Raw genomic sequence first — 57,509 nt, forward strand, 5'->3', positions numbered from 1 at the left:
GCCAGTCCTCGGGGCAGCCGAGGGCCTCGAAGCCGAGCCCGGCCCCGGCGAGGATGTCGGCGACGAGCCGCACGTGGAAGTCCTGGCCGGTGTGGCTGCCCGCGGCGATCGCCAGGCCGGGACCGCTCAGGTCCGCCCCGGACAGCAGGCAGGCCAGCGCCTGGAACGGCTTGGCCGAGGAGCGCGGCAGCACCGGCGCGCCGACCGCTCCCCTGGCGACGGCGACGGTGCCGTCGGGCGCCAGGGCGACGGCGCTGCCGAAGTGCACGCTCTCCACGAATCCGGAGCGCACCACCTCCGCGAGGGGGACGAGTTCAGGCACGGGCGGGTCTCCTTCTGAACCGGCGGGCCCCCGGGGTGTCGCGGGCGTCGAGGGTACGGGCGAGTTTGGACAGCGACGCGTTGACCACGAGGTAGATCAGCGCGACGATGATGTAGGTCTGGATGAGCAGGCCGTTGAAGGTCGCCAGGACCTTGCCGCTGTAGAGCAGCTCGGCGTAGCTGACCACGAAGCCCAGCGAGGTGTCCTTCAGCAGGCCCACCGACTGGCTCACGATCGAGGGCAGCACCCGGCGGGCCGCCTGCGGCAGCACGATCAGGCGCATCGTCTGGCCCTGGGTGAGCCCGACCGCGAGACCGGCCTCGCCCTGGCCGCGTTCCACGGACAGGACCCCGGCACGGAAGATCTCCGCGAACGCCGCGGCGTTCGAGATCGCCAGCGGCACCACGAGTTTCCAGAACAGCGGCAGGTCGAGCCCGTAGCGGGGCAGCGCGAACAGCACGACGTAGACCAGCAGCAGCGCCGGAACGGTCCGCACGACCTCCACGTACGCGGCGGCGGGCACGCGCACCCACCTGCGCCGCGAGAGCCGTCCGAGGGCGAGGGCGAGCCCGGCGGCCATCGCGAGCGCGGCCGAGACGACGGCGGCGAGCGCGGTGGCCCACAGCCCGTTCAGCAGGTAGCGCCACATCGGCCAGGTGGCGTACGGCGACCAGCGGTCGGCGTCGAGCTGGCCGTTGGCGGCGAACTGACGGACCGCGAGCGCCAGCAGGAGCAGGACCGCGACCGCCCCCACCGCGGTCGCGATCCTTATCCTGCGCCGGGCACGCGGCCCCGGCTGGTCGAAGAGGAGGTTGCTCACCGGACCGCCGCCGTTCCACCCGGAACCAGGACCGGGACATCGGCTGTTCCACCCGGAACCGGGACCGGGACGGAGACCGGGGCACCGGCCGTCCCGCCCGGGAACGGGACGCCTCTGTCGGGGGGCAGGACGCTCACCGGACCACCACCAGCCGTCGTTCGAGCCGCCCGGTGACGAACCCGGCACAGGCGGCGATCAGCGCGTAGGCCAGGCCCGCCCCGACGAAGATCGGGATGGGCTGCGCCTCCGCGAGGTTCACCCGGTTGGCCGCGGCGGTCAGGTCGACCACGCCGACCGCGGCGGCGAGCGAGGTGTTCATCGTCAGCGCGATGAAGATGTTGCCGACCGGCTGGATCACCGTGCGCAGCGCCTGCGGCAGGACCACGTGGCGCAGCGACTGGCCGAAGGTGAGCCCGAGCGCGCGGGCCGCCTCGCCCTGCCCGGCGGAGACCGCGTTGACGCCGGAGCGCAGGGCCTCGGCGATGTAGGCGGCCTCGTAGACCGCGATGACGATCATGGCCGTCACCAGCAGGTCGGCCTTGAGCCCGATCTCGGGCAGGCCGAAGACGGCGAGCACCAGCAGCACCAGCAGCGGCAGGTTCTGGAAGGTCTCCACGTAGGCCGTGCCGATCCCGCGCAGGACACCCACCGGGCTGACCCGCATCGCGGTGATCACGAGCCCCACGACCGCGGCGCCGGCGAAGGACGCCGCGGTCAGCTGGAGGGTGACGACCAGTCCCTGCCACAACTCGGGCAGGTGGTCCAGGAGGGCGGACATCAGGACCCCGGCACCGAGCCGATCTGCGGCGGGGTGGGAGCCTCACCCTGCACGACCGTGCCGAGGGAGTTCTTCCAGGTCTTCTGCCAGAGACCGTCGGCCTGGATCTTCTTCAGCCAGTCGTTGACGAACTTCTTGAACTGGTCGTCGCCGTGCTTGAGGCCGATGCCGTACGGGTCCTCGGTGAACGGGCTGCCGACGACCTCGACCGACGGGTCCTTCTGCGCGTTGGCGACCAGGAGCGTCTCGTCCTGGACGTAGGCGTCGCCGCGCTCCTGCTTGAGGGCCTGCATGCACTCGGGGTCACTGCCGAACGTCACGATCTTGGCCTGCGGGGCGAGCTTCTTGATCGCCGGGATGGCCGGGGTGTTGGCTCCGGCGATCACGGTCTTGCCGTTCAGGTCCTCGGGCTTGGCGATGCCCGTGGTGCCCTTCCTGACCGCGAGGCTCAGCCCCGAGGAGTAGTACGGCCCGGCGAACGCGACCTGCTCGGCCCGCTCCGGGGTGATCGTGTAGGTCTGGAGGACGACGTCCACGGTGCCGTTGGAGAGCAGCGCCTCGCGGGTCTCCGAGGCCGAGTTGACGATCTTCACCTTGGGCTCGCCGATGATGTACTTGGCGAGCGCCTTGCCCATGTCCGCGTCGAACCCCTCGACCTCACCGGTCGTCGGGTTCTGCTGCGACAGCAGCGGCGCGTCGAGCGACCCGCCGACGAGCAGCTCGCCGCGCTGCTTGATCTTCTCCATCGTGGAGCCGGGCAGGATGTCGGCGGCGGCCGCGACCGGCGCCGAGGCGATCAGGTCGCTCCCCTTGTTGGCCTCGCCCGGCACGGCCGGGCTCGCCGAATCCGTACCGGCACAGGCCGAGAGGCCGAGCATGGACACAGCGGCGACAGCGGCCAGCCGCTTCATGGACACCATCGGGCCCACCATCCTTCTGGAACTTCTGGATCGATTTCGATCAGTGAGTGAGAACTTTGGCCAGGAAGTCCCTGGCCCTGTCTGTCCGGGGAGCCTGGAAGAAGGCGCCGGGCTCGCCCGTCTCGACGATCTGGCCCGCGTCCATGAAGACCACCCGGTCGGCGGCCCTGCGGGCGAAGCCCATCTCGTGGGTGACGACGACCATGGTCATCCCGTCGGCGGCGAGCCGGACCATCACGTCCAGCACCTCGCCGACCATCTCCGGGTCGAGCGCCGAGGTGGGCTCGTCGAAGAGCATCACCTTGGGCCGCATGGCGAGCGCGCGGGCGATGGCGGCCCGCTGCTGCTGCCCTCCGGACAGCTGAGCGGGCAGTTTCCCCGCCTGCTCGGCGATGCCGACGCGCTCCAGCAGCTTCCGCGCCGACGCCTCGGCCTCGGCGCGGCCGTCGCCGCGAACCTTCATCGGCGCGAGCACGATGTTCTCCAGCACGGTCTTGTGCTGGAACAGGTTGAACGACTGGAACACCATGCCGACGTCGGCCCGGAGCCGGGCCAGCTCGCGGCCCTCCACCGGGGCGGGTACGCCGTCGACGAGGATGTCGCCGGACCCGGCCGTCTCCAGCCGGTTGAGGCAGCGGCACAGCGTGGACTTGCCGGATCCCGAGGGTCCGACCACCACGACGACCTCGCCCCGCGCCACATCAAGGTCGATGTCGCGCAACACGTGATGATCGCCGAACCACTTGTTCAACCCTTTGACCTGAATCATTGCCATCTTCCTTCGAAATCGAAGATAAAGCGGAAGGTAACGGATGATTCTCATGCAAGTCAACACGTTGCCGTAGTAAGTACAGACGTGGTATTCCTCTAGTTCATGTCAGGCAAAGAGCGGCTGCTGGTGCGCGGCGCACAGGGCGACCTTCTGCGTCTCGTCGCCACCGGTCACGCCGAGTCGCGCGCCCAGCTGGCCCGCGTCTCCGGCCTGGCGGCGTCGAGCGTCTCCCTGCGCGTCGAGGAGCTGATCGACACCGGGCTCCTCGTCGAGGAGGGGTCGGGGACCTCCAGCGGCGGGCGGCGGCCCAGGAAGCTGCGGGTCAGCCCGACCGCCGGCCTGCTCGCGGTGGCCGACCTCGGGGCGCACCACGCCCGCCTCGGTCTGCTCGACCTCAGCGGCGTCCCCCTCGTCGTCGAGGAGCGCGCCTGCGACATAGCGCTCGGCCCCGAGGCGACCCTCGACTGGATGGCCTCGGCGTTCGACGACCTGCTGCTGGCCCACGGCCCGGCCGGCGTCCCGCTGCGCGGCGTCGGCACCGGCATACCCGGCCCCGTCGACCCGGGCAGCGGCCGGGTGGTGTCCCCCTCGCGCATGCCCGGCTGGAACAACTTCCCCGTCGCCGAGTATCTCGGCGCGCACTACGACCTGCCGGTGCTCGTCGAGAACGACGCCAACCTCCTCGCCGTCGGCGAGGCCCGCTCGTGGCCGGGGTTCGGCAACCTCATGGTGCTCAAGGCCGGCAGCGGCATAGGGTGCGGCGTGATCGTCGACGGCCGCCTGCACCGGGGCAGGGGCGCGGCCGGCGACATCAGCCACGTCCGGGTCAGGACCGACTCCTCCACCATGTGCTCGTGCGGGCACCCCGACTGCCTGGAGGCCTACGCGAGCGGCGCCGCGCTCATGGACGCCCTGTCCGGGCTCGGCATCGCGACGCGGCGCCCCTCCGACGTCGTCGCCCTGGTCGAGAACGGCGTGCCCGAGGCCACCGCGCTGGTCAGGAACGCGGGCCGCCTCATCGGCGAGGTGCTCACCGTCCTGGTCAACTTCCTCAACCCCGACGCCATCGTCGTCGGCGGCAGCCTCTCCACCGCCGAGCCGCTGATCTCCGCCATCCGTGCCGCCGTCTACGAGCGCTGCCTGCCCCTGGCCACCCGCGACCTGGAGATCGCCGTCACCCGGGGCGGCCCCGACGCCGCCCTCCTCGGCGCGGGCTCCCTCCTGCTGGACGCCGTCCTCAGCTGAGGGACCAGACGGTACGCCGCTCTCGGTCGGGGGTCACGGACGTCGCGCCGATCTCCGGACGAGGAACCACGGACGCCACGGCGGAGACCCTGCCGACCCTCTTGACCAACAGCGCCAAATGCGTCCTTTTATGAGGATTTACCACTTATGGCGGCACATCGCCCCATATGTGCATAGATGAAAGAGAGGAAGGTGCGAGCCCCGACCGTGGGTTGATCGACGGAGGATCCGATGGTTCGAATGATGATCATTCTGCTGGCCGCCGTCATGGCCGCGATGGCCGGTACGGCCGGTGCGGCCGTCTCCCCCACCCCCCAGCCCCTCAGCCTGCAGGACAGGGATTTCCTCATCCTGGCGCACCAGGGCAGCCTGTCGGAGATCGAGGCGGGCCTGGCCGTCAGGGAGAGGGTCGGCGAGGAGGGGGAAGGCCAGGTCGGCCGGGCCGTCCGCGAGCTGGCGAAGCAGCTCGTCGTCGACCACATGAGACTCGACAAGGTCATCCGGCAGGTGGCCGGTGAGCTGGGCGTCAAGCTCCCCGGCGAGCCCAGCGCGGCGCAGCGCGAGCGGCTCGAAGCGGTGATGGCGCTGCGCGGAGCGGAGTTCGACAGGGCCTGGATCAGTATGGAGATCGACAACCACCGCCAGGCTCTCGTCCTCGTGAAGAAGCAGGTGGAGAGCGGCTCCGCCCCCCAGGTGAGGAAACTCGCCCTCACCGCCGAGCACGTCGTGCGAAACCACCTGAACATGTTCCTCCGCGCCCGGGAGGTCCCCGTTCCAAGCCCCTCCGGGAGCTGAGGGAAGCCGCCGTGAGGCGGGTCAGCCGTGGCCGCCGCAGCTCTCGGGCGGGGCGGTGGAGCCGCGTACCACCAGCTCGGTGGCGAGTTCCACGTGATGGGAGTCGACGCGCTCGCCCGCCGCCAGGCGCAGGGCCGTGCGTACCGCGACACCGCCCATCTCCCGCAGCGGCTGGCGTACGGTGGTCAGCGGGGGCGAGGCCATCCGGGCGACCTGGGTGTCGTCGAAGCCGACGATGCTGAGGTCCTCGGGCACGCGCAGCCCCCGCGCCCTGGCCGCCTCCAGCACGCCGAGCGCGATGTCGTCGCAGCCGGTGAAGACGGCCGTGGGGGGCTCGGGCAGGCCGAACAGGACCGCGCCGCCCGTCACCCCCTCCTGATACTGGAAGTGCCCCTCCCGCACGTAACCCGGCGGGACCGGGGCGCCCGCGGCCTCCATCGCGGCGCGGTAGCCGTGCAGCCGGGCCTGGTTGCAGGCCGCGGTGGCCGGTCCACCGAGATAGGCGATGCGCCGGTGCCCGAGCGCGAGCAGGTGCTGCGTCGCGGCCAGGCCCCCGGCGAAGTTCGTCGAGCCGACGCTGGTGACCCCCCTGGTCTGCGGCAGGTTCAGCGGGTCGATCACGACCAGGGGCAGGCGCGCGCGGGACAGGGCGGCGAGCTGGCCCGCGGTCAGGTCGCTGGTGATGGCGATCACGGCCCGCCGTCCGGCGACGGCCAGGCCCCGGGCCCAGGCTCCGCCGCGGTCGTCGCTCGTCCGGATGCTCACCACGATCGCCGCGTCGACCTCGGCCCCGGCCCGCACCGCGCCCTGGACGATCTCGGTCGAGTACGGGTTGAGGTCGGCGTCGAGCTCCACCTCGATCGTGGCCGGCACGGTCGCGTCGTCCCTGCGGCGCTGCGGCGGCGCGACGTAGTCGTGCTGCTCCAGCAACGACTCCACGAGGGAGCGGGTCACCGGGGAGACGTCTCCCCGGCCGTTGAGCACCTTCGACACGGTCGCGATCGACACGCCCGCCGAGGCCGCGACCGTGGCCAGCGTGGCCCGTCTAGGACTGGCCGGCATCTGTTCCTCCCTGCTGTGTGGCGGACGAGCCCGGTGCCGGCTCCACGCTCACGCGGGTGACCAGCCGCCGGCCTGCGCCGACGTGACGCAGCGGGCCGGTCAATCGTATGCGGCCCCGGCAGGGCAGGTCGGACGCCGACGCGCCCACGAACACCTCGATGTCTCCCGGCTCGACGACGCGCCGCAGGTCGCGCCCGGTGAACGCGGTCCGGTCGGCGGGGACGGTGAAGGTCGCCACGGCGCTCGCGCCGGGCTCCAGCCGGACCCGGGCGAACCCGGTGAGCTGCCGCACCGGCCGGGTCACCTGGGCGACCACGTCGTGCAGGAAGAGCTGGACGACCTCCTCGCCCGCCCGGCCCCCGGTGTTGCGCACGCGCACCGACACGGTGAACTCGCCGTCGGTGGGCACCTCGGCGGCGTCGATCCTCAAGGAGTCGATCTCGAAGGTGGTGTACGAGGTGCCGTGCCCGAACGGGAACAGCGGGGTCGGGTCGAGGTTGCTGATGCCGTGGCTGTTGGAGCCCAGCGGCGGCTGCAGGTAGGTGCCCGGCTGCCCGCCGTGGCCGCGCGGGATCTGCACCGGCAGCTTCCCGCCGGGCTGCACCCGGCCGGACAGGACCCCGGCGATGGCCGCCCCGCCCTCCTCGCCCGGCATGAACGACTGGACGAGCGCGGCGGCCGTCTCGGACACCCGGCCCAGCGCGTACGGGCGGCCCGAGACGACGACCACCACGACCGGCGTGCCGGTGGCGGCGAGCTCGGCCAGCAGGTCCTCCTGCGCGCCGGGCAGCCGCAGGTCGTCGGCGTCACAGCCCTCACCCGACGTGCCCAGCCCGAACATCCCCGCCAGGTCGCCGACGACGGCCACGCACACGTCGGCCTCGCGGGCCGCCCGCAGCGCGGCGGCGAAGCCGGAGCGGTCGTCGCCCCGCACCTCGCAGCCCGGCTCGTGGACCAGCTCGGCCTCGGGCAGCTCGGCCCGCAGCGCGTCGAGCAGGCTGGGCGCGGCCACCCCGAGCCCGAGCCCCGGATGGCGGGGCAGCACGTGGTTGGGGAAGGCGTAGCAGCCCATGAACGTGCGCGGGTCGTCGGCGCAGGGGCCGACCACGGCCACCCTGCGCGGCTCGGGCCGTCCTCCGGGACGTCCCTCGCCGAGCAGCGGCAGCGCGGTGCCCGCGTCGAGCAGCACGATCGACCGCTCGGCGAGCTCCCTGGCCAGTGCCCGGTTGGCCGGCGAGTCCAGGTCCACGGCCTCGGCCCCGGCCACCGACCCCTCCGGCGTCCAGTCCGGGTCCAGCAGACCGAGCTCCACCTTCTGGGTGAGCAGGCGCCGGGCGGCCCGGTCGACCAGGGCCTCGGGCAGCTCGCCGCGCCGTACCCGCCCGGCGAGGTGCTGGCCGAAGCCGAGCGTGTCGGGCAGCTCGACGTCGATGCCCGCGGTCAGCGCCTGCACCCCGGCCTCGCCGGTGTCCGCGGCGACCTGGTGCATCGTCGCGAGGAACGGGATCGCCCAGTAGTCCGACACCACCGTCCCGGCGAACCCCCACTCGTCGCGCAGCAGGTCGGTGAGCAGCCACGGGTCGGCCGCGGCGGGAACGCCGTCCACGTCGGAGTAGGAGTTCATCACCGAACGCGCGCCGCCCTCGACGAGGGCGGTCTCGAACGTCGGCAGGATCATGTCCATCAGCTCGCGCCGGCCCATCGGCACCGGGCCGTGGTTGCGGGCCGCCCGGGAGGCGGAGTATCCGGCGAAGTGCTTGAGCGTGGCGATGACCCCGGCGCCCTCCAGACCGCGCACGTAGGCGGCGCCGAGCATCGAGACGAGGTACGGGTCCTCGCCCATGGTCTCCTCGACCCGGCCCCAGCGGTAGTCGCGCACCACGTCCAGCACCGGCGACAGGCCCTGGTGGACGCCCACCGCGCGCATGTCCCGCCCGATGGCGGCGGCCATCCGCTCCACCAGGTCCGGGTCGAACGTCGCGCCCCAGGCGATGGCCGCCGGGTAGACGGTCGCGCCGTAGGTGGTGAAACCGGTCAGGCACTCCTCGTGGACCAGCGCCGGGATGCCGAGCCGGGAGCGCCGCACCACCTCGGACTGCAGCCGCACCACCTCGGCGGCGCCCTCGACCGCGGTCACCGGAGCGCTGCCGAACACCCGTGTCAGGTGGCCGAGCCCGTGGCGGGCCGCCTCCTCGAAGGGCACCCGTCCCGAGGCCGCGAAGACGTCCTGCATCGGGGCGACGTTCGCCGTGCCCTCGGACTTCTCCTCGGTCCCCTCGCCGGGGTCGTCCCGCATGACGTTGCCGAGCCACCGGCTGCCGAGCTGGCCGATCTTCTCCTCCAGGGTCATCTCCGCGAGGAGGGCGTCGACCCGCTCGGCCACCGGGAGTGCCGGGTCCTGCCACGACCGGAGGGTCCGGCCCGTCGCGGAGGTCCCATCTAGCGCCGTCATGTGCTCTCCTCAAGAAAAAACCGCCCCCGCGGTCTTCCGAAACATTTCGGAGTGTTGCGGTAGCTCTTCCCACATCCTGGCGCACCCGAGGTGACCAGGAAAGTCCCAGATGAGAGTACCTTACGTGCCCCGTATACCAAGCTCGTGACGACATATGTCCCACCCCTTGACAGGCGGTTGGTACAAATCTAAATTGACGTGCCACGCGGCCTGTTTCGGAAATGTTTCGACATGCTGGGCTCGGGGGGACGGACGCCTGGCAGCAGAGGTGCCGAGCCACGACCGACGACCACCGCGACTGATGTTTCACCCGAAGTCCCGCCCAGCCCCGCCCCGGCATTCGACATACGGAGATCAGCGTGGAGTCAACGACACCATCCCGCCGCACCTTCCTCGCCCTTTCGATGGGCATCCCCCTCAGCGCCGCGCTGGCGGCCTGCGGCACGTCCGGCCCCACCCCGGCGGGCGGGGGCGCGAGCGGGGGCAGCGGGGGGAACGCCGCGACCAAGGCCAGCTACTGGTTCCTGTCGGTCCAGCCGCAGGAGGGCGTGCGCACCAGGGCCGTGGAGCGCTTCAACAAGGCCAACCCCAACGGGCAGATCGAGTTCACGGCCATGCAGAACGACGCCTACAAGACGAAGATCAAGACGGCGATCGGCGCGGGCCAGGCACCCACCATCATCTGGGGCTGGGGCGGCGGGACGCTGCGCACGTACGTGCAGGCGGGCCAGGTGGAGGACCTCACCTCGTGGTTCGAGGAGAACGCCGCCGTGAAGGACCGGCTGTTCCCCTCCTCCTTCGGGGCGGCCACGATCGACGGCAAGATCTACGCGATGCCGGCCGAGACCATGCAGCCCATCGTCCTGTACTACAACAAGAAGGTCTTCGAGCAGGTCGGCGTGGAGCCCCCGCAGTCGTGGGGCGACATCATGGCCCTGGTCCCCAAGTTCAACGCCGCCGGCATCGCCCCGTTCTCCCTCGGCGGCCAGTCCCGCTGGACGAACATGATGTGGCTGGAGTTCCTCTTCGACCGCATCGGCGGCCCCGAGGTGTTCCAGGGCGTGTTCGACGCCAAGAAGGACGCCTGGTCGCACCCGGCCGCCATCGAGGCCCTGACCAAGCTGCAGGACCTCGTCAAGGCGAAGGGCTTCATCAAGGGCTTCTCCTCGATCACCGCCGACTCCAACGCCGACCAGGCCCTGCTGTACACCGGCAAGGCCGCGATGATGCTGCACGGCGGCTGGACGTACGGCAGCATGTCGGCCGACGGCGGTGACTTCGTCTCCGGCGGCCACCTCGGCTACATGAACTTCCCGCCGGTCGAGGGCGGCAAGGGCGACCCCAGCAACACCGTCGGCAACCCCGGCCAGTACCTGTCGATCTCCTCCAAGGCGACCCCCGAGCAGAAGGAGATCGCGAAGAAGTTCTTCGCGACCGCCGTGCTCAACGACGAGGACGTCAAGGAGTGGGCTGGCACCGGCGCGGTGCCGATCGTCAACGGCGCCGACAGCGCGTTCGCCGGCGCCAAGGACGAGGACTTCCTGAAGTTCGTCTACGGCATCGCCAGCAACGCCAAGTCCTTCGCCCAGTCCTGGGACCAGGCGCTCAGCCCCACCGCGGCCGAGGTGCTGCTGGACAACATCTCCAAGCTGTTCCAGCTGTCGATCACGCCGGAGCAGTTCGTGTCCAACATGAACGCGGTCATCGGCAGTTGAGCGCGATCGCCACCCCCGCCCGGACAGGGAGGCCGGCCACCGGGCGGAGGGCGTACAGCCGCCTCCTGCCCTGGCTGGCCGTGCCGGCCCTGGTGATCTTCGTCGCCTTCGGGGTCGTCCCGCTGGTCGGGGTCGTGTTCCTCAGCTTCTCGACCTGGGACCAGCTCGGCGACATCCAGATGTCCGGGCTCACCAGCTGGCGGGCCGTGCTCGGCGATCCCGGCCTCCTGCACGCGCTGTGGATAACGCTGCTGGTGATGGTCGTCTCCTGGGCGGTCCAGACCCCGATCAGCATCCTGATCGGGGTGTTCCTGGCCGGGCGGCAGCGCTACCGCTCGCTGCTGGCGGTGCTGTACTTCATCCCGCTGCTGCTCAGCCAGGCCGCCATCGCGATCGCCTACAAGGCGCTGCTCGACCCGAACTTCGGGCTCGGCGCCGGGCTGGGCATCGACCTGCTCGTGCAGGACTGGCTCGGCGAGCCCGTCCTCGCCTTCAGCGTCGTGATCTTCGTGGTGTCGTGGCAGTTCATCCCCTTCCACTCGCTGATCTACCAGGGCGGCGTGCGGCAGATCCCGCGCTCCATGTACGAGGCCGCCGAGATAGACGGCGCGGGCCGCGTCCGCAAGTTCTTCAGCATCACGCTGCCGCAGCTCAAGTACACGATCATCACGTCCTCCACCCTCATGGTCGTCGGGTCCCTGACCTTCTTCGACCTGATCTTCGTGCTCACCGCGGGCGGTCCCGGCGACGCCACCAGGGTGCTCGCCCTGGACATGTACAAGCGCGGGTTCCAGGCCAACCTCATGGGACCGGCCAGTGCCATCGCCGTCATCCTCGTCCTCGTGGGTCTCGCCATCGCGTTGCTCCTGCGCCGGCTCGGCGGCCGCGACGCCAACGCCAGCCAGATGGAAGGGGCCTGACCATGAGCCTGACCCGTACGACGGGGGGCAAGCGGACCGAGACGCTCGGATCGAACCCGCGCAACCACCGCCGCAGGCCCCGGCCTCGGTCGGGCGGCGAGACGCGGGCGCTCGGCGAGCGCCGCAACTGGCTGGGCGGGGCCGTGGGCTGGCTCTGGCTGGTGATCGTGATCGTGCCGATCTACTGGATCTTCATCACCAGCTTCAAGGCGCAGAGCAGCTACTACGCCACCAACCCGCTGGCGCCGCCCACCGAGCCGACCCTCGACAACTATCGGCTGGTCGTCGAGTCCGACTTCCCGCTGTACTTCCTCAACAGCCTCATCGTGACCGTCGGCGCGGTCGTCCCGGCGGTCGCGGTCGCGTTCATGGCGGCGTACGCGATCGTCCGGGGCAGCACCGCCTTCCGCTTCCTGCGCGGGGTGAACGCGCTCTTCCTCATGGGCCTGGCCATCCCGTTGCAGGCGACGATCATCCCCGTCTACCTGATCATCATCCGCCTGCACCTGTACGACTCGCTGACGGGGCTGATCCTCCCGTCGATCGCCTTCGCGATCCCGCTGTCGGTACTGGTCCTGACCAACTTCATCCGTGACGTGCCCAAGGAGCTGTTCGAGTCGATGCGGCTGGACGGCGCGGGCGAGATGGCTACGCTCTGGCGCCTCGCCCTGCCGCTCACCATGCCCGCCGTCGTGACGGTGACGATCTACAACGCGCTGACGATCTGGAACGGGTTCCTGCTGCCGCTGATCCTCACCCAGAGCGCCGACAAGCGCACGTTGCCGCTCGCGCTGTGGACCTTCCAGGGGCAGTACAGCGTGAACGTCCCGGCCGTGCTCGCCTCGGTCGTGCTCACCACGCTCCCCATCCTGTTCCTGTACGTGGTCGGCCGCCGCCAGCTGCTCAGCGGCCTGACGGCCGGTTTCAGCAAGTGACCTCGGCGGGGACCTTCAGCGGGTGACCGCGTCCCGCGACCCGGCGCGCGCGCCGGGTCGCGGTTCACCCGCGTACCCGGCGCCGGCTGCGCCCTCCCGGCCCTCCCGGCCTCCCCGGCTCCGCGTGCCCTCCCCGCGGCGGGACGCGGATCGCGGACTCCGGGACGAGGTCCCCTCCCCCTGCCGGGCTCCCGTCACTGCCCGGCCAGGCCGGTGTGGGCGACACCGCGGATGATCTGGCGCTGGAAGAGCACGAAGACGACGAGCAGCGGCAGGCCGGCCAGGACCACCGAGGCCATGATCTGCGCGTACCGCACGCCGAAGGTGCCCTGCACCACGTTGGCCAGTCCCACCGGCAGGGTCATCGTGTTCGGGTCGGTGGAGACCAGGAACGGCCAGAGGAAGTTGTTCCAGGTCGTGATGAACGTGAAGATCGCCACCGCGGCGAGCACCGGTCGCGAGAGCGGGAGCACGATGGTGAAGAACACCCGCCAGCGCCCGGCCCCGTCGACGAACGCGGCCTGTTCCAGCTCCGGCGGCACGGCCTGGAAGAACTTGTAGAGGACGTACAAGATAACGGGCGCGGCGACCTGCGGCAGGATGACGCCCCACCAGGTGTCGACCAGCCCCAGCGCGACCATCTCGGCGAACAGCGGGGCGAGCAGCACCTGCGGGGGGACCATGATCCCCGCGAGGATCACGGCGAGCAGCACGCGCCGCCCCCGGAAGCGGGTGCGCGCGAAGCCGTACGCCGCCATCGCCGAGAACAACACGGTCATGAACGTCACGACGACCGCGGTGACGGTGGAGTTGATCGCCCACTTGACGATGCCGCCGGTGCCCAGGACCAGCCCGTAGGCGTCGAGGGTGACCTCGCTGCCGACCCACCGCAGCGGGACCTTGTTGGTGTCGGCCTCGGGTTTGAGCGAGGTGGCGACCGCCCAGGCGAGGGGCGCGAGCCAGACCACGGCGAGCGCCCCGGTGACGGCGAGCAGGACCAGCTGGCCGGGGCCGAACCTCTTGGTCATCGGAGAGACTCCTCGCGCTTGCGGAACAGCCGTAGCTGCACCAGGGACACGGCGGCGATCAGGATGAAGAGGATGTAGGAGACGGCCGAGGCGTAGCCGACGCGATACCCCATGAAGCCCATGTCGTAGGCGTACTCGATGATCGGCCGGGTGGAGTTCTCCGGGCCCCCGCCGGTCATCAGGTAGATCTGGTCGAAGACCTTCAGCGAGGCCAGCAACTGCAGCACCACGATGAGGCCGGTGGTGCGGCGGAGCAGCGGCAGCGTAATCGAGCGCAGCTTGTGCCAGGCCGAGGCGCCGTCGATCGAGGCGGCCTCGTAGAGCTGCTCGGGGATGCTCTGCAGCGCGGCCAGATAGAGCAGGAAGTTGAAGCCGACCGTCCACCAGACGGTGGTCATCACGACCGACCACATCGCCAGGCTCGGATCGCCCAGCCAGAGGATGTCGGTGCCGAACGTCCCGTTCAGCAGGCCGAAGTCGGGCTGGTAGATCATCTGCTGCCAGAGCAGCGAGACCACCGCGGAGGGCAGCAGGAACGGCGCGAAGAACGACAGCCGCCACAGCCAGCGCACGAAGCGCAGGTTGTGCACCAGCAGGGCGAACACCAGCCCCAGGACGACCAGGGGCACGGTGCTCAGCACGGTGAACAGCACGGTGTTCCACAGCGAGCGCCACATCTCGGGGTCGGCGAACGCCTCGGCGTAGTTCGCGAAGCCGACGAACCCGTCGTTGCTCCCGGCGATGTTGACACCGGTCAGGCTCATCTTCAGACCCAGCAGCAGCGGCCAGACCAGGAAGGCCACGTAGACCACGAGGAAGGGTGCGACGAACAGCAGCCCGTGCTGGGTCCAGCGGCGTACCACCCCGGTCTCCGCGGCCGGCGAGGCGGTGGCGGGGGGTGCGACGGCGGTCGTCATCGGGGCTCCTCGGGGAAGGGGTTGGGGGCCTCCATCAGCCCGCGCAGGGCGGCCTTGGCCCGGGCCAGGCCCTCCTCGGGCGTGCGTGTTCCGCCGATCACCGGGGAGAACGCCTCACCGAACTCGATCCACAGCCTCGACGCCGACCCGGTGAACCACACCTGCGGGTCGAGCGCCACCTCGGTGATGACCGAGCGGTACTCCGACTGCGGGCTCAGCGACAGGTACTCCGGCTCCTCCAGCGTGGGAAGGTACGCGGGCACGTGACCGGCCACCGCCCAGTCGGCGCTGTTCTTGACCAGGTAGGCGATGAACCGGTAGGTCTCCCGCTCGATCCGCGGATCGCGGGCGCGCTGGTGGGGCACGACGAAGACGTGGCAGTCGGCCTGGGCCGAGGCGCCGCCGAAGACCGAGGGGAAGCGCGCCATGCTGAACGGCGTCTTCGCCAGCTTGAACGTCGTGGTCTCCCAGTCACCGTTCCACAGGAAGGCCGCGTCGCCGCTCTGGAAGGCGGCGACCGACGACGCGTAGTCGGTGGTGGGGTCGCACAGTCCCTCCGCGCCCAGCGTGCGCATGAAGGAGAGCGCCTCCAGCGCCTTGGCGTCGTCGATCGTGATCGTGGCGCCGTCGTCCGACAGGAGGGTGCCGCCGCTCTGCGGGTACAGCGACCACCACACCCGCCACGGCCCGACCGTCCCGAGGCCGAGCGCGTCGAAGGCCAGCGGGGGCTTGCCGCCGAGGACGTCCCTGGCCTTGCGCAGCGAGTCCAGCAGTTGATCGGGGCCCTTGGTCGCCAGCAGCCTGCCGTCGCCGCCGAGCAGTCCGGCACGGCCGCAGACATCGGTGTTGTAGTACTGGACCATGGGGTGGGCGTCGAACGGCACCGCGTACAGGACGCCGTCGATGTGGGCGCGTTCCCAGATGGGCGGGCTGAAGTCCTCGGGCCGCAGGCCGTTCTCGGCGAGCAGGTCGAGGTTGATCGGGTCCAGGATCCGGCCGGGGCCGATGCCGGGCAGCCGGGCGAGGTGGAAGGTGGCGAGATCGGGGGAACGTCCGCCGGCTCCCGCCATCGCGACCTTGGTGTAGAAGGCCTCGCCCCACTCCAGGACGTTCTCCTCGACGAACAGGCCGGGGTTCTCCTCGCCGAACGCGCCGACCATCTCGTTCATGATGACCCCGTCGCTCGCGCCGAGGAAGTGCCAGTACCTGATGCGGGTCCGGGAGGAGCCCAGGTCCACGGGGAGGGAGCATCCGGAACCGAGGAACCCGAGGGCGAGGGCACCGCCCAGCAGGTTCCTCCGGGTGATCCGGGAGGGGGTCGGCGGAGTCCGGGGTGGGGTCGCTGGAATGTCGTCCACTGCTGCCTCCAGGTGTCTCCGGGGGTCTTCGGGGGTCTTCCTTCAGGTGTCTCCGGGTGTCTGCGGGTGTTTACGGGTGTTCACGGGGAGCGCGGCCGGGTGGGTCTCACGGGTGTCTACGGGGAGCGGGCCGGATGGGTCTCACGGGTGTTCTACGGGGAGCGCGGCCGGGTGGGTCTACGGGCGGATGAGACGGATCACGTTCCACGAGACGGCGGGCAGGGTGACCGTCAGGGTCCCGGCGTCGAGGCGGGCCTCGGTGTTCGCACGGGGGGCCACCGTGTCCGGGGCGTCGGCGGTGTTGCGGACGTAGGGGTCGGGACCGGACAGCACCGTGGCCCCGGCGAGACCCACCGGGCCGAGGGCGCGCAGGTCGGCGGTGAGGGTGAGCGGCCGGTCGGTCGAGCGGTTGACGGCGAACAGCGTGGTGGCGCCGGTCTCCTCGTCGTGGGTGGCGACGGCGTCGAGGGCGGTGACCTCGCCGAACCTCGCGGTCTCGTGCACGGGAGAGTCGGCCTCGACCCGCAGCACCCGGCCCGCGGCGTACCGGGAGGCCTGGGCGAAGGGGTGGAAGGTGGTCTGCCTCCAGGCCCTGCCGCCCGGTTCGGTCATGATGGGGGCGATGACGTTGACGAGCTGGGCCAGGCAGGCGGACGTCACCCGGTCGCTGTGCCGCAGCAGCGAGATCAGCAGCCCGCCGAAGGCCACCGCGTCGGCCAGGTGGTAGTGGTCTTCGAGCAGCGGCGGGGCGACCGGCCAGTCGCGCGGCGGCTCGGCGTCCTGGAAGCGCGACAGGTACCAGACGTTCCACTCGTCGAACGAGATGTTGATCTTCTTCTTGCTCTTGAGGCGGGCGCCCACGCTGTCGGCCGTCGCCACCACCGCGTCGACGAAGTGGTCCATGTCCGCCGCCGAGGCGAGGAAGCTCGCCAGGTCGCCGTCGTGCTCCTCGTAGTAGGCGTGGCAGGAGACGAAGTCCACCAGGTCGTAGGTCTCCTCCAGCACGGTGGCCTCCCACGCGCCGAAGGTCGGCATGGCCGAACCGGAGCTCCCGCAGACCACGAGCTCCAGGCCCGGGTCGATCATGCGCATGGCGCGGGCGGTCCCGGCGGCGAGCCGCCCGTACTCGCGGGCGGTCGTGTGGCCGACCTGCCAGGGGCCGTCCATCTCGTTGCCCAGGCACCACATCCGGACGTCGTGCGGTTGCTTGGCTCCGTGGGCGACCCGCAGGTCCGACAGGTGGGTCCCGGACTCGATGTTGCAGTACTCCAGCAGGTCCAGCGCCTCGGCGATGCCCCGGGTGCCGAGGTTGACGGCCATCATCGGCTCCACCCCGGCCTCGCGCGTCCAGGCGACGAACTCGTCCAGGCCGAACTCGTTGGTCTCCGTGCTGTGCCAGGCCAGGTCGAGCCGCCGGGGCCGCCTGTCCCGGGGGCCGACGCCGTCCTCCCAGCGGTATCCGGAGACGAAGTTCCCGCCGGGGTAGCGGGCCGTGGTCACGCCCAGTTCGCGGGTGAGCTCCAGGACGTCGCGCCGGAAGCCCCTCTCGTCCGCGGTGGGGTGGCCGGGTTCGTAGAGGCCGGTGTAGACGCACCGGCCGAGGTGTTCGACGAACGTCCCGAAGGTGCGCCGGTGGACGGGGGCCACCGCGAACGCGGGGTCGAGGGTGAGGTGCGCGGACAGCACGAAGGTCTCCTCAGCACGCGACCCGCGCCGGCCTCCGGCGCGAGATCGCCAGGCTCGTGGATCCCCCGAATTCAGGCGATCCCGATTGTTAGCGTTAACATCACAAAAAACCAACCGTCACATAGAGTGAGTGTTATTATCCCTGTCAAAACGAGTCAAATCACGATCCGGTAACCATGACGGATTCCCTGCTCATCGCATGTGACGTCCAACCTGTTGCTTTCGCCCCTGCGATCCCCCGGCCGGGCCCCCCGGCCCCGGATACGCGAAGTGACCGGAACCCGGCCCACGCCCCTCGCCCGGATACGGGCCGGCGTTTCCGGCGGACACCTTCCGATCCCCGCACCACGTGATCGCCGAGATCTCACGTGTCCGCCGTTTCGGAGCGTGACATGAACGAGGCCTGGACCGTCTCCCGGTGGGAGACATGAACCAGGTCGTGTCCGCCAAAGCCCGTCCGGCGATTCGGAGTGATCACTACTGACCATCGCCAAGGCTGAGGTGAGGGTGGCCGCCGGTCATCTGAGTAGAGGGATGCTCTCGTCAGCGTGACCGATGGATCACATAATGCCGACATGGCGTGGTTTCAAGGGAGATCCGCCCGACGAGCGACGGCCCCGCTCACGCGGGCGGAGTTCGACGCGCTTCCCGCGCGAGACCGTGCAGAACTGCACAACAGTGCCGCTGACAGCCGTCGTCAGCTCGTCACGACCTTGGTCCAGATCGCGACGACCGTCGCGGTGTTGATCAGCTTGATCTTCACGGCTCAAGGGCTCACCCAGACAGCCCAATCGCTTGATGCCGCACGAGAAGAGCAGCGGATCGCACGCGAAGGGCTCTCCGTCGCGCGGAAAGGGCAGATCGCCGACCGTTTCAGCAGGGCCGTCGAACAACTCGCCAGCAAGAGCACCGACGTACGGATCGGCGGCATATACGCCCTCGAAGGTGTCGCCAAAGAGGACGTCTCCTATCGGGACACCACGATCGACCTTCTCGCCACCTACGTCGTCGGGCATGGCCTGAAGGGAGCGGACCTCCAGCCGAGAGACATCCAGGGCGCGCTCACGGTGCTGGGCAGAGCTCGCCCTGTCAACCCCGAGGCCGGCTGGCTACAGCTTGGGCGCGCACGAATCCCCGGCGCCAGGCTGAGAGGACTTCACCTGGCTCGCTCCAACCTCATGCAGGCAGATCTCAGCGAAGCACTCGTCGACGACACCGACCTCTCCGAAGCCGACCTGCGCGCCACCGATCTGAGCGGCGCCTACCTGATCAAAGCTTCCCTGGTCAATGCCAATCTCAATTTGGCCGATCTGACCGGCGCCCGACTCCTCTCGACCGACCTCAGCCACGCCAATCTTTACGCCGCGGACCTGACCAACGCCGACTTCACGAACGTGAAACTGACCGGCACCCAACTCGGCCACGCCAAGCTGGCCGGCGCAACCGGGCTGCCATCTGTCGATCAGCTCAAGAAGATCGTCGAGTGGGACGGCGACACAGTGTGGCCCCGACCTCATGCGACCTCAGGAGGGTAGAGGTCCTTTCCTTGACGGGGTTCTCCTCGTCTGGCCCCGAAGTGACCGCACGCGGCGCTCACGCACGGCCTGATTCTCGGCGGGCGTCTCGGCCGTCAAGACGACCAGGCCGCATCTACTCGCCATCAGCACGAATGGTCAGGCAGAGCCTGGCTCCAGAGGGTGACGTGGACGGAGGGGCGGAACCGGCCGACGTCGACGCCCGGGCCGCGCGGCATGGCCTGCGTGGCGCGCGGGTTGGTGACGAAACGGATGAGTTCGGCCGCCGCCGACGACGTGTCGCGTTCGGCCGGGCTCAACGCGGCCCACACCCCGTCGAACCGGCAGGCCAGCCCGGCGACGCGGACCAGGCTGCCGTTGGCCGGGTCCTGCGCGATCACGAAGGAGACCGTCGGCGCCACGCCGTCGTTGCGCTTGACCTCCTCCAGCGCCGCGGCGTGACTTTGGAAGATCTGCCGGTGCTCCTCGGGAACGCCGACACTCCGCAGGAGCGCGGGAATCACGCCGATGTCCGCCGCCGATCGGCGGGCTCAATAATGTAGATTAGATCTAAGTAATATTCGATATTACTAAGGTAGGATCGATGATATTTGCGGGCAGGGCCTTCGACCTCGGCCAGCTGGACGCGCAGTTGCGGCTCGTGCTGGAGGGGAAGGGAGGGACGCGCGGCCGGGCGGTGATCGTCACCGGCCGCAGGCGAGTGGGCAAGTCACGCCTGGTGCAGGAGTTCTGCGATCGCTCCGGCCTGCCGTACGTCGTCTTCCAGGCGACGAGGGGGCGCGGCCCGGCCGCGGAGCGGAGCGACTTCGCCGAGGCCGTCGCCTGCTCCGGGCTCGCGGGCGGCGAGCTTGTCCAGGGGACGGCGCCACAGGACTGGAACCACGCGCTGCGGTCGCTGGCGCTGGCCGCGGGTGACGAGACCCCGTGCGTCGTCGTTCTCGACGAGGTCCCGTGGCTGATCGAGCAGGACGGGGAGTTCGAGGGGGCCCTGCAGACCATCTGGGACAGATATCTGTCGGCCCGGCCGATCCTGTTGATCCTGGTCGGAAGCGACCTGTCCGTGATGGAGTCCTCGCAGGAGTACGGCCGTCCGTTCTTCGGCCGGGCCGTTCGCATGACGTTGAAGCCGCTCGATCTCCATGACGTCGCCGACATGACGGGGCTGCCCGCCGCCGACGCGGTGGACGCGCTGCTCATCACCGGAGGCTTCCCCGAAGTGGTCCGGTCATGGGAACGGGGTCTGGCCAGGACCGACTTCCTGCGCGACAGCCTCGCCAGCCCGCTCTCCCCTCTTCTCGCCGCCGGAGAGTTGTCCCTGCTCGGAGAGTTTCCCTCGGCGACACACGCCCGGGCCGTGCTGGAGACCATCGGGGCCGGAGAGCGCACCTTCAGCGCGATCGCCGCCAACGTGGGAGGGGCGACGCCGTTGCCGTCCGGCACCCTGGCGCCGATCCTCACGAACCTGGTCGCCAAACAGGTGGTGGCGGCCGACCTCCCCCTCTCCGACCGGCCCGACACCAAGAACAAGCGCTACCGGGTGGCCGACCACTATCTCCGGTTCTGGCTCGCGTTCCTGCGGCGGGCCATCGCCGACAGCGAGCGCGGCCGGCCGGATCTGGCGTCGCGGCGGATCGAGCGTTCGTGGACGACCTGGCGAGGCCGCGCGATGGAACCGCTCGTGCGCGACTGCCTGGCCAGGATGCTGCCGGACGACGAATGGCCCGACACCGAGGTCGTGGGCGGGTGGTGGAACCGGCAGAACAATCCCGAGATCGACCTCGTGGGCGCGGACCGGGAGCCGGTCGCGGGCCGGGTCCATTTCGTCGGCTCGATCAAGTGGCTCGACGCGCGGCCCTTCGACCGCCACGACTACGACGCTCTGGTCCAGGGCTCCGCCGCCGTCCCCGGCGTCACCACCGGCACGCCGAAGGTGGCGGTCTCCAGAGCGGGGTTCGAGCCGGGACTTCCACTGGCCGCGGCCTGGACCCCTGAGGACCTGCTGGCGGCCTGGCAACGCTGAGACCACGCGACCCGCGGCGGGACCCGCGACGAGAAAGGAGCGAAGGCCGTACATTCGGCGCATGGATCCTCGTGACGGCGTGGTCGAGCTTGTTTCATCGGGTGGCGGCCTCGGTGCCCGCCTACGGCGCGTTCCTCGCCGAGCACGGCGTGGCCGCCGAGCGGGTCAGGACCTACGAGGACTTCGCCCGGCTGCCGCTGACCGCCAAGGACAACTACACGCGCCGCCACCCGCTGCCCGAGCTGTGCCGGGACGGCACCGTCGGGGACATGATCGCGGTGTCGTCGGGCTCCACCGGCACCCCCTCGTTCTGGCCGCGCTCGGCCGCCGACGAGGAGGTGATCGCCGAACGGTTCGAGCAGGTCTTCCGCGACGCCTTCGACGCCGCCGGGCGCAGGACGCTCGCCGTGGTCTGCTTCGCGCTCGGCACCTGGGTGGGCGGGCTGTTCACCCTCGCCTGCTGCCGTCACCTCGCCGCGAAGGGCTACCCGATCACCGCGGTCGCCCCCGGCAGTGACCGGCGCGAGATCCTCCGGGTGATCCCGGAACTGGCCCCGCACTTCGACCAGGTCGTGCTGCTCGGCTACCCGCCGTTCCTCAAGGACGTGATCGACACCGGGGTCGCGCAGGGCCTGCCCTGGGCCGACTACTCGGTCAAACTCGTCACCGCCGGAGAGGTGTTCAGCGAGGAGTGGCGCACCCTCGTCGCCGAGCGGACCGGCATGACCGATCCCGCCCGCGACACCGCCTCCCTCTACGGCACCGCCGACGCCGGGGTCCTCGGCAACGAGACCCCGCTGTCCATCCGCGTCCGCCGCTTCCTCGCCGACCGCCCCGAAACGGCCAGGAAGCTGTTCGGCGCCTCCCGCCTGCCGACCCTGGTCCAGTACGACCCCCGGGTGCGCTTCTTCGAGGAGCACGAGGGCACCCTGCTGTTCTCCGGCGACAACGGCATCCCCCTGATCCGCTACCACATCGCCGACGAGGGCGGCCTGATCCCCCACGACCGCATGCTCGCCTTCCTCGCCGAGCACGGTTTCCACCCCGGCGACGACGGCCCGGACCTGCCGTTCGCGTACGTCTTCGGCCGCGGGCACTTCACGGTCTCCTACTACGGGGCCAACGTGTACCCAGAGAACATCGGTTCAGGCAACCATTCTTTCGAGATTGCCGGTTGGCATGAGGATCGTCAGGTCTGCATGGCAGGAGTGTCCCTCTAGCCCCGACCTGGGGAAACACAGATCTGCAAGCTAGAGGACTCTCGCAACGGGGAGATGGTCAACATTTTCCGATCTTGAACCGCGACAATTATCTCTACAGGGTTAAAGGCGATCCGCCTGCGGCGTCTCGCCGCGCGTCGGGCGGTCGCTGGCCGCGCTGCGGCTCTTCGGCCGGTCGCGGCCGCGCCGCCCACGCGCCAACAGCCTGATAGTGAACCGCCCCAAGAGTAGAGAAGATGCCTCCGGCGGGGATCTCCGGCCCCGAGGTGATCGTCGCGCGGAACCCGACGGCTTCGGTGTGGCTGAGAAGTCCTGATCACCTCGTACGCCGTCGACCCAGGCAAGCCCAGCAGGCCAGCCCCTCCGGCTCAAGCCCGGCCGTGCAGGCAGGACAATCAGCGGGGGAGGAAGGTCACCGGGAGGCATGTACACGCAAGGCCAGGCTTGATCCTCCGTCCCCGGCCTGCTGCCGCTTCGCGATGGGTCGACGGCGTACGAGGTGATCAGGACAGAGAACATGTGCGGGACCGCACCAAGGGCTGAAAGGTGTCGAAGCGATGGATGTAACGATCCTCATGATTTTCCAGGAGTAACCATCTGAACTTTGGCGTGCGGTTCATCATGGGGCCATGACGCGCAGGTGGCGGGTAGCGGGCGGGATAACGACAGGGCTCGCTCTAGTCGTGCTGGGAGTGCTGTTGTTCAAGGTCGGCCTCGATGATGCCGACAAGTGGGCCAGTGTGCTCGGTGTATTTGCGACGCTGTTCGGCCTGGGCATCTCCGGGTACAGCGCAGTGCTCAGCCGCCGTGCTCTGCAGTCCGGCCCGCCAGTCACAGGAGTGCAAGCGACGGCGTCCGGGACGCGGTCGATCGCGGCGCAGACCATCTCCGGGACCGTCTCCACCGGTGACACTGCGCCCAGAGGCCCAACCGAGAAGAACCCGATAGGCAACGCTCCGCAGACCACTCCCGCGCCCGCCGCCGAGGTGGTTCAGGTGACGGTGACGGCGTCCGGAACGCGGTCGATCGCGGCGCAAACCATCTCCGGGACCGTCTCCACCGGAGACGACACCACAAGCGACCGCTGAGAGCCGCCCGATGGGGGACATGATGCCGCAGCGTCGTACGGGGATCGAGGCGTCGGGCGACAGGTCGGTGGCCGCCGAGCAGATCCGTGGAGTGGTGACCACGGGGGACTGCTCACCGGTGGACAACCGAGTGATCCAGCTGGAGTCGGGAACGCTGCGGGCTCCGGCCGAGGTGCACTTGGCGGCAGCGTTGACGAACTTGCCCGATGGGCCTGCCGCGGTGTTCGTGGGACGCGAGAGTGTGCTGGCCCGGCTCGGCCGCGAGCTATCCAGAGACCGGGCGCGGGTGGTCATTGGCCAGGTGATCCACGGCCTGGGCGGCGTCGGCAAGACCGAGCTGGCCCGCCAGTACGCCACTGTCGGCCGGGACTGCTACCGGCTGAGGTGGTGGATCACCGCCGAGAGCGCCGAGCAGGTCCAAGCTGGGCTAACCGCGCTGGCCGAGCGGCTTCACCCGCCGACGGCGCTGGTCCTGACCGGGGAGCAGGCGGCCGACTGGGCTCGGGGATGGCTGCAGGCCCACGAGGGTTGGCTGCTGGTGCTCGACAACGTCGAAGACCCAGCGCAGGTGCGGGATCTGCTGGGCCAGCTCCACACCGGGCACATCCTGGTTACCACGCGTCGCCTAGCGCGCTGGCCCGTCGGCGTCCAGCCGATCCCTCTGGAGGTATTGGATGAGCACGCAGCGGTCGAGCTGATCGCCAGGGTCGGCGAGCGGGACCGGCCTGAAGACCGGCCCGCCATCAAGGAGATTGCCGCGGAACTGGGGCATCTGCCGCTGGCGCTGGAGCAAGCTGGCGCCTACATCCGCGAGTCTCGCATCAGTCCCGATTCGTACCTGTCGCTGCTGGCTGCCCATCCCGCGCACATGTACGCCGCATCCCCCGAAGAGGGAGACGCCGAGCGCACCATTGCCCGGCTCTGGCGCGCTCATCTGGAGGCCGTCGGCAGGCGCAACCCCTACGCAGTGCAACTGCTACGTGTGCTGGCCTGCTACGCCCCCAACGACATCCCTCGCGACATCCTGGACGCTGGCGGTGACCGGCCCATGGTGCTAGACGCGCTGCGGCTACTGCACTCCTACAGCCTCATCACCCTGACCGAGGACACCGTGGCAGTTCACCGGCTCGTCCAGGCCGTGGTCGCGGCCGAGGACGAGACCGGGGCGGCTCCGGAGGAGGACTCCGCTCCGGACCTGGCGCTGACCTGGCTGACCGATGTCTGGGTGGCTTCGGCGGAGTTGCCTCCGGCCGAGCGGCGCATGCGGCGGCGCTCACTGAGCCCGCATGCGGAGATCTTGATCCGCCGTCACCGGATCAGCACCGAGTCCCAGCAGGAGAACGTCCAAGTATTCCGTGAAGCCGCCGACCACGAGCGGGAGGAAGGAAACTACCATCGCACCCACGTATTCGCATCTTATGTTCTGGCCATTTGTAGAGCCGCTCTAGGTGAGGAGCATCCGGCCACGTTGATCGGCCGGAGCAATCTAACGCTTGTACTGGGGCAGTTGGGGCGGTGGGCCGAGGCGGAGGCGGAGCATCGGGCGGTGCTGGAGGTGCAGCGCCGGGTGTTGGATGAGGAGCACCCGGACACATTGATCAACCGGGGAAATCTGGCGCTCGTGCTGGGGTGGTTGGGGCGGTGGGCCGAGGCGCAGGTGGAGCATCGGGCGGTGCTGGAGACTCGGCGCCAGGTGTTGGGTGAGGAGCACCCGGACACATTGACCAGCCGGAACAACCTGGCGCTCGTATTGGGGCAGTTGGGGCGGCTGGCCGAGGCGGAGGCGGAGCATCGGGCGGTGCTGGAGGTGCAGCGCCGGGTGTTGGGTGAGGAGCACCCGGACACATTGAGCAGCCGGAACAACCTGATGTTCGTGCTAGGGAAGCTGGGGCGGTGGGGCGAGGCGGAGGCGGAGCATCGGGCGGTGCTGGAGGTGCAGCGCCGGGTGTTGGGTGAGGAGCACCCGGACACATTGAGCAGCCGGAACAACCTGGCGTTTGTGTTGGGGCGGTTAGGGCGGCTGACCGAGGCGGAGGCGGAGCATCGGGCGGTGCTGGAGGTGCAGCGCCGGGTGTTGGGTGAGGAGCACCCGGACACATTGAGCAGCCGGAACAACCTGGCGTTTGTGTTGGGGCGGTTAGGGCGGCTGACCGAGGCGGAGGCAGAGTATCGGGCGGTGCTGGAGACTCGGCGCCAGGTGTTGGGTGAGGAGCACCCGGACACATTGACCAGCCGCGGAAATCTGGCGTTGGTGTTGGGGCGGTTGGGGCGGTGGGCCGAGGTTGAGGTGGAGCATCGGGCGGTGCTGGAGACTCGGCGCCGGGTGTTGGGTGAGGAGCACCCGGACACATTGACCGGCCGAAACAACCTGGCGGGCGTGCTTTGGGAACTGGGGCGGTGGGGCGAGGCGGAGGTGGAGCATCGGGCGGTGCTGGAGGCTCGGCGCCGGGTGTTGGGTGAGGAGCACCCGGACACATTGAGCAGCCGGAACAACCTAACATTCGTGTTGGGGCGGCTGGCTGAGGCCGAGGCATTGGAGTGATTTGTGGTGTCAATTCCCCGAAAACGTGGAGAACTGATGAGAATCGGACCGCAGGTAAGGCGCCATCCCATGATGTCGACCTAGGTTTCAGCCGCCGCCCCTGCTGAAATGCTGGTAGTCCTCAGCTCGTAGCACGGGTGATCTATTGGCAGGGGCCCACATAGGGTGTCATCGTGCAACAGCTCGCGCTCTTTGACCTGGATAACACGCTCGTGAATCTGGACGAGGCGTTCCAGACGTGGGCTGCAGAGTTCGCCGACGGGTACGGTCTTGGATGCGAGGCGGTTAACTGGCTACTCGCTCTCGACCAGGCGGGTTATCCGCATCATGAGGTCTTCTTCGCCAAGGTTCGCGAGTATTTCACTCTCACCGAGTCGGTCGAGGAGTTGTGGGGCCGCTACCGCCGGCGCATGCCGTACCTGGTGCGCTGTCAGCCCGAGATGATGGACGGCCTAGCTCGACTGCGTGCGTTAGGCTGGAAGGTGGCTATCGTCACCAACGGGACGGCGGACAATCAGCTCGGCAAGATTCAGCGGACAGGACTGGCCGAGGCCGTCGACGCCTACGCGCTGTCCGGGCTCGAAGGCATCCGCAAGCCTGATGCTTGCCTGTTCGAGATCGCCGCCAAGCGTTGCGGCATGGTCCTTGCCGATGGGGGATGGATGGTCGGCGACCACCTGGTGTCCGATATCGGTGGGGACGGGCGGCCGGCCTTCGCACGGCCTGGGTCGATCGGGGACGTCGCCCGGCCAGGAACACGAGGCGGACCACGTTGTCACGGACGTGCTGCAGGCGGTTCGCTGACCAGTTCGGAAGCGAGGGAGACTCAAACGTCGATCTTGCTAACGCGACTGCCAACAACAGCGCTGGACGTCCATGGACAATCGTGGACTGAGGAACCTCATGAAGCCCGCCCGAGCAGGCTCGGAAGACAACCGTGGACGGTCCTGGACGATCGTGTTCTAACTCGTAATGAAGGGTCTTCAGCGCTCTTAGTAATCCCTCTATAGCGAGTGCGGCGCCTCAGGGGAAGTCGATGATGTCTGATCTCGAAAAGTGATTGCGATGACGAGCGTCGTCGTAACCAGTAGGTGCCATCGGATCATCGTGACCATGCCTAAGAGGTGCTCGCCGCCCACAACGCCGATAACCGCCACGAACCACTCAAAGATGGTCAAAACGAAAAGCGCACCGGCTCCCAGGACGACACGGTGCCACTTCTAGCTCGCGGCAATGCCGCCGGTCGCTGCGGTCAAGGCGATGAGCATGATCAACACGCTGTCTACATCGGCCTTTTGGGACGAGGCTCCAGGGGTGTTTCCGGTGTCGCACCTTAACGGCACCCCAGGAGGCCTATCGCCCGTATCCGGTTAGCTATGCTTCATGGTTTCCCAGAGGATCTGAAAGATGATCCAGAGGGCGAGTTTGACTACTTCGAGGAAGGTGCGAATCCGCCAGTACAGAGCGGCGCGCCTATGATCGTCTTGTCCAACGGGGGTAAATTTGATCATGAATATATCCTCGTTCTTCCGGACAGCAGAGGGTGGCCGGGCGCCCTACGCCGAGGTTGGCTAGCTCGGTGCAACTCCAGAAGACTCCGCAGGACGCGATGTCCGGTAGTTAGATGGACGCATTCACCCCAACTGATGACGGATCAAGCAAGCGCTCGGACAGGTTGCAATCGTGATGGGACAACCATCTGTTGACAACTGCCCACTGGTCGTACGCTGGGGGACACGATCGGACAGCGGCGGACAGGGGCTGAAGCGTGAACGAGGCGCCATACACCCAAGATTTAGAAGAGTCACTGGCCGCGGCGAATACCTGCGAGAGCCTCGCCACGGTGTTACGTCAGCTACATGCTCGGGCTGATAACCCGTCGCTGCGGACGTTAGAGCGATGGGCAGCTAATAGGCCGGGGGCTGCAACGCTATCGAAGTCCACAGTCGCCGATATGCTTAAAGGGCGCCGATTTCCTAAGAAAACTGTGCTAATCACTTTTGTACAAGCATGTGGCGTCAATGAGGTGACACCTTGGCGGCTAGCCTGGGAGCGGATTGCTGATTCTGAACACAATCGCTCTGATACCCAGACACCCAGACTGGAGCGACTGCGCGAAGAGGTTTTAACCGAGGCTCATCAGCAGGCCAATACGATTATCATCGAGGCCAAGAATATGGCCAATCAGATTGTTACTGATGCCCATGCGCGCGCAGCTGATATAATTAAAAAAGCCCAGAATGCCACTTATCGTGCCGCTTCTCCAAAGGAAGTGCCATGGAAGGGCGAACAAGCACCAAGGCTCGGGAAGAGTCTTGTCTCGGAGGATAAGGGAACGCCAAGTTCCAATGAATCGTCCCTGCCCCTCCTTAATCGCCGCGATGTAAACATAGCCACCGTCGCCAGACCTCGTCGCGGCAAAGACCTTGAATTCGAAGTTCTACTAACCTTGAACGAGGCAGTCGAGGGCATCACACTGTCGCTCCAGCTTCCAAAGACAGACTTATGTGCCCTTTGCAGTGGCATTGGAGCAAGAGTCGGTACCTTACCTAGAATTTGCCCAATGTGCGTGATTCGCAGAACGACTGATCGCAATCATGAGAGCTCTTCACCGTCTGATCGGTGCCAGGACTGCGGCGATCGAGGCTTCGTGATCAATTACCCATGCCCAGTGTGCGATGGTAGCGGTCGCGGCAAGACCGCCACTACTCGCACCATCCAGGCTCGGATTCCAGGAGGCATCGGCGATGGTCAACGAGCCCTACTGAGAGGACAAGGGGAACCTGGCGAAAGCGGCGGCCAAAACGGCGATCTTTACATTCTTGTGAAAATTACACGGCATGAGCGATTTGGCCGTCATGGAGACGATCTAACGATCACTATTCCAGTTACATCCAAAAAAGTCGAGCAAGGCGGAGAGATTGAAATTTTACCTTTCCATGGCGGCTTAATCACCCTGCGCATTCCAGCGGGAACTCCGAACGGCCGCACGTTTCAGGTTCGGGGTCACGGCCTACCTCGCAAGGATGGCACCAGGGGGGATTTGCTCGTAACTATCGATACAGGCAAGCCGCTGAAGCCCACTGACTTGTTGGATGAGGCCAGACGTCGAGATTTGCAAACATAGCGCCTAGAAGCCTCTTTCAAGAAGATACCACGCCTCTCCTGTATCTTACATTGCAGCTAAGCGGCTACGTCATAGGCATCAATCCTGACAACAATATCCTTAAGCAGACTTACCCCAACTACCGCATACCCCTCTGAGCACGTTTTCTGGCATTCAACTAAAACGACCGGTATCCATAAAAAGCGGACAGCAATTCACCATATATGCCGAGAGTGGATATAAGAAAATGCCACGTGGCCCGGTCGCAGCTTCGAGAGCTTTAAAAATGGGGATGGACTAGGGGCCATACGGTCAACCATTGGCACCGTAGTAGGCGTGGCGGCGCCGTCCCTCCGGTCCCACGCCGCCACGCCCGTCTATCGGACCCGTCCCGACAGCAGAGCCGTCCAGGTGAGCCGTGCCTCGCTGATCGACCAGCGGCAGGTCTCGAAGATCTGCGGCTTGCCGTCGAGCTGTACTGTCCGGCGGATGAACGCTTGTCCCCCGCCCTCGCACAGCTCGTAGAGCGTTGCTCGGCATGCACAGGTCCAGGCCACCGGCCGTGCACGAGCAAGCGTGCGGTACGGCGGTCGCCAGTCCAGGCGCACATGATCCCGTTGGGCCATGGCCACATGAGGACTCATGCACTGGTCGAGCAGCAGGTGTGCGTTCTGCTCGGCCATGAGCACACCATAAACCATCCACGCCATAGCGCGCTATAGCGCACCTAGCGCGCTGTCCATCGCCATGGCGCGCAGTAGCTCCCTACGGTGATCACCGTGGTGGAGTTGAAGGCGAACCAGCCCAGGTGGCGACAGGTACACGCGATCATCGCGGAGCGCATCCGCTCTGGTGAGTACAAGGCGGGTGAACGCATCCCGTCTCTTCTCGATCTCGTCGACGAGTTCGGCATCGCCAACGCCACCGGCCAGAAGGTCATGCGCGCTCTTCGTACTGACGGCCTGATTCGCACCGAGCCCGGCATGGGCAGCTTCGTGACCACACCGGAGGAGCGCCAGGAGTCCGCGCCCACCGACAAGACCGAGTAGGTGAGCTTCACGGTGTCCTTGCCCTGATCTGAGCCAGCGTCGGCAATGGGCTGACGGTCGTGGTGTCGCCGGCCGAACTCGCTTCGCGAGCCCTTCGGGTGCCTGCGGCATTCCGCCGGCCACACCACTCGGCGCAGGGACACCTCGTCACTAATCCTTCTCGCGGGCGATCCGGCGAGAGGCGGCGATGCCCTGCCTGGCGAGTTCGGCCCAGAACGGTTCTCCGTGCCGATGGCCGCTACCGCCGTACGTCCACTCGGAGACCGTGAGCGTGTTGCCCTCGTCAGGATCAGGCAGGCCCAGAAGCATCCGAGCCCGTACGGCGCGATAATCGGCACGCGTCTGGCGCAGTGCTCCCAGGGTCGTGGAGTAGTGACGGCTCTTGGATGAGAAGTGGCCACGGTACCCCAGCATGTGGGACCAATGGCGGAGAGGAAGGTCCCGGTACTCCGGAAGGTCGTCGAGGAGAAGACAGGTGTAGATCATGCGCCGGGCGTGTTCGGTGACGTCCAGGTTCCGGACCTCCCACATGTGGCGGACGGGACGGTCAACGGTTCCGGCCGACTCCGCGCCCTTGGTGGCGTACTTGGCCACATAGGAGGCCACGCGGCGGTCGCTCACGCCGTCGAGGTCGGCGGAGACGTAGACCGGGCGCACATCGAGTTGGTCGCCCCATCGCAGCGACACGGGACGCTCGCCATGCACGGGAATGACGACCTGGTAAGCCGCCTGGCGGATGGCCTCATCCAGCAGCGGGACGGTCGCCCAGTCCGGCGGGTGGTCAGCCGGGCCGTCCGGGCCGTCGAGGCGGATCACGGCATGGAAGTGAACCAGGCCGCGCGCCTGATATTCGGCGACCTTGGCGTACGAGAGCCGGAGCATGCTCCGCAGGTCGGTACGGCTGATGCCGAGCAGCCGTGTGAAGACGGACGGGACGGTCTTGGTGAACTCCCGCCAGAGCCGACCCGCGTGGGCGTTCCACAGCACCGCGCCTTCATAGTCATAGCAACTCATGCAGAGGGGTTGTCCGACCTGGGGGTCGTCACGGTCATGGCGGGCACCGCAGCCCTCGGGACGCCCGTGCTCACAGACGGGGAGGTCGCGCCGGGGACGACACGGCAGGGTCTTGCCGTCCTTCTCCCGGTGGCCGTGGACCGCGCCGAAGGAGGGGGCGGTGAAGGTGGCGAACACGCGAGGGTGAGCGCTGACGTCCTCGGGAACGCCCTTGCCGCCGCGCAGGCCGGAAATGATCAGGTGGTAGGTGTCGTCCTTGTAGGTCGCCGAGCAGGCAGGGCAGCGCGACGCGCGCCGGTTGCCGCACGCGGTCAGCAGGAAGCCGGTCGGTTCGTCGGCGGTCCGGTAGACGTCCAGGACCTCACCCGTTCCGGCGTCCACGGTGATGCGTTCACCGTGGAGCCGGACGGGCTGGGCACAACCGCCGGTGGCGTACAGCATGCGCTGCCACCGTCCGAAGTCCGGCATGGCCGCGCGCTCCATGGCGGCGAGCACATCGGAGGAAAAGGACGGAACCTCTCTCACGCGGCGTTCTCCTTCTTCTCGGTCTCCTTGCGTCGTGATGCGGTGGCACGAGCTGTCTCCGTCTCCTCGACGAACTCGATGCCGTGGATGACGGCGATGCGTCGCCATCGATCAGCGGACCACCGGGGCGAGTCGGCGATCATGCGCTCGCACCACTCCTCGGCGAGCGCGACGTACGGCCCCATTTCTTTGGGAACCAAACAGCTCCTTTCCTCGCAGGGAGCCGCCGCTCATGTCCGGGAAAAGGCGCGCACCATCGCCAGGCATGCGGAAGTCGTATGCCTGGTGAGCGGTGGTGCTTATCAGCGAGAGCTCGGAGTGTTAAGGGTTGCGCGACTGATGAGCAGCGAGCGATGCCGGTGGTGCTGGCCTACCGCTGGCCGGGTCTCTCCAGCGGAACGGCGTGTGGTGGTCGGGTGCCCGGTGGCTTTCTTCGCTCGTGCCTGTCGCGGCTGGTTTCTCGCTGTCTTCCCGGAAATGACGGGGCTTTTGGTATCTCTCTTTGTACCACCGGGGCGACGAAATCATGCGGGCGTAAATTCCGCCTGCCGCGTCCCCTCAGACGTCCCAGGACGTCCACTGACGTACGGTGGCGTCCCATGGCGTCCAGCCGCATACGGCTGCATATGATCATCGACGACGAGAAGTAAGGGAGCTGTCGCCTCTGGGTAAGGCGAGCAGCTCCCTTGGTCGTCGAGGACGTCCTGAGACGTCTTCTCCGTCACTCGCGCCAGATCGGTTCGAGGAGGTCGGGGTTGAAGGGGGCGCGGCCGCCGCCTCTCGGATGGACGATGACCGCGTGCAGGGCATCGGTGATGTGGGCGCGCTTGCTGGACAGCGGTAGTCCGCCGTCCTCCTCGGGCAGGTACCAGCGTCGCCGGATCTCCTCCATGCCCAGCGACGCCCGAGCCTGCCGAACCTCCGCCGAGGCCGCGCGCTTGGCCCTGTCCGCCCGCAGGCGTGCCATGGTCGCCTCCAGCTCCGGGGCGACCCGGAAGTACAGCTCCGCGCTGATCTCCTTGGTCCGCCACCGGCGGGTGAGCTCGTCGAGCTGTTGCACGGCGGTCTCCAGCTCCTCCTCCCCCGTCCACTCGGAGCCGTCCGCCGACTCGAAGAAGGTGGCCTCCTCCATCTTCTTCATCACCAGCTCGGAGATGAAGAAGTCGACCACGTCGCCCCGGCGGGAAATGCCACCGCAGCCGCCCGCAGCCTTGGACGAGCATGAATAGCTGTGGTACTCGATTCCCTGGCGGCGCATCGCCCGGAGCGGTTTGTTGCATATCCCGCCCTCCGAGGTCGGGCGCCCGCAGCGGAGAATGCCGGACAGAAGATACTGACGTTCTCTTTCCTGCGGAGAGACGAGCCTCACCACGCTGCCGTCGTTGTGGACGAGCCCGCCTTTCCTGGTGTCGATGATGGCCTGAACGGCGAGCCATTCCTCAGGGGTGAGGATCGGTTCCCACTTGCCGACGACCGGGTTTCCCTCACCGTCGCGCACGATCTCACCGTCCAGCCGACGCCACCCGCAGAGCCGGGGAGCCGACAGTACGGCTTTCAGGGTCACGCTCTGCCACTTGTTGCCCCGGGGCGTCTGCAGGTCGTTGCGCTGCCACTCCCGGGCGATGGAGTGCAGGGAACGCCCGGCGATGAAGTCACGGGCGGCCTGGCGCACCAGCGGCGCCTCCACCGGGTCCAGGGTCACCCGGTCGTCCTGCCAGCCGAACGGGCGAGCACCTCCCACCGGGGTCCCGCTCTCGGCACGTGCCCGGTGTGAGCGGCGCATCCGGCGCTGCATCTTGCGGACCTCCATCTTGGAGATCACCACACCGAACAGCCCCATGCTCTCGGTGTCCTCGCTGTAGAGGTTCTTGGTCTGCTTGGAGTCGGCGAAGACCAGGCCGTCGCGCTTGGTGAACGCCTCCACGAACCGCTCGTAGTCACCGGGCCGCCGGGCAAGGCGGTCGTCGGCCACGACCACCACTCCCCGGACCGGTGTGCCGTCGTCGAGCCTCCCGGCCCGCAGCGCCCGTACCATCGCCTCGAAGGCGTCGCGGACCACGTGCGCCTTCGCGGCGGACTTGTCGTTGTCGGTGAACTCGTGCACCACGGTCCAGCCGTGCCGGGCGGCGGTCTCCCGGTTCACCGCGTGCTGGTCCTGGACGCCGTGCTCGTCCTTCCTGCCGTCCACCGAGATCCGCGCGTACGACACAACCGGGATCATGAGCCCTCCTGTGGTGAATCACAGCCTTAACTCATGTTGTACTCGGAGAACATCGCGATCGGCCTGGAGCAGCCTGAGGTCAACACCCTGGTGACCGGCAAGTTCGTGCTGGAGGTGACCGAGGACGCCGAGCGCGACCGGCACCTGACGGTCACCGTCGAGCTGGCGCCGGGCCTGCGCGGTTCCGACGAAATGGCCCAGGCGATCGGCCGCTCCATCCTCGCCCAGCTGCGCCGCCTCAACAGCGAGTTCGCCAACTACGTGCCCCCGGCGAAGCAGCCCCCGGTCGTCCACCTCCGCGAGACGGGCGACCCCGACTACTTCCCGCCCGGCGCCAAACACCGCTACACCCGGGGCTGATCGGTGGTTGGGGCGGCCGCCGCGGCGTAGGCGGCGTCGAGGCGCTCGAACGGGCCTGGGCCGTCGTGCGGCTTCGGCGGGGCGCCGAGGTGGCGGACGCGGAGCTCGTCCATGAGCTCCTCGACGAACGCCGGCCCCTCGTCGCGCATGAGCTGCTGCCGGCTCCGGAGCTCGGCGCTGCCCGCGCACCAGTCGAGGCCCCAGTTGCCGAGGGCGTAGATGATCGGAAGAGTCTGGATACCTGCTTCGGTGAGGCTGTAGCGAGCGCGCTGCCCACGCGCCGCGGTGCCGCGGGTGAGGATCCCCGCGTCGACGAGCCGCACGAGGCGGTCGGCGAGGATGTTCGAGGCGATGCCCTCGATCGACCCGGTGAGCAGCACCCGGAAGTAGCGGCGGTCGCCGAAGATGACGTCGCGCAGCACGAGCAACGACCAGCGATCTCCGAGCACCTCGACGGTGGCGTTGATCGGGCACCCGGACCGTGGTTCCACAGTTCCTCCTTGACAGGTGTTTCGCCCTCACTATAGTAGTTGCAAAACGCAATCACTACGGTGGAAGAGGAGATGATGGGCCACTTCGTATATTGGATGAACGTGTCCCTCGACCTGCGGATCGAGCAGGTCCCCGGCGACAACGGCGCGGGCGAGTGGCTGCGCATCGGCGAGGAGCTGCACCGCGAGTTCAACGCGCAGGCGCGGGCGCTCGCCCTGATGGTCCAGGGCCGGGTCATGTACGAGACGATGGAGGAGTACTGGCCACGGGCGCGCGAGGACACGTCGCTGCCGGACGTCATGCGTGAGTACGGCGAGATCTGGACCACCAAGCCCAAGGTGCTCGTCTCCCGCACCCGCCACAGCGCCGGCCACGACACCCGGATCATCGGCGGGGACGACGCGATCGAGCGACTCGCCGCCCTGCGCGCCGAGACCGACGGCGCCATCGGAGTCGGCGGCGCGGCGATCGCGACGCAGCTGCTCCGGGCCGGGCTGCTCGACGAGCTGCTGCTCTTCACCCACCCGGAGATCCTCGGCTTCGGCAGGCCGCTGTTCGACGACTACGACCTGCCGATCGAGCTCGACCTGCTCGAGCAGCGATCGTTCGAGCGGGGCGTCACGATGCATCGCTACACCGTCCGGGACGCCAAGAAGGCGAGCCCGTGCTGAAGCGGGTCGCGGACGGTGTGCCGGTCCACGAGGGCGAGTTCTGCCGGAGCGACGCCGTTGTCGTGCGGGGCCGCGATGGCGTGTCGCTCATCGACCCCGGGGTGCACGGCGACGAGCCGACCCACCTCGCGAACGACCTGTCAGATCCGGGCCAGACCGTCGCAGCGGGCCTCTCGACGCATCCGCACCGGGCCCGGATGTCGACGGGTCACCCCGGGAGCGGCAGATACTCGAACCAGTCGAAGGCCGCCGTGTTGGTGCTCGGGTCGCCGTTGGAGGAGGCGTAGAGGCCGATCATGGTGCCGGTGAAGCCTCCGGCGACGGTGGAGCTGAGGACCCGGCCGTCCACCGGGGCCTCGAGGTCGGTCCACTCGCCGGGGCGCAGCGCGTAGCGGGCCTGGTAGTCCTGGCCGTGGGCCTCCACGCCCAGCCACAGCGGGCCGGACGGGACGGCGTCCGCGCGGCCCAGGAGGGTGTCCGTGCCGCCGGACCTGCGGGTGAGTTCCAGGCCGTGCGCGGTGAGGACGAGCGTGATGTGGAAGTCGTCGTTCTGGAACAGGACGAGCCCGGCACACTCCTTGCCCCGCGGGCGGAACTCCAGCATCGTGTGGGCCGCGAAGGCGAGGTGCTGCTGCCGCCGGGCGACCAGGCTGGGCGCGGCCCGCTCGCGCAGGGTCTGCGGTCGCAGCCGCAGGGTGAGGCGGCTGTCGGCCAGGCTCCAGTACGGTTCGCGGGGCGTGCGCAGGTGGTTCCAGACCGGCGCGAGGCGCGGGGCGTCGAAGTGGTCGCAGGCGGGGGTGGCGGGCCAGCGGCGCGCGGGCGCCGAGGGGGCCTGCGCGTACGGTTCCACCTGGTCGAAGACCGGCCAGTCGTCCTCCCAGCGGACACGGGTGAGGAAGGTCTCGCGGCCCAGGTTGTAGCCCTTGGAGGCGCGGACGGCGGCCGTCGTGAGCTGGTCGCCGGCGGATCCACCACGGTCGCCGGCGGATTCACCACGGGAGCCGGCCGATCCGTTGTGGGAGCGGGCGTCGGAGGAGCCTTCGGGGGAGAGACCGTCGAGGGAACCCACGGAAGCAGAGGAGACGGGGGAAGCGGGGGAAGGGCCGTCGGCCGGAGCGGGGAGAGCGCCGTAGGGGCGGGTGGCGAGGAGGACCGACCACCACTCGCCCTGCGCGTTCTGGACCAGGTCGGGGTGGCCGACGCTGGTGATGGGATGGCGCAGCCCGAGGTGGCGGTGGGTGAGAACGGGGTTGCGCGGGTTGCCCGCGTAGGGGCCGGTGATCCGCTCTGCTCTGGCGACCATGACCGCGTGGTCCTCGGCGGTGCCGCCCTCCGAGGTGAGCAGGTAGTAGTGGGCGCCGATCCGGTAGAGGTGCGGGCCCTCGCACCAGACGCCGCCGCGCTGTGCCGCCTCCCAGATCACGTGCTCCTCGCCGAGCAGCTTGAGCGTGGCCGGGTCGAACTCGCGCAGCCAGATCTCGTTGTCGCCGTCGTGGCGCGCGGCCTCTCTCGGCCGGGTGCCGGTCATCCAGGCGCGGCCGTCGTCGTCGAAGAACAGCGAGGGGTCGAAGCCCCGGGTCTCGGGAAACCACACCGGGTCGCTCCACGGCCCGGCCGGGTCGGTCGCGGTGACCAGGAAGTTGCCCGGCTCGTCCATCAATGTGGTGATCATGTAGAAGACACCCTCGTGGTGCCGGATGGTGGGGGCGTAGATACCGCCCGAGGGCCGTACGCCGTCCAGGTCGAGCTGGGACGGCCGGTCCAGGACGTGGCCGAGCTGCCGCCAGTGCACGAGGTCGCGGCTGTGGAAGATCGGGACCCCGGGAAACCACTCGAAGGACGAGGTGACGAGGTAGTGGTCCGCGCCCACCCGGCACACCGAGGGGTCGGGGTGGAAACCGGGGATGACGGGGTTGGCGTACACGAGACTCCCTTGGTGTCCGGGTCTTCCTTCGCCCCGCGTGTCCGGGCCTTCCTTCGAACCTGATGTCCGGGCCTTCCTTCGGCCTCGATGTGTCCAAGGCTTCCTTCGGAAGGTCCCGCGACCCGGGGCCGGGCCGGTGTGGGCGGGAGTGTCAGGGATCCGCCCTGCTTCTTCGAGCGTCACGAAGGTTCCCCGGGACAGGTGACCTCCGAACACGGATCTCCGGAAGGGTGCCGGGCCCACCCCCCTGAAGGCCCGGCCCGGCACCCCCCCGAAAGCCAGGCCCTGCCCCCTGGGGGAAGGCGGACCTGGCGCTCTGGCGGTCGTGTTCACTTGGTGAGCCGGAGCACCGCCGCCGCGACGTGCCGGTGCGGCTCCCCCGGCCTTGTCGTTCCAGGTCGCTCCGGCCAGGTCGTTCCAGGTCACGCGGGCCGGATCGCCCCGGGTCGCTTCGGTCGGGCCGTTCCGGGTCGCGGCGGCCGTGCGGACGGCGTCCGGGACGTCGCCGGCCCGGACGTCGTCGGCCCGGACGTCGTCGGCCCGGACGTCGAAGCCGGGCGCGGCGTTCTCCCGGGCGGCCGGGAGGCGCGCGCCCTTCCCGGGCTCCTCGGCCCGGGCTCCTCGGCCGGGACGGGCGGGTGGGAGCGGGACGGGTGTCAGGCGTCGCCGACCGGGTCCCCGGCGCGAGAACCCTCGCCGCGCAGGTTCTCGGCGAGCAGGTCGAGCAGCGGCTGCCGCCGGACGCAGCGGGCCAGGGCGAAGGAGTCGGCCAAAGCGGTCAGTTCCTCGTCGGAGCAGCCGCGCAGCAGCTCCGCGTACTCGGGCAGGAGCGCCTGCGCGATGAGGATGTGCCGGATCAGGTCGTCGGTCTGGTAGCGGGCGCCCCACGGGTAGGGGTTCCAGGACGGGAACTCGGTCTCCATCAGCCGGTGCAGCGGGGCCAGGTCGCTCGCCGCCTCCTCCATCGTCGAGCCCCACCGGTCGGCGCCCAGCCGTCCCTTCTTCGCGATGAAGTCACCGAACCGGCTCATGTACGGCTCGCCCGCGCTGACCAGGCCCTGCAGCCCGACGTCCTTGTATGTCCACAGCGACCAGCCGGCCTCGTACGAGTCGAAGATCTCCAGCTGGTCGCTGAGGATCCGGTAGCGCTGCCGGTCGATCTCCGGGTCGCCGGTGTAGACGGGCCCGAACTCGCCGACCCAGATGGGGGTGCCCGTCTCGCGCTGGAAGGCGGTCCGCCGCTCGAAGGCGAGCTCCAGCTGGGTCCGGTCCACCCACTCGCCGCGGGTGTGGCCGGGGTAGGGGCCGCCGTGCGCGAACCCGGCCAGGGCGTAGTCGTGGCAGACGAAGACCGTGTTCTCGTACACCTCGCGGAAGATCGAGAAGTCGGTGGAGTAGGTGTTGCCGTCCAGGAAGAGCACGTGGCGCGGGTCGACCGCGCGGACGGCCTTGACCAGGCGGTCGTAGAAGGGGCCGACGACCCGCCCGCTCTGGTCGCCCGGCTCGTTGATCGGGTTGTATCCGGCCACCCAGGGGTTGTTCCGGTAGCGGTCGGCCACCACCTCCCACAGGTGGACGGCGCGGTCCTGGAAGTGCCGGTGCTGCCAGAACGCGGCGACGTGGGTGGGGTTGTCGGAATGCCAGTGCTGGTTCTGCGCGCCGGGCAGGGCGTGCAGGTCGATGACGCTGTGGATGCCGTGCTCGGCGAGCAGGCCGATCACCCGGTCCAGGTGGCGGAAGCCGTGCTCGACGATCTCGAAGGGGCGGTCGTCGGACTCCAGGTGGCGGTAGTTGATCGGGATGCGGACGCAGTTGACGCCGAGCCCGGCGAGCAGCGCGGCGTCGTCCGCGCCGAAGAACGAGGTGAGCAGCCGGTCGAAGAACATCTCGGCCCGGTCCTCCCCCAGCACCTCCCGGACGGCCTCGCGCATCGCGGACTCGTTGGCCGGGTAGCCGGTGATGAAGTTCTCCATGTTCAGCCAGCCCCCGAGGCCCACTCCACGCAGCCGTACCGGGGTGCCGGCCGAATCGACGAGACGGGATCCGGCGACACTCAGGGTCATGGTGTCTCACTCTCTACGAATCGACCTATGCGAATACGACGGTCTCTCCGCACCGCGGCGGAATCCGGGTCAGCCCTTGGTGGCACCGGCGGTGAGGCCGCTGATGAGCTGGCGCTCGGCGACGGAGTAGAAGGCCAGGGCGGGGACCATCGCGACGATGACGTAGGCCAGGACCCTGGCGATGTCCGTCATGTACTCCCCTTGGAACTGCTGTACGCCGAGCGGCAGGGTCCACAGGCCGGGGTCGTTGAAGACCACCAGCGGCAGGAAGAAGTTGTTCCAGCTCGCCACGATCGCCAGCACCGAGACGGTGGCCAGGGCGGGCTTGGCGATCGGCAGCAGCACCCGCCAGAAGAAGCCGAAGGGGGTGCAGCCGTCGATGATGGCGGCCTCCTCGATCTCCCGGGGGATGGACCGGAAGAACGTCCGCAGAATGATCACGGTGAGCGGAAGGCCGAACGCGGCCTGCGGCAGGATCACCCCGAGCGGGTTGTCCAGCAGGCCGAACGTGCGCAGCAGGACGAACAGCGGCAGGATCGCCACCGCGAACGGGAACATCAGCCCGATGGCGAACAGCGTGAACAGGAACTCCCGGCCCCGGAAGGCGAACCGGGCGAAGGCGAAGGCGGCCATCGCCGACAGCCCCACGACCAGCACGGTGGTCGCGACCGCGATGAACAGGCTGTTGAGGAGCTGGCGCCAGAACGCGCCGGAGACGATCACGTCGGTGTAGTTGTCGGTGACCCACGGGGAGGGCAGGCCCAGCGGGTTGGTCGACATCTGGCCGGAGGTCTTGAAACCGCCGAGCAGCCCGTACAGGAAGGGGATGACGATGAAGACGGCCGCCACCCAGATGACCGCGTGGATCGGGAACGTGCGGAGCCGGGCGATCATCGGCGGTCCCCCATGGTGGTGCTGGCCCCCTCCAGGTCCCGGCGCAGGACGAACCGCTGGTAACCGAGGGCGAAGACGAGGCTGATGACGAACATGACGACGCTGATCGCGCTGGAGTAGCCGATCTGGGACCGTTTGAAGCCGTACTCGAACATGCTGACGGCCATGGTCTCCGAGGCGTGCGAGGGGCCGCCGCCGGTGAGGATCCAGACCAGGTCGAAGAGCTGGATCGTGCCGATGACGGACAGGAACGCGCTGACCCGGATGGTGGGTCCGAGCAGCGGCAGGGTGACGTGGCGGAACACGTTCCAGCCGCCGGCGCCGTCGATCCTGGCCGCCTCGCTCAGCTCCTTGGGGATGCCCTGCAGCCCGGCCAGATAGATGATCATGTGGAACCCGAAGTACTTCCAGGTGATCACCAGGAACAGCGAGAACATCACGGTGTCGGGCTCGGACAGCCAGGTCCAGGGCTCCATCCCCCAGGAGACCAGCAGCTGGTTGGCCAGGCCCGTATCGGGCGACAGGATCATCGAGAACAGCACGCCGATGATCGCCTCGGAGAGCATGTACGGCGCGAAGAACAGCAGCCGGTAGAAGGCCCGCCCGCGGATCCGCTGGTTCAGCATCACCGCCAGGCCCAGCGAGAGCGGCAGCTGCACCAGCAGGCCCAGCACGATCAGGATGCCGCCGTTGCGCAGGTCCCCGGCGAAGATGTCGCTCTGGAAGAGCCGGGTGAAGTTGTCCAGGCCGATGAAGTTGCTCGGCGGGCCGATGCCGTTCCACTTGAAGAGGCTGGTGTAGCCGGCCACCAGGATCGGCAGCAGCACCAGGAGGGCGAACAGGATCAGCGCGGGGAGCACGAACAGGATCGCGGTGATCCAGCCTCGGCCTCGGCGGGGGCCACCGTCCCGCCCCCGCCTCACGGCGGGCCGCTCGGGGTGAGGGGCCGGACGTGCGTCCGGCCCTGTCATCGTCGTCATCCGGGCGGCTACTCCGACTCCGACTTGGCCGTCTCGGTGATGGCCTGGACGACCTCCTCCGGCGTCTTGGTGCCTCCGATCAGCTCGGCCACGACGTCGTTGACCTCCTGGCCGACGGCCGGGGGGTACTCCTGGTCGAGGTAGAGCTGGAAGCCGCTCGCGGCAGCCAGGGTCTCGGAGACCGTCTTGATGTGGGGGTCGGTGACGGCGTCCTCCTCACCCTGCTTGAGCACGGGCAGGACGCCTCCGGCCTTCACGGCCTTGCTGTGGTTCTCCGGCTTGAGCGCGAACTTCAGGAAGTCCAGCGCGGCGGGCGGGGCGTTGACGCTCACGGCGAGGCCGCCACCGCCGCCGAACGCGTCGCCCGCGGCGCCCTTGCCCCCCTCCACTGCGGGGAAGGGGAAGAAGCCGAGGTCGTCGCCGAGGCCCTTGCCGGAGTCCTTCTGCACGGACGGGGCCCACTGGCCCATCAGCTCCATGGCGGCCTTGCCGTTCGACACGTTCGCGGCCTGGCCGTCGGGGGTGGAGTAGTCGGCGCCCAGGAAGCCCTTCTGGAACGGCTGCAGGTCGACGAGTTCCTTGAGTTTCTGCCCGGCGGTGACGAAGTCGGGCCCGGTGAAGTCGTTGGTGGTGCCGGCCTGCTTGAGCGCGTCCAGCCCGGCCACCCGCATCGCCAGGTAGGCCCAGTAGTAGTGGCCGGGCCACTTGGCCTTGCCCGCGAGGGCGATCGGGGTGGTCCCGCTCGCCTTCAGCTTCTTGACCGCTTCCAGGTACTCGGTCCAGGTGGCGGGCGGGGTGGTGATGCCGGCCTTCTTGAACAGCGCCTTGTTGTACCAGAAGCCGACCATGCCGATGTCGGTGGGCAGCCCGTAGGTCTTGCCGTCGAACTGGTAGGCGGCCAGGGCCGCCGGGGTGATGCCGCCGATGGTGTCGGCCGCGTCGGCCGACAGGTCCTTCACCAGGCCGGCCTCGATGTGCTGCTTCAGCACGCCGCCGCCCCAGGTGGAATAGAGGTCGGGTGCCTTGCCCGATTGGGTGAGCGTGGCGAGCTTCGGCTTGTAGGAGTCGTTCTCGATGGAGATGTTCTTGATCGTGACGTTCGGGTGGGCCGCTTGGTATTCCTTGATGGTATTGGCCCAGAACGTCTTGAGGGGGTCCGCCGTCGCCAGGTTCCAGAACTCGAAGGTGACCTTCTCCGAGCCGGTGCTCGCGCCTGCCTGGGCCCCCTCGCCGTCTCCGCTCGTGCTGCAGGATCCGAGAAGCAGAGCGGATGCCGCCAGAGCCACCACGCCTCGCCGACTCAGCATGGATATCCCCTTTCGGGAGTTAGCCTGAAATTTTCATATATTCCCCGAATATTTCGTGATCCGGAGGATAGGTAAATTCGCGGTTACCCGTCAATAGCCCCGAGGTAGCGATCCCGGACGTCAGCGACCACCACCCTGGGGATCCTCCGAAAGGTTTCAGTTAGTATTCGCCGCATGCCAAGCAAGCCGCGCGTGACGATCGCTCTGATCGCCGAGGAGGCCGGGGTCTCCGCGCCCACGGTCTCGAAAGTCATCAACGGGCGGCCCGAGGTCGCGTCCGAGACCAGGCAGCGGATCGAGCATCTGCTGCACAAACACGGCTACCGGCGCAGGACCGGCCAGGCCGACGCCCCCGTCGGCCTGGTCGACCTGGTCTTCACCGAGATCGAGAGCCCGTGGGCGATGGAGCTGGTGCGCGGCGTGGAGACCGCGGCCCGCGAGGTCGACGCCGGGGTGGTCGTCTCGGTCCTGCACAGCCACGCGGGACCCGGCAGGGACTGGGTGGAACGGATCGCCGCCCGGCGCACCGACGGGGCCATCCTGGTCGGCTCGCGGATCAGCGCCGACCAGCACGGCCAGCTGGCCGCGAGGTCCATCCCGTTCGTGGTGGTGGACCCGGACGGCGAGCCGCCGCCCGGGGTCGCCTCGGTCGGCGCCACCAACTGGAACGGCGGCCTGGCCGCCACCCGCCACCTGCTGGAGCTGGGCCACCGCAGGATCGGCATGATCGGCGGCCCCGCCGACATGCTGTGCAGCCGGGCCCGCGTCGACGGCTACCGGGCGGCGCTGGAGACCGCGGGGATCGCGGTGGACACGGCGCTCATCAGGTACGGCGACTTCCTGGTCGGCTCGGGCCGCGACCACGGCCATTCCCTGCTGTCCCTGGAGGAGCCGCCCACCGCGATCTTCGCGGGCAGCGACATGCAGGCGTTCGGCGTCTTCGAGGCGGCCAGGCAGCGCGGCCTGCGGGTCCCCGACGACCTGTCCGTGGTGGGCTTCGACGACCTGCCGCTGGCACGTTCCGCGTGGCCTCCGCTGACCACCGTGCGCCAGCCGCTCCAGGAGATGGCGGCGCTGGCCACCCGGATGGTGCTCGGCCTCGACCGCGGCGGCCACGAGCCCCGGCGGGTGGAGCTCGCCACCGACCTCCTCGTCCGGGAGAGCACCGCCCGGCTGCCGGGCTGACCCGCCCTGTTCGGCGACCCCGCTTGACGACCCCGTCCCACCCCTTGACCGGCTGTTGACTGCCGCTCCCGAAACATTTACGGTACTTGACACGAAATGTCTCGGTAATCTTGTGAAACTTTCGGAAAGCGGGTTTCCGCATGTCTCGATGTCACAGGGCACTGCTGGCACCGGTCCTCGTACTTCCCCTCCTCGGGTTCAGTCCTGCCACTATGGAAAGCGCTTCCCCTATTCAGGTGGAACACCACGGTGTTCTTCAGCGGATCGACGGCTTCGGTTTCTCGCAGGCGTTCCGGCGCAACGAGCTGGTCCGCGCGCTGCCCGCCGCCAAGCAGCGGGAGATCCTCGACCTGTGGCTCAGCCCGGAGAAGGGGGCTGGACTCAGCATCCTGCGCCTGGGCATCGGCTCCTCCCCCGCGGGCAGCCCGTACGACCTGATGACCTCCATCCAGCCCGAGGACCCCGGCGGGCCGACCGCGCCGCCCAAGTACGTCTGGGACGGCGACGACGGCGGGCAGGTCTGGCTGGCCAAGGAGGCCAAACGCTACGGCGTGACCCGCTTCTACGCCGACGCCTGGAGCGCCCCCGGCTACATGAAGGACAACGGCTCCGACAGCAACGGCGGCACACTGCTGCCCGCGTGGCGGCAGGCGTACGCGAACTACCTCGTCCAGTACGCGAAGTTCTACGCCAAAGAGGGCATCAGGATCACCGACATCGGGTTCACCAACGAGCCCGACCTCACCGTCTCGTACGCCTCGATGCGGTTCACCCCCAAGGAGGCCGCCGAGTTCGTCAAGGTGCTCGGCCCCACCGCGGCCCGTACCGGGCTCAAGGTGGTCTGCTGCGACGCCGCCGGCTGGGCCCAGCAGCGCGAGTACACCGCGGCCATCGAGGCCGACCCCGTCGCGCGGCGGTGGGTCGCCACGCACGCCGGGCATCCCTACGTCAGCCCGGTGGACGGCCCGCTGCCCACCGACCGGCCCGTGTGGATGTCGGAGTGGTCGCCCAACGGGACCACCTGGAACGAGGCGTGGGACGACGGCAGCGGCTACGACGGCTTCGCGGTCGCCCAGCAGATCCACGACTCGCTCACCCTGGGCAAGGCGAACGGCTACGTCTTCTGGTTCGGCGCCTCGCGCGGCACCACCCGGGGACTGATCCAGATCGACGAGGCCACCGCGACCTACCGCGTCTCCAAGCGGCTGTGGGCGCTGGCCGCCTACAGCCGCTTCGTCCGGCCCGGCGCGGTCCGCCTCTCCGTCGCCTCGGCCGACCCCGCGCTGAAGGTCACCGCCTTCCGCAACACCGGGGGCTCGGAGGTCGTCGAGATCCTCAACACCGCCACCACCCCCGTCACCACCACGATCTCCACCCGGCCGGGCCGGGCCACCGCCTACCTGACCGACGCCGAGCACTCGCTCACCGCCACCCCGCTCCCGGGACTGAGATCCGGCAGGACCCTCACCCTCGCCCCCCGTTCCCTGACGACGGTGGTCGTACGGTGACGCACCCGCCCGCGGGCGGTCTCCAGGTCTCCGGTCGCGCATCGTGCTCCCCGCGACCGGAGGCCGGGAGCTCGCCCGAGTCACCCGAACCGCCCGGACCATCCGGGTCCATGACGGAAGGACGGTCCGGATGATCCGGGTGGCGGTCGTGGGCACCGGCGGCATCGCGGGGATCTGCCACCTGCCCGCGCTGCGCGCCCAGGCGCACCGGGCGCGGGTGGTGGCCGCCGTGGACGTGGACGAGGCCCGGGTCGGGGCGTTCTGCGCCGAGCACGCGATCCCGGAGGCGTACACCTCCCTGGAGGTGATGCTCGACGCCGAGCGGCCCGACCTCGTCCACCTGTGCACCCCGCCGCACCTGCACGCCGTCCAGGCGGTGACCTGCCTGAAGGCGGGCGCCTGGGTGTGGACGGAGAAACCCGCCTGCCTGTCGCTGGCCGAGTACGACCTGATCACGGCGGCCGAGGGGCCCGGATACGCCTCGGTCGTCTCCCAGCACCGGTTCGGCTCCGGCGCGCGGCACCTGCGCGCCCTCGCCCCCGAGCTGGGCCGCCCGCTCGTCGCGCTCTGCGTGACCACCTGGTACCGCGACCACGCCTACTTCGACGTGCCCTGGCGCGGCCGGTGGGAGACCGAGGGCGGCGGCCCCACGATGGGGCACGGCATCCACCAGATGGACCTGATGCTGTCGGTCCTCGGCGACTGGGCGGAGATCCGCGCGATGACCGGCACGCTGGACCGCCGGATCGAGACCGAGGACGTCTCGATGGCCGCCGTGCGCTTCGAGTCCGGCGCGATGGCCTCGGTGGTCAACAGCGTGCTGTCCCGGCGCGAGGAGAGCTACCTGCGCTTCGACTACACCGAGGCGACCGTGGAGCTGCGCCACCTGTACGGCTACCGCAACGCCGACTGGACCTCCACCTCGACGCGCTGGAACCCGCCCGAGGACCTGCCGAGCTCGCACGAGGCGCAGCTGGCGGAGCTGCTGGACGCCTACGAGCGCGGCGAGCGGCCGCCCATGAGCGGCCCCGAGGGGCGCCAGGCGCTGGAACTGATCACCGGCCTGTACGCGTCGGCGTTCACCGGCCGGCCCGTGCTCCGCTCCGACCTCACCCCCGGCCACCCCGCCTACCACAGCCTGGACGGACACGCATGGAGCTGACCCTCACCGAGCGCGGCGTCGAGATCCTGCGCTACGTCTACCGCCCGCGGACGCCGGTCTTCGAGTCGCCCAAGCCGTACTTCCACCCGATCAGGACCCTCGCCGGAGACGCGGTCAGCGCCTTCCGCCCGCACGACCACCGCTGGCACAAGGGCCTGCAGATGACCGTCTCCGACCTGTCGGGGCAGAACTTCTGGGGCGGCGGCAGCTACGTCCGCGAGGCCGCCGGCTACGTGGACCTGCCCAACAACGGGACCATGCGCCACGAGGAGTTCCTCTCCCCCGGCGTGGAGCGCCTCACCTGGCACACCCAGGGCGGCGAGCACTGGGTGGACGAGCTGAGGACCTTCGGGGTACGGGACGTGCTGGAGGACTCCTGGGCGCTGGAGCTGTCCACCGCGATCACCAACGTGCGCGGGGAGGACCTGGTCTTCGGCAGCCCCACCACCAACGGCCGCCCGATGGCCGGGTACTGCGGCCTGTTCTGGCGCGGGCCCCGCTCCTTCGAGCACGGGCAGGTGATCGCGGAGAGCGGCGAGGGGCCGGAGATGATGGGCGAGGAGTCGGCGTGGCTGGCCTACATCGGCCACCACGACGAGGTGGACCGCTCGTCCACCCTGCTGTTCCAGAGCGCGCGGCCCACCGTCTGGTTCGTCCGCACGACGCCGTTCGCGGCCGTCAACCCCTCCCTCGCGTTCCACCGCGAGCTGGTCCTGCCGCCCGGCGCGACGCTGCGCCTGAGCTACCGGGTGGTCGTGGCCACCGGCGCGTGGGACCGTCCCCGGCTGGAGGCGTACGTCAAGGAGCACCCCTGCCGGGAACCGGCGTGACCGGCCCGGCGGGACACCGCCGGTCCCGGGCCGCGTCCGGGACCGGCCGGCGGAGAGGTCCGGCCGGAACGCCCGGCGGAGAGGTTCGATCGGGTCCCTGCTGAAGTGGCTCGGCGGGATCGAGGCTCGGCTGAAGTGTTCGAAGGAAGATGTCCCGCAGGAGTGAGGAGCCCCCGTGTTCGGCACAGGCGTGAGCGATCTGACCGTCTACGACTGGCCCACCGAGGACGGCCTGCGCGGAGGTTCGCCCCACCTGCACACATTGTGCGCCGAGGCGTACACCGTGGTGGCCGGTTCCGGTAGCGTCCAGACCCTGACCTGGAACGGGTACGAGGAGACGTCGCTGGCTCCCGGCTCCGTCGTCCGGTTCACCCCCGGCACGGTCCACCGCCTGGTCAACGGCGGTGGCCTGCGCATCGTGGTCCTCATGCAGAACAGCGGCCTGCCCGAGGCGGGCGACGCCGTCCTGACCTTCCCCCCCGACGTCCTCGCCGACCCCGGCCGGTACGCCCGTGCGGCGCGCTCGGACCCGCGCGAGCGCCGCGACCTCGCCGTCGAGGGGTTCCTGCGGCTGCGCGCCGAGGGCCGTGCGGGCTTCGCCGCCTTCCTGGAGGCCGCCGCCGGGATCGTCGCCCCCCGCCTGGACGCCTTCGAGGCCCGCTGGCGCGACGGCCCGCTGCGCGCCGCCGAGACGACCGGCGCCCAGCTGGCGGCCCTGCGCGACGGCGACCTCACCCATCTGCGCGAGGCCGCGGTCGCCCGGGTGCCCGCCGTACCCCGCGACGGCATGTGCGGCCACCTGATGACCTACCCGGCGGACTTTCAGGATCTCCCGGACGGGGCCGGGCCTGGGAGACCCCGGGGGGCGTGACACCGGGCGGCGCGGCGGCGCGCGCCGCCCGGTGTCACGTGACGCCCGGGACCGGGAAATGTCGGTGCGATCTTCTAGGCTGGGTACATGGCACGAGCTAACGACGACGTCGCCGCCGCCCTGGAGGAGTACGCCGAGCTGTTCGCGATGAACGGCGGTGACGCGTTCCGGGTCCGCAGCTACCAGAAGGCCGCCAGGGCGATCGCGGGCTTCCCCGACGACATCACGACCGTGCCCGTGCGGAGCGTGTCCGGGGTGGGCGAGGCGATCGCCAAGAAGGTCGAGGAATACCTGGAGCGGGGCAGCTTCCGGCAGCTCGACGACCTCCGGAAGAAGGTCCCCCAGGGGGTGCGCCGGCTGACCCGGGTGGCCTCGCTCGGGCCGAAGAAGGCCGTCTTCCTCTTCCAGGAGCTGGGCATCGACTCCCCCGAGGCCCTGGTGAAGGCCATCGGCGAGGGGCGCCTCGACGGCGTCAAGGGCTTCGGCGCCAAGACCGTGGAGAACCTCCTCAAAGGCGTCGAGCACCTGGCCGAGCACAGCGCCAGGATGCACACCGGGACGGCGATGGACCTCGCGGAGCGGGTCATCGCCTCGCTGCCCGGCGCCGAGCGGATCGCCTACGCCGGGTCGCTGCGCCGGATGAAGGACACCGTCGGCGACATCGACGTCCTCGCGGTCGGCCCCGAGTCGCTGATGGACGACTTCAAGGCACAGCCCTACGTCGCGGAGGTCGTCGCCTCCGGGGAGAAGAAGACCTCCATCCGCACCGCCCAGGGCGTCCAGGTCGACCTGCGCCTGGTCCCCGCCGAGTCGTGGGGCGCCGCGATGATGTACTTCACGGGTTCCAAGGAGCACACCGTGCACCTGCGGGAGATCATCGTGAAGAAGGGCTGGAAGCTGTCGGAGTACGGCCTGTTCGACGGCGACCGGGTGATCGCGGCCGCGACCGAGGAGGAGGTCTTCGAGGCGCTCGGCATGGAGTGGATCCCGCCGACCCTGCGCGAGGACGGCGGCGAGATCGCCGCCGCGCTCAAGCACGAGCTGCCCGAGCTGGTCACCGTCAAGGATCTCAAGGGCGACCTGCACACCCACACCGACCTGACCGACGGCATCGCCTCCCTGGAGGACATGGTCGCCGCCGCCGCGGCCCGCGGTTACTCCTACTACGCGGTGACCGACCACGCGCCCGACCTGGCGATGCACCGGATGAAGCTGGAAAAGGCCCTGGAGCAGCGCGAGCGCATCCACGGGCTGCAGAAGAAGTATCCCAAGATGCGGCTGCTGCACGGCAGCGAGCTGAACATCGCCCCCGACGGCTCGGTCGACTGGCCGGCCGAGGTGCTGGAGGGCTTCGACGTGTGCGTGGCCAGCGTCCACTCGCACTTCAACCAGTCGAGGGCGGAGATGACCCGGCGGTTCGTCGCCGCCTGCGAGAACCCCCACGTGCACATCATCGGCCACCCGACCACCCGCAGGATCGGCATCCGCCCGCCGGTGGACGCCGACTGGGACGAGGTGTTCCGCGCCGCGGCCCGCACCGGCACCGCGATGGAGATCGACTCCTTCCCCGACCGCTCCGACCTCCCCGCCGACCTGGTGCGCCTCGCCCACCACCACGGCGTGAAGTTCTCCGTCGACAGCGACGCCCACGCGGTCCCCCACCTCGACAACCAGCGGTTCGGCATCGGCGTCGCCCAGCGCGGGTGGCTCACCGCCGACGACGTGATCAACACCTGGCCGCTGAAGCGGCTGCTCGCCTTCCTCGGTCGCTGAGGCGCCTTCCCCGGTCACCGGGCCGCCTTCCCCGATCGCGAAAGCGCTTCTCCCGGCCACTTTCCCGGCCGCCGAGGCGTTTCCCCCGGTCACCGAGGCGCTTCCCCTGACGCCGAGGCGACGGCCGGGGAAGGGATATGTCGCTCCGCGCGCATTACATATCTTTTTGGTAGGAAATACATATAATGTGAGTGGCGCCGGACACCCACGGACGGGTATCGGCTTCGAAAAAGATCCCCGGGACGCCCCTGCCCGGAAGGCATGACTACTGTGCGAAATGGGAAGGTTGCGGAAAGTGATGATCGGCGGGCCTCCGCACCGCGTCCGAGAGGACACCCGAAAGACGCCGGAGGTCCTACGGAGGAAACGAGAGGGAAACGTGCCGACGTGATGATGGCAATACGTGTTCTCCGACTTCTCGCATTTTCCGCCAGGAGGCCCGACCGATGCGCCAGCTGACCGCGCTCGACGCGCAGTTCCTTCACGCCGAATCGGCGACCACGGCGGCCCATGTCGCGGGGCTGGCCATCCTCGACCCCGCCTGCTCCAGGCTCGGGGCCCTCACCCGCGAGTGCCTGGTCGGGCTGCTCCGCGAGCGGCTGCACCTGGCCCCGGCGCTGAGGCTGCGCCTCGCCACCGTGCCGTTCGGCCTCGACCGGCCCTACTGGACCGAAGACCCCGATCTCGACGTCGCCGGCCACGTCCACGAGGTGACCCTCTCGGGTCCCGGCGACGACGCCCAGCTCGCCGAGCACGTGGCCAGGCTCCACGAGCGGCACCTCGACCGGACCCGCCCGCTGTGGGAGATGCACCTCATCCAGGGCCTGACCGGAGGCCGCGTCGCCCTGTACGCCAAGGTCCACCACTGCGCCATCGACGGGGTGTCGGGGGCGGAGCTGCTCGCCGCGCTGCTGGACCTCACGCCCGAACCCCGCGCCGTCGAGCGGCCCGCGTCCGAGCCCCGGACCACCGCCCCCGGCCTCGCCGGCATGCTCGCCGGCGCCGTGGCCAGGACGGTGCTCCAGCCCGCCAGGACCCTGTACTCACTGGGCCGCATGGCGGCCGAGCTCGACACGATGCCGCTGACCTCGGCACTGCCCGGCGCCCGGCAGGTGGCCGCCGCCACCCGGATGATCGCGGGCAGGGCCCCGGAGCCGCCCGAGCCGCCCATGCTGACCGCGCCGCGCACCCCGTTCAACGGCCCGATCGGCGCCGAGCGGCGCTTCTCCTACGGCTCGATCCCGCTCTCGGACGTCAAGCGGGTGGCCAGGAGCGCGGGGGCCAGCGTCAACGACGTGGTCATGACGCTGTGCGCCTCGGCGCTGCGCACGTGGCTGCGCGAGCGCGACGCGCTGCCCGACCGGCCGCTGATCGCCGCGGTCCCGGTCGCGGTCCGCAACGCGAGCGCCCAGGAGGTGGTCGGCAACCAGATCTCCGTCATGGTCACCCCGATCCCGACCGACCTCGCCTGTCCCCGCGAGCGCCTGCGCGTCATGGCGGGCACGATGCTCAGCGCCAAGCGGCGCTTCGCCGGCGCCCCCACGGCCTGGCTGGGCGAGCTGTCGTCGATGCTGCCCTCGGCCGTCACCGCGCTGGCGACCTCCGCGGTGTTCCGGCTGGCCTCGATCGTGCTGCCGCCCATCAACCTGATCGTCTCGAACGTGCCGGGACCACAGCTCCCGCTGTACCTGTGCGGGGCCAGGGTGCTCGCCTACCACCCCATGTCGGTGCTGACCGACGTGAGCGGCGGGGTCAACATCACCTGCTTCTCCTACGACGGCTCGCTCGACTTCGGCATCCTGTCCTGCCCGGACCGGGTGGCCGACGTGTGGCGGCTCATGGGTCACCTGCGGGAGGCCATGGACGAGCTGATGGAGCAGCTCGAACCCGCTCCGGCCGCGCGGATCACCCCGGTGGAGCGGCCCGCGCCGGCCCGGGAGATGGTGCCCGCCTGAAGGAGGAGACGGGACGGGGGCGGGAGCGGGAGCGCCTTCCGGGGAATCACCGCCGATGTCCCGCAACCGCGCGATTAGTCAAGAAATAGAGTTGGCCCATGAGCTTTTCTGAGCTGAACCTGTTCCCTCTCTGCCTCGGTGGCAACGTATTCGGCTGGACCGCCGACCGGGACGACTCGTTCGCCGTCCTGGACGCCTACGCGGAGGCGGGCGGAAACTTCGTCGACACCGCCGACGTCTACTCCGCGTGGGCCCCCGGGCACTCCGGTGGGGAGTCGGAGACCGTGATCGGCGAGTGGATGGCCTCTCGCCGCAACCGCGACCGGCTCGTGGTGGCGACCAAGGTGGGCTCGCTGAGCGGCCGCACCGGCCTGTCGGCGGCCAACATCCGCGCGGCGGCCGAGGACTCGCTCCGGCGGCTCCGTACGGACTACATCGACCTGTACTGGGCCCACATCGACGACGCCGCCACCCCCCTGGAGGAGACCCTCGGCGCGTTCGACGAGTTGGTCACCGAGGGCAAGGTCCGCAACATCGGCGCCTCCAACTACAGCGCCCAGCGGCTCGCGGAGGCACTGGCGATCTCCGAGGAGGCCGGCCTGGCACGGTACGGGGTGCTGCAGCAGCACTACAACCTCGTCGAGCGCGACTACGAGGGGCCGCTGCGCGACGTGGTGGCCCAGGCCGGGCTGACCAGCACCCCGTACTTCGGCCTGGCCCGCGGCTTTCTGACCGGCAAGTACCGGCCGGGGGTCACGGTGGACAGCCCGCGCGCCGGCCAGGCGGCGAAGTACCTGGAGTCGGAGCGCGGCCCGCGGGTGCTCGACGCCCTGGACAAGGTGGCCGCCTCCCACGGCGCGGCGCCCGCCACCGTCGCGCTCGCCTGGCTCGCCGCCCAGCCCACGGTGGCCGCGCCGATCGCCAGCGCCCGCAACGTCGAGCAGCTCAGGCCGCTGCTCGCGGTCGCCGACCTGACGCTGTCGCAGGACGAGCTCGCCCTGCTGGACGAGGCCTCCCGCTAGGAGCCCTCCGGCGGGCCACCGAGTGACCGGGGGCCCGCCCCGGGCGCGCATGACGACGGGGCCCGGCCACGACGCGGCCGGGCCCCGGGTTCCCGTACCTCCGCACGAGGTGCACGGGGGGTCTGGTACGGGCTCTAGTGGGAGGCGGACTTCTCGGCACCGATGCCGGTGAGCGAGCGGACCTCGATCTCCGCGTACTTCTGCGAGCTGTACTCCTTGCTGAGGCGGGCACCGATGAACCCGGCCAGGAAGCCGATCGGGATCGAGACGATGCCGGGGTTGCTCAGCGGGAACCAGGCGAAGTTCGCGTCGGGGAACAGCGAGGTGGCGCTGCCCGAGACGACCGGCGAGAAGACCACCAGGACGAGCGCGGAGACCAGGCCGCCGTAGATGGCCGAGACCGCGCCCGCCGTGTTGAACCTCTTCCAGAACAGGCTGTAGAGGATCGCGGGCAGGTTGCCCGAGGCCGCCACGGCGAAGGCGAGCGCGACCAGGAAGGCCACGTTCTGGCCCTGGGCGAGGATGCCGAGCCCGATCGCGACCGCGCCGATGACGAACGCCGAGATCCTGGCGACCAGGATCTCCTCCCTGTCGGTGACGTTGCCGCGCTTGAACACGTGCGCGTACAGGTCGTGGGCGAAGGAGGAGCTCGACGCCAGCGTCAGGCCGGCGACGACCGCGAGGATCGTGGCGAAGGCGACCGCCGCGATGACGGCGAGCAGGATGGTGCCGCCCACGTCGCCGAAGATGGCCTTGCCGACCGCCTCGGCGAGCATCGGCGCCGCCGTGTTGCCCGCCTTGTCCTGCGCCACGATCGCCTTGCCGCCGACCAGCGCCGCCGCGCCGAAGCCGAGCACGAGGGTGAGCAGGTAGAAGGTGCCGATGATGCCGATGCCCCACAGGACCGACTTGCGCGCCTCCCGCGCGGTGGGGACCGTGTAGAAGCGGATCAGGATGTGCGGCAGACCGGCGGTGCCCAGGACGAGCGCGAGGCCCAGGCTGATCAGGTCGATCTTGCCCGCGAGGCCCTGCGCCTCGGTGCCGTACTTCAGGCCCGCGTTGAGGAAGGCGTCGCCCTTGCCGCTCTGGGTGGCGGCGTCGCCGAGCAGGCCCGACAGGTTGAAGCCGTAGTGGCCGAGCACCAGCAGGGTGACCAGGGTCGCGCCGCCCATGAGCAGCACGGCCTTGACGATCTGCACCCAGGTGGTGCCCTTCATGCCGCCGACGACCACGTAGACGATCATCAGGATGCCGACGCCGACGATCGTGAGGGCCTTGCCCGTCGGCGAGGTGACGCCGAGCAGCAGGCCGACCAGCGCACCCGCGCCGACCATCTGGGCCAGCAGATAGAAGATCGACACCGTGATGGTGGAGACACCCGCCGCCGTACGGACCGGGCGGGGGCTCATCCGGAAGGCCAGCACGTCGGCCATGGTGAACTTGCCGGAGTTACGCATCAGCTCGGCGACGAGCAGCAGCGCCACCAGCCAGGCGACCAGGAAGCCGATCGAGTACAGGAAGCCGTCGTAGCCCGACAGCGCGATGATCCCGGCGATGCCGAGGAAGCTCGCGGCCGACATGTAGTCGCCGCCGATGGCGAGACCGTTCTGCACACCGCTGAAGGACCGGCCACCGGCGTAGTAGTCGGTGGCGTCCTTGGTGTTGCGGCTGGCCCAGAAGGTGATGCCCAGCGTCCCCGCGACGAACAGCAGGAACAGGATCGTGGAGAGGGTCTGGTGGCTCATTCGGTCTTCCCCTCGACCTCGTGGCGGATCTCGTCGGCCAGCGGGTCAAGCTTCTTCTCGGCGAAACGGGAGTAGGCCCAGGCGATGCCGAACGTCGACACGAACTGGAGCAGACCGAAGATCAGCGCCACGTTGATGTTGCCGAAGACCTTCGTGCCCATGAAGTCGCGCCCCCAGGCGGACAGGACGACGTACAGCAGATACCACGCGAGGAACGCCGCGGTCATCGGGAACGCCCAGGCCCGGAAACGCCTCTTCAACTCCTGGAATCGTTCGTCGGTCTGAATTTCTTCGTAGACCGATGAATCATGTTGGCTGGCGGTCACTGGACCTCCCAAAATGTGATCTGGATCACCGACAACGTAGGGGCGGACGCTACCCGCGGAGGAGACCCGTACGCGGACTCTTCGCCGAGGCGCCGCCGGGTCGCGTTCAGTTGGGTGGGGCTTGCGGTGAAAGGTCTGTCTCGCACGACGAACGGTTCACCCCGAGAGCCCGAACTCACCACGAACGGCCCGGCACGGCTCACTTCGCACGGCCGACCCGCGACGAACGGCTCGCTGTGCGGGACTCACCCACGACGAACGGCTCTGCCCTGCGGGACTCACCCGCGACGAACGGTTCGCCCGCGACAGCCCGGTCTCACCACGGCCCGCCCCGCAGGGCGTAGACCCCCGCGTAGCAGACCGTCAGGCCGACCACCGCCAGCAGCAGGCGGTAGTCGACGAGCGACACCAGCACGGCGCCCGCGAGCAGGGAGAGCAACTGGGCGACCCCGGCCAGGGACTCGAAGGCGGTCGACACCCGGCCGACGAGGTGGCCGGGGCTGCGGCGCTGCAGCAGGGTCGTCCTGGCCACCCCCTCCAGGGTGAGCCCGGCGCCCGCCACCATCATCGCCCCCAGCACGACCGCCTCCGCGGGGACCACCCAGCAGATGACCGCCACCCCGTACAGGCCGATGCCCGAGCCGATCGCGAACAGCTCGCCCCTGCGCGCGATCACCGTGGCGCTCCACAGCCCCCCGGCGATCGCGCCGAGGCCCATCGCGGTCGAGGTGAACGCGGTGAACTCCGGCGCCCTGGCGAGGCCGTGCTCGATGACCGCGAAGATCAGCGATTCGGTCGCCCCGGCCAGCGAGAACATCAGGCAGAGCGCCACGGCCGCGCGGCGCAGCGGCCGGTCGGCGGCGAGGTGACGGGCCCCGGCCCAGAACTCCTCGCGCCAGCACCCCGAGGGGGCGGGCGCGACGGACCGAGGGGGTTCCGGCGCGGAGAGCATCGCGAAGACCCCCGCGGCGACCAGGAAGGTGACCATGTCGAACAGCACGAGCGCGCCGAGCCCGAAGCCGGTGTAGACCGCCACCCCCAGCAGCGGCCCGAACAGGCGCAGCCCCTGCCGGGTGGTGTGCAGGGCGCCGTTGGCCTCGGCCAGCAGATGCTCGGGCAGGATGCCCTTGAGCAGCCCGCCGAGCGCGGAGAAGATCACCGCGTACGAGCAGCCCATCGCCGCCGACACCGGGTAGATCAGCCACACCATGTCCGCCCCGGTGACCGCGATCAGCGGGGTGAGCGAGACGCCCGACAGCACGCAGGTGACGACGAGGAGCCTCCTTCGGTCCACCCGGTCGATCAGGTAACCGAAGAAAGGGGAGAAGCACAGGGGCAGCGTGAAGAAGAACAGGGTGAGCCCGGCGGCGGCGTCGGAGCCGGTGAGGCTCTTGGCCAGGATCCCCGGTACCAGCAGCAGCGAGGCGTCGCCCAGCAGGCTGACGGCCATTCCGAAGTAGATGAGCCGGAACCGGGGCCGGCGCAGGACCTCCGGCATCACCGCTGACCGGCGGACCGGCGCGCCGACCGGCTCCCGCGCGAAACGGCCGGCCGATGTGCCGGCCGGCTCCTGTGTGACACGACGGCCCCGCGCGCCGACCGGCTCGCGGGTAGCACGGCAGCGGCGTCGCCGACCTCGGCGAACGCCTCGTCACCGGAACCGGCGAGTAACAAATCTAGTCAGAGCAACCGAAATATCGGCCCATAAGCGTCATTTCGTCACAGCTCGCCGGAGCCGTCAAGAGGACCGGGACCGTCAACAGGACCGGGCCCCGAAGAAGACCGGAACCTCCAAGAAGACCGGGCCCCTCAAGAAGACCGGGGCCGCCAGTCACCCCGGTCCAGGTTGAGGATCTCGGGAGTGTGCAGGCGCACCATCGTGCGCGCCACGTTCGGCGGGATGCGCCCCGGCGTCAGCAACGAGACCACCACCATGACGAGGAAGGCGATCGGCACCGTCCACGCGGCGGGCTGGGCCAGCAGGGCACCGACCAGACCGGTGTGCGGCCCCCCGCCGATCGTCATCAGCACCGCGCCGCAGGCCAGGCCACCACCGGCGAACAGCCCCGCCATCGCGCCGACGGGGGTGAGCCGCCGCCACCAGATGCCCAGCACCAGCAGCGGGCAGAACGAGGAGGCCGCCACCGCGAACGCCAGCCCGACGACGTCGGCGACCGGCAACGAGCGGGCGAAAGCCGCCAGCCCCAGCGGAACGATCACCGCCACCACCGCCGCCGCCCGGAACGACCGCACCCCTCCCTTGAGGATGTCCTGCCCGATGACCCCGGCGACCGAGACCGTCAGCCCCGAGGAGGTCGACAGGAACGCCGCGAACGCCCCCGCCGTCACCAGCGCCGTCAGCAGGTCCCCGGCCACCCCGCCGACCAGCCGTCCGG

At 69.2% G+C, this 57,509-nt stretch carries 49 protein-coding genes (2 of these 49 running past the window's edge); 23 read left to right on the forward strand and 26 right to left on the reverse strand.

The window, feature by feature from the left end; translation table 11 throughout:
• From ACFFRH_RS24600 to ACFFRH_RS24620, 5 genes are all read right to left on the reverse strand, one after another.
• Positions 1-322, reverse strand: partial view of an asparaginase gene (locus tag ACFFRH_RS24600; RefSeq protein ID WP_344742866.1) — the 5' portion only. The gene continues 629 nt to the left of window position 1, outside the view; the window shows 322 of its 951 coding nt (coding positions 1-322); it begins with the start codon at positions 320-322; the stop codon falls past the left edge of the window.
• Positions 315-1,142, reverse strand: coding sequence for an amino acid ABC transporter permease (locus ACFFRH_RS24605; RefSeq protein WP_344742865.1), 828 nt, complete (start codon positions 1,140-1,142; stop codon positions 315-317). The genes ACFFRH_RS24600 and ACFFRH_RS24605 overlap by 8 nt, the downstream gene beginning before the upstream one ends.
• Positions 1,143-1,275: 133 nt before the next feature.
• The gene (locus tag ACFFRH_RS24610; RefSeq protein ID WP_344742864.1) at positions 1,276-1,920 is read right to left on the reverse strand and encodes an amino acid ABC transporter permease; all 645 of its coding nucleotides are present in this window, start codon (positions 1,918-1,920) and stop codon (positions 1,276-1,278) included.
• Entirely contained in the window at positions 1,920-2,840 is a 921-nt protein-coding gene (locus tag ACFFRH_RS24615) for a glutamate ABC transporter substrate-binding protein (RefSeq protein WP_344742863.1), read from the reverse strand. The genes ACFFRH_RS24610 and ACFFRH_RS24615 overlap by 1 nt, the downstream gene beginning before the upstream one ends.
• A gap of 40 nt (positions 2,841-2,880) precedes the next feature.
• Positions 2,881-3,609 carry an amino acid ABC transporter ATP-binding protein gene (locus ACFFRH_RS24620; RefSeq protein ID WP_344742862.1) on the reverse strand — a complete coding sequence of 243 codons (729 nt, stop codon included), beginning with the start codon at positions 3,607-3,609 and terminating at the stop codon, positions 2,881-2,883.
• Between the two features lie 105 nt (positions 3,610-3,714).
• Here ACFFRH_RS24620 and ACFFRH_RS24625 point away from each other — a divergent pair, with 105 nt between their 5' ends.
• Both ACFFRH_RS24625 and ACFFRH_RS24630 read left to right on the forward strand, forming a co-directional pair.
• Entirely contained in the window at positions 3,715-4,857 is a 1,143-nt protein-coding gene (locus tag ACFFRH_RS24625; RefSeq protein ID WP_344742859.1) for an ROK family protein, read from the forward strand.
• 243 nt (positions 4,858-5,100) lie between these two features.
• Positions 5,101-5,652, forward strand: a complete 552-nt coding sequence (locus ACFFRH_RS24630) for a DUF4142 domain-containing protein (protein WP_386159845.1) — start codon at positions 5,101-5,103, stop codon at positions 5,650-5,652.
• Between the two features lie 21 nt (positions 5,653-5,673).
• Here ACFFRH_RS24630 and ACFFRH_RS24635 read toward each other — a convergent pair whose 3' ends face one another.
• Together ACFFRH_RS24635 and ACFFRH_RS24640 are read right to left on the reverse strand one after the other, a co-directional pair.
• A complete protein-coding gene (locus ACFFRH_RS24635) occupies positions 5,674-6,714 on the reverse strand; it encodes a LacI family DNA-binding transcriptional regulator (RefSeq protein ID WP_344742856.1) in 1,041 nt (346 codons plus the stop codon).
• Complete coding sequence (locus ACFFRH_RS24640) at positions 6,698-9,166, reverse strand: beta-xylosidase/alpha-l-arabinosidase (protein WP_344742853.1); 2,469 nt, start codon at positions 9,164-9,166, stop codon at positions 6,698-6,700. Before ACFFRH_RS24640 ends, ACFFRH_RS24635 begins: the two co-directional genes overlap by 17 nt.
• 359 nt (positions 9,167-9,525) lie before the next feature.
• Here ACFFRH_RS24640 and ACFFRH_RS24645 point away from each other — a divergent pair, with 359 nt between their 5' ends.
• The 3 genes from ACFFRH_RS24645 to ACFFRH_RS24655 are packed head-to-tail and all read left to right on the forward strand — an operon-like array spanning position 9,526 to position 12,736.
• Positions 9,526-10,881 carry an extracellular solute-binding protein gene (locus ACFFRH_RS24645; protein ID WP_386159848.1) on the forward strand — a complete coding sequence of 452 codons (1,356 nt, stop codon included), beginning with the start codon at positions 9,526-9,528 and terminating at the stop codon, positions 10,879-10,881.
• Positions 10,878-11,801: a carbohydrate ABC transporter permease gene (locus ACFFRH_RS24650; protein ID WP_344742851.1), complete on the forward strand. Its 924-nt coding sequence runs from the start codon at positions 10,878-10,880 to the stop codon at positions 11,799-11,801. The genes ACFFRH_RS24645 and ACFFRH_RS24650 overlap by 4 nt, the downstream gene beginning before the upstream one ends.
• 2 nt (positions 11,802-11,803) lie before the next feature.
• Positions 11,804-12,736, forward strand: a complete 933-nt coding sequence (locus tag ACFFRH_RS24655) for a carbohydrate ABC transporter permease (RefSeq protein WP_344742850.1) — start codon at positions 11,804-11,806, stop codon at positions 12,734-12,736.
• 194 nt (positions 12,737-12,930) lie between these two features.
• Here ACFFRH_RS24655 and ACFFRH_RS24660 read toward each other — a convergent pair whose 3' ends face one another.
• The 4 genes from ACFFRH_RS24660 to arfA form a co-directional block, all read right to left on the reverse strand.
• Positions 12,931-13,764, reverse strand: coding sequence for a carbohydrate ABC transporter permease (locus ACFFRH_RS24660; protein WP_344742848.1), 834 nt, complete (start codon positions 13,762-13,764; stop codon positions 12,931-12,933).
• Positions 13,761-14,681, reverse strand: a complete 921-nt coding sequence (locus ACFFRH_RS24665; protein ID WP_344742846.1) for a carbohydrate ABC transporter permease — start codon at positions 14,679-14,681, stop codon at positions 13,761-13,763. The genes ACFFRH_RS24660 and ACFFRH_RS24665 overlap by 4 nt, the downstream gene beginning before the upstream one ends.
• Complete coding sequence (locus ACFFRH_RS24670; RefSeq protein WP_344742845.1) at positions 14,678-16,039, reverse strand: extracellular solute-binding protein; 1,362 nt, start codon at positions 16,037-16,039, stop codon at positions 14,678-14,680. Before ACFFRH_RS24670 ends, ACFFRH_RS24665 begins: the two co-directional genes overlap by 4 nt.
• A 177-nt stretch (positions 16,040-16,216) precedes the next feature.
• Positions 16,217-17,725: an arabinosylfuranosidase ArfA gene (gene arfA, locus ACFFRH_RS24675; protein WP_344742844.1), complete on the reverse strand. Its 1,509-nt coding sequence runs from the start codon at positions 17,723-17,725 to the stop codon at positions 16,217-16,219.
• Between the two features lie 575 nt (positions 17,726-18,300).
• Here arfA and ACFFRH_RS24680 point away from each other — a divergent pair.
• The gene (locus ACFFRH_RS24680; protein ID WP_386159852.1) at positions 18,301-19,260 is read left to right on the forward strand and encodes a pentapeptide repeat-containing protein; all 960 of its coding nucleotides are present in this window, start codon (positions 18,301-18,303) and stop codon (positions 19,258-19,260) included.
• A gap of 125 nt (positions 19,261-19,385) precedes the next feature.
• On the opposite strand, the gene ACFFRH_RS24685 is transcribed toward ACFFRH_RS24680, so the two are convergent.
• Positions 19,386-19,763 (reverse strand): LysR family transcriptional regulator, encoded by a 378-nt coding sequence (locus tag ACFFRH_RS24685; RefSeq protein ID WP_344742841.1) that lies wholly within the window; start codon positions 19,761-19,763, stop codon positions 19,386-19,388.
• Positions 19,764-19,843: 80 nt separating this feature from the next.
• Between ACFFRH_RS24685 and ACFFRH_RS24690 the strand changes: the two genes are divergently transcribed.
• The 6 genes from ACFFRH_RS24690 (at position 19,844) to ACFFRH_RS24715 (ending at position 29,257) form a co-directional block, all read left to right on the forward strand.
• Positions 19,844-21,280: an ATP-binding protein gene (locus ACFFRH_RS24690; protein WP_344742840.1), complete on the forward strand. Its 1,437-nt coding sequence runs from the start codon at positions 19,844-19,846 to the stop codon at positions 21,278-21,280.
• 71 nt (positions 21,281-21,351) lie between these two features.
• Positions 21,352-22,500, forward strand: a complete 1,149-nt coding sequence (locus ACFFRH_RS24695; RefSeq protein WP_344742838.1) for a phenylacetate--CoA ligase family protein — start codon at positions 21,352-21,354, stop codon at positions 22,498-22,500.
• Positions 22,501-23,129: 629 nt separating this feature from the next.
• On the forward strand, positions 23,130-23,588 hold the full coding sequence (locus ACFFRH_RS24700; protein ID WP_386159855.1) for a hypothetical protein: 459 nt from the start codon (positions 23,130-23,132) through the stop codon (positions 23,586-23,588).
• A 10-nt stretch (positions 23,589-23,598) separates the two neighbouring features.
• Positions 23,599-26,130: an FxSxx-COOH system tetratricopeptide repeat protein gene (fxsT, locus tag ACFFRH_RS24705; RefSeq protein WP_344742836.1), complete on the forward strand. Its 2,532-nt coding sequence runs from the start codon at positions 23,599-23,601 to the stop codon at positions 26,128-26,130.
• Positions 26,131-26,303: 173 nt separating this feature from the next.
• Positions 26,304-27,140 (forward strand): HAD family hydrolase, encoded by an 837-nt coding sequence (locus tag ACFFRH_RS24710; RefSeq protein WP_344742835.1) that lies wholly within the window; start codon positions 26,304-26,306, stop codon positions 27,138-27,140.
• 758 nt (positions 27,141-27,898) lie between these two features.
• Complete coding sequence (locus ACFFRH_RS24715) at positions 27,899-29,257, forward strand: DnaJ C-terminal domain-containing protein (protein ID WP_386159858.1); 1,359 nt, start codon at positions 27,899-27,901, stop codon at positions 29,255-29,257.
• Positions 29,258-29,613: 356 nt separating this feature from the next.
• Here ACFFRH_RS24715 and ACFFRH_RS24720 read toward each other — a convergent pair whose 3' ends face one another.
• Positions 29,614-29,919: a hypothetical protein gene (locus ACFFRH_RS24720; RefSeq protein ID WP_386159860.1), complete on the reverse strand. Its 306-nt coding sequence runs from the start codon at positions 29,917-29,919 to the stop codon at positions 29,614-29,616.
• A gap of 87 nt (positions 29,920-30,006) precedes the next feature.
• Here ACFFRH_RS24720 and ACFFRH_RS24725 point away from each other — a divergent pair, with 87 nt between their 5' ends.
• A complete protein-coding gene (locus ACFFRH_RS24725; RefSeq protein WP_386159862.1) occupies positions 30,007-30,285 on the forward strand; it encodes a GntR family transcriptional regulator in 279 nt (92 codons plus the stop codon).
• A gap of 150 nt (positions 30,286-30,435) precedes the next feature.
• Here ACFFRH_RS24725 and ACFFRH_RS24730 read toward each other — a convergent pair whose 3' ends face one another.
• From ACFFRH_RS24730 to ACFFRH_RS24740, 3 genes are all read right to left on the reverse strand, one after another.
• Positions 30,436-31,824, reverse strand: a complete 1,389-nt coding sequence (locus ACFFRH_RS24730; protein ID WP_386159864.1) for a replication initiator — start codon at positions 31,822-31,824, stop codon at positions 30,436-30,438.
• Positions 31,821-32,024, reverse strand: coding sequence for a hypothetical protein (locus ACFFRH_RS24735; RefSeq protein ID WP_386159866.1), 204 nt, complete (start codon positions 32,022-32,024; stop codon positions 31,821-31,823). Before ACFFRH_RS24735 ends, ACFFRH_RS24730 begins: the two co-directional genes overlap by 4 nt.
• A gap of 521 nt (positions 32,025-32,545) precedes the next feature.
• Entirely contained in the window at positions 32,546-34,045 is a 1,500-nt protein-coding gene (locus ACFFRH_RS24740; protein ID WP_386159868.1) for a recombinase family protein, read from the reverse strand.
• 33 nt (positions 34,046-34,078) lie between these two features.
• Here ACFFRH_RS24740 and ACFFRH_RS24745 point away from each other — a divergent pair, with 33 nt between their 5' ends.
• The gene (locus ACFFRH_RS24745; protein ID WP_386159870.1) at positions 34,079-34,405 is read left to right on the forward strand and encodes a hypothetical protein; all 327 of its coding nucleotides are present in this window, start codon (positions 34,079-34,081) and stop codon (positions 34,403-34,405) included.
• On the opposite strand, the gene ACFFRH_RS24750 is transcribed toward ACFFRH_RS24745, so the two are convergent.
• Entirely contained in the window at positions 34,390-34,896 is a 507-nt protein-coding gene (locus ACFFRH_RS24750; RefSeq protein ID WP_386159872.1) for a winged helix-turn-helix transcriptional regulator, read from the reverse strand. The genes ACFFRH_RS24745 and ACFFRH_RS24750 overlap by 16 nt on opposite strands.
• A 60-nt stretch (positions 34,897-34,956) precedes the next feature.
• On the opposite strand from ACFFRH_RS24750, the gene ACFFRH_RS24755 reads away from it, so the two are divergent.
• The gene (locus ACFFRH_RS24755; protein WP_386159874.1) at positions 34,957-35,568 is read left to right on the forward strand and encodes a dihydrofolate reductase family protein; all 612 of its coding nucleotides are present in this window, start codon (positions 34,957-34,959) and stop codon (positions 35,566-35,568) included.
• 208 nt (positions 35,569-35,776) lie between these two features.
• Here the strand turns inward: ACFFRH_RS24755 and ACFFRH_RS24760 are convergent, their stop codons facing one another.
• The 5 genes from ACFFRH_RS24760 to ACFFRH_RS24780 all read right to left on the reverse strand — a co-directional run bounded on the left by ACFFRH_RS24760 (position 35,777) and on the right by ACFFRH_RS24780 (position 42,736).
• Positions 35,777-37,492: a glycoside hydrolase family 43 protein gene (locus ACFFRH_RS24760; protein WP_386159876.1), complete on the reverse strand. Its 1,716-nt coding sequence runs from the start codon at positions 37,490-37,492 to the stop codon at positions 35,777-35,779.
• A 656-nt stretch (positions 37,493-38,148) separates the two neighbouring features.
• Entirely contained in the window at positions 38,149-39,555 is a 1,407-nt protein-coding gene (locus tag ACFFRH_RS24765; RefSeq protein WP_386159878.1) for a glycoside hydrolase family 5 protein, read from the reverse strand.
• A gap of 69 nt (positions 39,556-39,624) precedes the next feature.
• A complete protein-coding gene (locus ACFFRH_RS24770) occupies positions 39,625-40,449 on the reverse strand; it encodes a carbohydrate ABC transporter permease (RefSeq protein ID WP_386159880.1) in 825 nt (274 codons plus the stop codon).
• A complete protein-coding gene (locus tag ACFFRH_RS24775; protein WP_386159882.1) occupies positions 40,446-41,372 on the reverse strand; it encodes a carbohydrate ABC transporter permease in 927 nt (308 codons plus the stop codon). Before ACFFRH_RS24775 ends, ACFFRH_RS24770 begins: the two co-directional genes overlap by 4 nt.
• 65 nt (positions 41,373-41,437) lie before the next feature.
• Complete coding sequence (locus tag ACFFRH_RS24780) at positions 41,438-42,736, reverse strand: extracellular solute-binding protein (protein ID WP_386159884.1); 1,299 nt, start codon at positions 42,734-42,736, stop codon at positions 41,438-41,440.
• 174 nt (positions 42,737-42,910) lie between these two features.
• Here ACFFRH_RS24780 and ACFFRH_RS24785 point away from each other — a divergent pair, with 174 nt between their 5' ends.
• From ACFFRH_RS24785 to ACFFRH_RS24820, 8 genes are all read left to right on the forward strand, one after another.
• The gene (locus tag ACFFRH_RS24785) at positions 42,911-43,921 is read left to right on the forward strand and encodes a LacI family DNA-binding transcriptional regulator (protein WP_386159886.1); all 1,011 of its coding nucleotides are present in this window, start codon (positions 42,911-42,913) and stop codon (positions 43,919-43,921) included.
• Between the two features lie 236 nt (positions 43,922-44,157).
• The gene (locus ACFFRH_RS24790; RefSeq protein WP_344747565.1) at positions 44,158-45,429 is read left to right on the forward strand and encodes a glycoside hydrolase family 30 protein; all 1,272 of its coding nucleotides are present in this window, start codon (positions 44,158-44,160) and stop codon (positions 45,427-45,429) included.
• Positions 45,430-45,559: 130 nt separating this feature from the next.
• Positions 45,560-46,591, forward strand: coding sequence for a Gfo/Idh/MocA family protein (locus tag ACFFRH_RS24795; RefSeq protein WP_344747564.1), 1,032 nt, complete (start codon positions 45,560-45,562; stop codon positions 46,589-46,591).
• Positions 46,582-47,421 (forward strand): DUF6807 domain-containing protein, encoded by an 840-nt coding sequence (locus ACFFRH_RS24800; protein WP_344747562.1) that lies wholly within the window; start codon positions 46,582-46,584, stop codon positions 47,419-47,421. Before ACFFRH_RS24795 ends, ACFFRH_RS24800 begins: the two co-directional genes overlap by 10 nt.
• A 175-nt stretch (positions 47,422-47,596) precedes the next feature.
• Positions 47,597-48,292, forward strand: coding sequence for a cupin domain-containing protein (locus tag ACFFRH_RS24805; RefSeq protein ID WP_344747561.1), 696 nt, complete (start codon positions 47,597-47,599; stop codon positions 48,290-48,292).
• 87 nt (positions 48,293-48,379) lie between these two features.
• Positions 48,380-50,065 (forward strand): DNA polymerase/3'-5' exonuclease PolX, encoded by a 1,686-nt coding sequence (polX, locus tag ACFFRH_RS24810; RefSeq protein WP_344747560.1) that lies wholly within the window; start codon positions 48,380-48,382, stop codon positions 50,063-50,065.
• A 446-nt stretch (positions 50,066-50,511) separates the two neighbouring features.
• Complete coding sequence (locus ACFFRH_RS24815; RefSeq protein WP_344747558.1) at positions 50,512-52,020, forward strand: WS/DGAT/MGAT family O-acyltransferase; 1,509 nt, start codon at positions 50,512-50,514, stop codon at positions 52,018-52,020.
• 98 nt (positions 52,021-52,118) lie between these two features.
• Complete coding sequence (locus ACFFRH_RS24820) at positions 52,119-53,042, forward strand: aldo/keto reductase (RefSeq protein ID WP_344747557.1); 924 nt, start codon at positions 52,119-52,121, stop codon at positions 53,040-53,042.
• Between the two features lie 134 nt (positions 53,043-53,176).
• Here the strand turns inward: ACFFRH_RS24820 and ACFFRH_RS24825 are convergent, their stop codons facing one another.
• The 4 genes from ACFFRH_RS24825 to ACFFRH_RS24840 form a co-directional block, all read right to left on the reverse strand.
• Positions 53,177-54,787 carry a monocarboxylic acid transporter gene (locus tag ACFFRH_RS24825; protein WP_344747556.1) on the reverse strand — a complete coding sequence of 537 codons (1,611 nt, stop codon included), beginning with the start codon at positions 54,785-54,787 and terminating at the stop codon, positions 53,177-53,179.
• Positions 54,784-55,113, reverse strand: coding sequence for a DUF485 domain-containing protein (locus ACFFRH_RS24830; RefSeq protein WP_344747555.1), 330 nt, complete (start codon positions 55,111-55,113; stop codon positions 54,784-54,786). The genes ACFFRH_RS24825 and ACFFRH_RS24830 overlap by 4 nt, the downstream gene beginning before the upstream one ends.
• A gap of 316 nt (positions 55,114-55,429) precedes the next feature.
• On the reverse strand, positions 55,430-56,611 hold the full coding sequence (locus tag ACFFRH_RS24835; RefSeq protein WP_344747554.1) for an MFS transporter: 1,182 nt from the start codon (positions 56,609-56,611) through the stop codon (positions 55,430-55,432).
• 311 nt (positions 56,612-56,922) lie between these two features.
• Positions 56,923-57,509, reverse strand: the end of a protein-coding gene (locus ACFFRH_RS24840) for a sodium/solute symporter (RefSeq protein ID WP_344747553.1). Its footprint extends 913 nt past the window's final position; only the last 587 of its 1,500 coding nucleotides appear in the window; its start codon lies beyond the right edge, outside the window — the gene reads right to left on this strand; its stop codon occupies positions 56,923-56,925.

Origin of the sequence: Streptosporangium vulgare, assembly GCF_042428775.1 — a bacterium.
Classification (GTDB): Bacteria; Actinomycetota; Actinomycetes; order Streptosporangiales; family Streptosporangiaceae; genus Streptosporangium; species Streptosporangium vulgare.

What these genes read in the sequence shown, in the direction of transcription:
- ACFFRH_RS24610 (WP_344742864.1), bottom strand. Translation starts at nt 1,920, where the DNA reads ATGTCCGCCCTCCTGGACCACCTGCCCGAGTTGTGGCAGGGACTGGTC.
- ACFFRH_RS24615 (WP_344742863.1), bottom strand. Translation starts at nt 2,840, where the DNA reads ATGGTGTCCATGAAGCGGCTGGCCGCTGTCGCCGCTGTGTCCATGCTC.
- ACFFRH_RS24620 (WP_344742862.1), bottom strand. Translation starts at nt 3,609, where the DNA reads ATGATTCAGGTCAAAGGGTTGAACAAGTGGTTCGGCGATCATCACGTG.
- ACFFRH_RS24625 (WP_344742859.1), top strand. Translation starts at nt 3,715, where the DNA reads ATGTCAGGCAAAGAGCGGCTGCTGGTGCGCGGCGCACAGGGCGACCTT.
- ACFFRH_RS24630 (WP_386159845.1), top strand. Translation starts at nt 5,101, where the DNA reads ATGATCATTCTGCTGGCCGCCGTCATGGCCGCGATGGCCGGTACGGCC.
- ACFFRH_RS24635 (WP_344742856.1), bottom strand. Translation starts at nt 6,714, where the DNA reads ATGCCGGCCAGTCCTAGACGGGCCACGCTGGCCACGGTCGCGGCCTCG.
- ACFFRH_RS24640 (WP_344742853.1), bottom strand. Translation starts at nt 9,166, where the DNA reads ATGACGGCGCTAGATGGGACCTCCGCGACGGGCCGGACCCTCCGGTCG.
- ACFFRH_RS24655 (WP_344742850.1), top strand. Translation starts at nt 11,804, where the DNA reads ATGAGCCTGACCCGTACGACGGGGGGCAAGCGGACCGAGACGCTCGGA.
- ACFFRH_RS24660 (WP_344742848.1), bottom strand. Translation starts at nt 13,764, where the DNA reads ATGACCAAGAGGTTCGGCCCCGGCCAGCTGGTCCTGCTCGCCGTCACC.
- ACFFRH_RS24665 (WP_344742846.1), bottom strand. Translation starts at nt 14,681, where the DNA reads ATGACGACCGCCGTCGCACCCCCCGCCACCGCCTCGCCGGCCGCGGAG.
- ACFFRH_RS24680 (WP_386159852.1), top strand. Translation starts at nt 18,301, where the DNA reads ATGGCGTGGTTTCAAGGGAGATCCGCCCGACGAGCGACGGCCCCGCTC.
- ACFFRH_RS24690 (WP_344742840.1), top strand. Translation starts at nt 19,844, where the DNA reads ATGATATTTGCGGGCAGGGCCTTCGACCTCGGCCAGCTGGACGCGCAG.
- ACFFRH_RS24700 (WP_386159855.1), top strand. Translation starts at nt 23,130, where the DNA reads ATGACGCGCAGGTGGCGGGTAGCGGGCGGGATAACGACAGGGCTCGCT.
- fxsT (WP_344742836.1), top strand. Translation starts at nt 23,599, where the DNA reads ATGGGGGACATGATGCCGCAGCGTCGTACGGGGATCGAGGCGTCGGGC.
- ACFFRH_RS24720 (WP_386159860.1), bottom strand. Translation starts at nt 29,919, where the DNA reads ATGGCCGAGCAGAACGCACACCTGCTGCTCGACCAGTGCATGAGTCCT.
- ACFFRH_RS24740 (WP_386159868.1), bottom strand. Translation starts at nt 34,045, where the DNA reads ATGATCCCGGTTGTGTCGTACGCGCGGATCTCGGTGGACGGCAGGAAG.
- ACFFRH_RS24745 (WP_386159870.1), top strand. Translation starts at nt 34,079, where the DNA reads ATGTTGTACTCGGAGAACATCGCGATCGGCCTGGAGCAGCCTGAGGTC.
- ACFFRH_RS24765 (WP_386159878.1), bottom strand. Translation starts at nt 39,555, where the DNA reads ATGACCCTGAGTGTCGCCGGATCCCGTCTCGTCGATTCGGCCGGCACC.
- ACFFRH_RS24770 (WP_386159880.1), bottom strand. Translation starts at nt 40,449, where the DNA reads ATGATCGCCCGGCTCCGCACGTTCCCGATCCACGCGGTCATCTGGGTG.
- ACFFRH_RS24780 (WP_386159884.1), bottom strand. Translation starts at nt 42,736, where the DNA reads ATGCTGAGTCGGCGAGGCGTGGTGGCTCTGGCGGCATCCGCTCTGCTT.
- ACFFRH_RS24785 (WP_386159886.1), top strand. Translation starts at nt 42,911, where the DNA reads ATGCCAAGCAAGCCGCGCGTGACGATCGCTCTGATCGCCGAGGAGGCC.
- ACFFRH_RS24795 (WP_344747564.1), top strand. Translation starts at nt 45,560, where the DNA reads ATGATCCGGGTGGCGGTCGTGGGCACCGGCGGCATCGCGGGGATCTGC.
- ACFFRH_RS24800 (WP_344747562.1), top strand. Translation starts at nt 46,582, where the DNA reads ATGGAGCTGACCCTCACCGAGCGCGGCGTCGAGATCCTGCGCTACGTC.
- polX (WP_344747560.1), top strand. Translation starts at nt 48,380, where the DNA reads ATGGCACGAGCTAACGACGACGTCGCCGCCGCCCTGGAGGAGTACGCC.
- ACFFRH_RS24815 (WP_344747558.1), top strand. Translation starts at nt 50,512, where the DNA reads ATGCGCCAGCTGACCGCGCTCGACGCGCAGTTCCTTCACGCCGAATCG.
- ACFFRH_RS24820 (WP_344747557.1), top strand. Translation starts at nt 52,119, where the DNA reads ATGAGCTTTTCTGAGCTGAACCTGTTCCCTCTCTGCCTCGGTGGCAAC.
- ACFFRH_RS24825 (WP_344747556.1), bottom strand. Translation starts at nt 54,787, where the DNA reads ATGAGCCACCAGACCCTCTCCACGATCCTGTTCCTGCTGTTCGTCGCG.
- ACFFRH_RS24835 (WP_344747554.1), bottom strand. Translation starts at nt 56,611, where the DNA reads ATGCCGGAGGTCCTGCGCCGGCCCCGGTTCCGGCTCATCTACTTCGGA.